Raw genomic sequence first — 57671 nt, forward strand, 5'->3', positions numbered from 1 at the left:
TCTGACTGAGCGAAGTTAGGACTTGCCCGATTTTTTTGCAAACACAAAAAAAGGCCGTCTCATTTTGAGACAGCCTCATTTTTCATTTTGTATTCCCACATTTTATCCACAGTCTGGACAAACTCAAGAAAAAAAATAAATTTCTAATTGCCAAGCAGTAAATCATCTAATCCTTCATTTAAATTATGTAGAACATAAAACAAGATCAAACTATGAGACTTAACAGTATGCTAGCCACAGTGCTTATTTTCCTTTGCTCTTTAGTAATTTCATCGTGCAGCAATGATGAACTTGCTCCCATCTCCTTAAAAAATAGAGAAACAGCAAATATAAAATTAAACTATCCTAATAATCAGACATACTCTTTTCCTTTGCAAGGGGGAGACGGGAATTATGAAATAAGCTGCGATAAACCGGAAATTATAGAAACCAAAATGATTTCTTCTTGCGACATATCCATAAAAGCATTAGCATTAGGTGAAGCGATTATTACTGTAAGAGATCAATCTGGAAACACACTTGACATTCATGTAATAGTAGACTATTACACCGATAATTACATTGTAAGCAAACAGGATATACTTCTTACAGGAGACTTAAAAGACTCTGAAAAACAAACAATTAAAGAAAAAGCATTAGCTACAATACCAGTAAAGACAGGAGGAGGATACAAATTTATCTACACGGATGCAGAAATTGCAAGAGGCAAAGTACTGGTTTTTCAAGAAAAGTTTGGAGACAAGGCTATAGAAGGTAGTTTTGAAAGAAAATCCAATGAAATAGAAAATGAGCAATGGGGTACAAGACATATCATCTCATTTGATCTAACTCTTCCAGAACAACCCAAAAGAACATTTATAATCTCTGAATATATACCTTCTTCCAGGACTTCCCCCATAGTCCTCATGGCTTTTTTTGAGGATTTAAAAAAGACATTCACTATAGATTATCCGACCGTCGAGCAAGTTTATACCGAGCAAGTATTAACTGTACCGTCACATTTATATTATTAATATATTATCTTTCTTTCCAAAAGGAAAGAGCATTCATTCTTGTTATATGCGGTAGAACCTCATCTACCCCATATAACAAGAATGATTCCCCATTCCTCCAATATCCCCATGTATAAAAAACATTCTTTTGGCCAAAAGTTTATTTTTGAAGTATTCGTTTTTCTTCGAACATTTTTTTTGCACAGGCATACCCTTCCTCATATAAATCGGTCAGTTTCTTTATATCTGTTTCAATACGGTCCACTTCCATCGGCTTTTCAGGACGAATTACCACAATCCTGCCCTTGTCTTCCAATTGCTCTACCAAATCAAGCTGTTCGTTGTAAATACGACAACGTTTACTTAAAACCACGCGCAAACGAGGGTATTTTTTATAGATAAAATGAGGAATTTTCATATCCTTTCCTTTTTTGCGATATCCCCGATTACGGGTAAGTACCACTACATTTTTATCAAATCCTTGTTCAATAGCACGCAACACAGGAATAGAATCCACAATTCCCCCATCCAGCATCGGCTCACCATCTACATAAGCTATAGGACAAACATAAGGAAGACTGCTGGACGCCTTAGCTATGGCAATAATACGTCGAGGATCATGTTTCTCTTCCAAATAACACGCCCTACCTGTAATGCAATTAGTAGTCACCATTTCAAAACGAGCAGGATTTTCAGCATATGTTTTATAATCATAAGGAAGAATTTCCTTAGGAAAATGTTCATAAAGCAATTCCTGATCAAGAATACTGTGCTTACGCCATAAATGCTTTATGCCGATATAATGATATTTCTCCAATAAATCAATATTACTAAACTTAGCTCTACCACGCTGGCGAGACATATATGAAAGACCATTGCACGCTCCGGCAGAAACTCCTACCCCATACGGAAACCAAACCTTCTTATCCATCATATAGTCTAATACCCCGCAGGTAAAAACTCCGCGCATACCTCCGCCTTCCAGTACCAGCCCTGTTTTATCATCTATTTTCATAATCAATGTTGAGGAACAAATCTATCCTTGAAAGAGTTCACTGCAAAGTTAACCTTTTCAAAGTATTTAGCCGTATCTTTTATATTTATTAAATAATTGCATTCCATCATAAATATCAATCAAATTCTCCTAGCAGTATAAATTACTGAATGGCAACTTATCAAGGAAAAATAAGAGAAACCTGTGAAATTAGAAAAGCAAGATTGACAAATGATAAAAATAAAGCCGAAATCGATTAAAAAATCAAATAAGCAAATAGTACTTTTAAGATTATAATTATTACATTTGCAACACAGTTCAATAAATTTTCAATTAAAATAAAGTTAGCCATGTTTGATTCCGCAACTTATCAAAGACGCCGTCAGGCACTTAGAAACAAAGTGCAAAACGGTATTATCCTTATACTAGGTAATAATGAAGCTCCGGCAAACTATCCGGATAACACATATAAATTCCGTCAGGACAGTTCATTCCTCTACTTCTTCGGCCATTCTCACCCCGGATATGCAGGTGTAATAGATATAGAAGCAGGAGAGGATTATTTCTTCGGAAATGATGTAGATATGGACGACATTATCTGGATGGGGCCCCAACCCAGTGTGAAAGAGTTGGCTGCACAAGTAGGTATTCAGAAAAGTTTTCCCTTTCCCCAGCTAAAAGAGGTGGTAGGAAAAGCTATCGCGCAAGGTAGAAAAGTACATTTCCTTCCTCCCTACCGATTCGATAATATGATGCTCTTGGAAGACTTAACCGGTATCCGTGCCGCTATAGTAAAGAAATACGCTTCTGTAGAATTGATAAAAGCTGTAGTTGATTTACGTTCTGTAAAAGAAGCTTGCGAAATAGCAGAAATCGATTTGGCATGTAATATCGGTTATGAAATGCACACAGCCGCTATGCGTCTATGTAAACCTGGAATAAAGGAACAATATATCGCCGGAGTACTGGATGGCATCGCCGCTTCTTATGGAAGCATGACTTCATTTGCCACTATCCTGACCCAACATGGGGAAACATTACATAATCATGACCATAGCCATATATTAGAACCAGGACGCATGATGCTGACAGATGCCGGAGCTGAAAGAGTGACAAATTATTGTTCTGACCATACCCGTACCGTACCTGTGGGAGGCAAATTTGAAGGACGGCAAAAAGATGTGTATAATATTGTATTGGCTTGCCATGATAAAGCATTGGAAATTACTCGTCCAGGTATAACCTATATGTCTGTACACTTAGAAGTCTGCAAAGTGCTGGTTCAAGGATTAAAAGACCTGGGGCTCATGAAGGGCAATGTGGAAGAAGCTGTTGCCGCTGGTGCACACGCTTTATTCCTGCCCCATGGATTAGGTCATATGATGGGATTGGATGTACATGACATGGAAGACCTGGGACAAATTTACGTAGGATATGACGATGAAATCCGTCCTTCTTCCCAGTTCGGGCTAGCCTCCCTGCGCATGGGACGTCGCTTACAGGAAGGCTTTGTGATTACCGATGAACCGGGCTGCTATTTTATTCCAGCATTGATTGACAAATGGAAAGCTGAGAAAATGCATACAGACTTCCTGAACTTTGATGCCATTGAAAAATTCAAAGATTTTGGAGGCATCCGCCTGGAAGACGATATTCTGATTACTTCGGAAGGCTCCCGTTTCACTGGCGAGAAACGCATCCCTATCACTATCGAAGAAGTAGAAACTATCATGAATGAGTAACATAACAAACAAAACTATTATTTCTAAAATGAAAAGATTTACATTATTAGCAGCATTAGGTTTATGCAGTATAAGCCTCTTTGCACAAGATGCACAAAAAGAAGAGCCAAAGGAAGAAGGGTTTGTATTCACTACAGTAAAAGAACTGCCTATTACTTCTGTCAAGAACCAAAGCCGTGCCGGTACTTGCTGGTGCTATTCCAGTATGGCTTTTCTAGAATCAGAATTACTTCGTATGGGAAAAGGAGAATACGACTTTTCTGAAATGTACATCGTACACCAAACTTATTTGGATCGAGCCGATGCCGCCGTACGTACTCACGGAGATGTATCTTTTTCCCAAGGAGGATCATTCTATGACGTTATCTATGGAATGAAAAAATTTGGTCTGGTACCCGAAGAAGTTATGCGTCCGGGAGTCATGTATGGTGATACATTAAGTAACCATACAGAACTTACAGCCGTATCGGATGCTGTAGTAGCAGCAATAGCCAAAGGAAAATTACGCAAACTCCAGACAGATAAGAACCATAATCCATTATGGAAAAAGGCCATTGCCGCTATTCATGATATCTATTTAGGTAAATGCCCTGAAAAATTCACTTATAAAGGAAAAGAATACACTCCCCATTCATTCTTCGAATCAACAGGATTGAATCCAAATGATTACATTTCATTGACCTCGTACACCCACCATCCGTTCTACGAACCATTTGTTCTTGAAATTCAAGACAACTGGCGTTGGGGGCAATCATACAACCTTCCCATTGATGAATTCATGCAGGTTTTTGATAATGCCATTAATAACGGCTATCCAATCGCATGGGGATCTGATGTCAGTGAACAAGGCTTTACACGTGACGGCGTAGCTGTTATGCCCGATACGGAAAAAGTACAAGAACTAAGTGGATCAGACATGGCTCATTGGTTGAAAATGAAACCGGAAGAAAAGAAACTGAACACCAAACCACAACCTCAGAAATGGTGTACACAAGAAGAACGCCAGGAAGCTTATGACAATTGGGAAACAACCGATGATCATGGTATGTTGATTTACGGTATAGCTAAGGATCAAGAAGGAAACGACTATTATATGGTAAAGAATTCTTGGGGAAAAGCCGGAAAATACGATGGCTTATGGTATGCCTCTAAAGCATTCGTCCGTTACAAAACCATGAATATCGTAGTCAATAAAAATGCACTGCCTAAAGAAATTGCTAAAAAATTAGGTATCAAATAATCCGCTACTATACAATACTTTACCGCTAATTCCATAAAATATATATGGAATTAGCGGTTTTTTTATTTGTTTTTTCCTAACTTTACGGATTGATTGGGTAAGTATAACCAGAAAATGGTATTATCCCGTCTCCGAGAGCAGAAAAAAGAAAAAACAATATATAAAATGAATCACAAATGGAATTATCAACCTCCAAGCCAAGAACAGACAGAAGCAGCTAAAGCATTAGCCAAAGAAACAGGGATCAGCCCGATTCTTTGTAAGTTGTTGCTGGAAAGAGGTATAACCTCAGCAGCAGAGGCTAAAAGATTTTTCCGCCCCCAGCTTAACGAGCTACACGACCCATTCCTGATGAAGGATATGAGCATTGCTGTAGAACGGCTTAATCAAGCTATGGGCAGGAAAGAACGTATCATGGTTTATGGAGATTATGATGTAGACGGTACAACAGCTGTAGCATTGGTATACAAATTTCTCCAGCAGTTCTATTCGAACATTGACTACTATATTCCCGACCGATATAATGAGGGCTACGGAGTATCAGTAAAAGGAGTGGATTATGCCTGTGAAACAGGTGTAAAACTCATTATTGTGTTAGATTGCGGTATTAAAGCCGTAGAGGAAATTGCTTATGCAAAAGAAAAAGGTATCGATTTCATCATCTGTGACCACCATGTGCCTGATGATATATTGCCACCAGCCGTAGCTATTCTGAATGCCAAACGGGCTGACAATACATATCCTTACGATCATCTTTCGGGATGTGGTGTAGGCTTCAAGTTCATGCAGGCTTTCGCTTTGAATAATGGCATTGAATTTCATCAACTAACTCCTTTATTAGATTTGGTTGCTGTCAGTGTAGCATCAGACATCGTACCTATCATGGGAGAAAACCGAGTGCTGACACACCACGGCTTAAAACAGTTGAATTCCAATCCCAGTGTAGGTCTGAAAGCTATTATCGATGTATGCGGATTATCAGAAAAAGAAATTACCGTAGGTGATATCGTATTCAAGATAGGTCCGCGCATCAACGCATCCGGACGTATACAGAACGGAAAAGAGGCGGTGGAACTGCTCATAGAAAAGGACTTCTCGGCAGCATTGGAGAAAGCCAACCAAATCAACCAATACAATGAAACCCGTAAAGATCTGGATAAGACCATGACCGAAGAGGCCAATCAAATTGTAGACCACTTGGAAGGACTAGCAGACCGGCGTTCCATTGTCATCTATAATGAAGCGTGGCATAAAGGTGTTATCGGTATCGTAGCCTCACGCCTTACAGAGATTTATTACCGCCCGGCAGTTGTATTAACCCGTACAGATAATCTGGCAACTGGTTCCGCCCGTTCCGTATCAGGTTTCGATGTCTACAAAGCTATCGAACATTGTCGTGACTTGTTGGAAAACTTTGGAGGACACACTTATGCTGCAGGACTATCCATGAAAGTGGAAAATGTGGAAGAATTCACCCGTCGTTTTGAAACCTATGTCACAGAACATATTTTGCCGGAACAGACCAGTGCTGTAATTGATATTGATGCAGAAATTGACTTCCGGGATATCACTCCGAAGTTCCATGCCGACCTGAAAAAGTTCAATCCCTTCGGACCGGACAACCACAAACCAATCTTTTGTACACATAATGTATATGATTATGGAACCAGCAAAGTAGTAGGGCGTGATCAAGAACACATCAAGTTGGAATTGGTAGACAATAAATCAAACAATGTGATGAATGGCATCGCTTTCGGACAAAGTTCACAAGCACGCTATATCAAGACCAAACGTTCTTTTGATATTTGTTATACCATTGAAGAGAATACGCACAAACGTGGTGAAGTACAATTGCAAATAGAAGATATAAAACCCAGTGAGGAATAATGATAAAGATTTATCTTTGAAATATGTCAAAACTTTAATGACGTTATCAGACACTTATCAGAATAATAAGATGATAAGTCATTGGAGTTTTGACATAATTTTCTTATTTCCCTTCCAATGACCTATAAAGAAATTCTAAAACAATATTGGGGATATGATGACTTTCGGGGCATACAGAAAGAAATCATTGAAAGTATAGGCAACGGTCACGACACGCTAGGATTGATGCCTACCGGTGGCGGCAAATCCATTACCTTCCAAGTACCAGCTTTAGCACAACCCGGATTATGTTTGGTTATTACACCTCTTATTGCCCTGATGAAGGACCAAGTACGCAATTTACGCGACCGAGGTATCAAAGCTTTGGCAGTTTATTCAGGCATGACACGCGAAGAGATCATTGTTGCATTGGAAAACTGTATCTTCGGCGACTATAAATTCCTTTATATTTCTCCGGAAAGGCTGGATACTGAAATATTCCGTAGCAAACTACGGAACATGAAGGTAAGCATGATCACGGTAGATGAGTCACACTGTATCTCTCAATGGGGATATGATTTCCGCCCTGCTTATCTGAAAATTGCAGAAATTCGCGAACTCCTTCCCGACATACCTGTATTGGCACTGACAGCAACTGCCACTCCGGAAGTAGTAACAGATATTCAAACAAAGCTAAACTTTAAAAAAGACAGTCAGGTTTTCCGAATGAGTTTCGAAAGAAAAAACTTGGCTTACATTGTACGTCCTACAGAAAATAAACAGGAAGAGCTATTACATATTTTAAATAGTGTGCCCGGCTGCGCCATTGTCTATACCCGCAACCGGAAACGTACACGTGAAATTGCCGAACTACTGGTCAATAACGGCATAACTGCCACTTTCTATCATGCCGGTTTGAATAATGATGTAAAAGATCAACGTCAAAAAAGCTGGCTCACCGGAGAAAGCCGTACTATGGTAGCAACCAACGCCTTCGGAATGGGTATCGACAAACCAGATGTACGTATCGTTATCCACATAGATATGCCTGATTCTCCTGAAGCCTATTTTCAAGAAGCCGGACGAGCAGGGCGCGACGGGCAGAAAGCATATGCTGTCCTGCTATACGCCCAAAGTGATAAAACCACCCTCAACAAACGTATCAGTGATACATTTCCCGACAAGGATTATATCCGAAAAGTGTACGAAGATATCAACTACTATTTTCAAATGGCCATGGGAGACGGTATGGGTTGCACCTTTGCTTTTAACTTGGATGAATTCTGTCGTAACTTCAAACATTTCCCCGTACAAGCCGACAGCGCTTTAAAGATTCTGACCCGTGCCGGATATTTAGAATATACAGACGAGCAAGATAATGCTTCACGTATTCTTTTCACGATGAAACGCGACGAACTCTATAAACTACACGAGAATGATACAGATACAGAGAAACTGATAAACATCATCTTGCGTTCTTATACAGGACTATTTACTGATTATGCCTATATTAACGAAGATTCCTTAGTAATCCGCTCCGGATTAACCCGCCAACGAATCTATGAAATTCTACTGGCGCTGACTCGTAGACATATCATACATTACATTCCACGGAAAAAGACACCTTATATTATATATACCCGTGAACGGCAAGAAAAGAATCGCCTTGCCCTAACTCGGGAAATATACGAAGACCGGAAAAAAAGCTATACCACCCGAATCAAGGCTATGATAGAATATGCCACAGCCGATGATAAATGTCGTAGCCGAATGCTACTCAGATATTTCGGAGAAAAGAACGAGCACAACTGCGGACAATGTGATGTATGTCTTAACAACCATCATTCAGGAATAAAACAGGGAGAATTTCAAGAATTGGAACAACAAATCAAACAGCTATTGCAGGCAGGTGCCATGCCTGCTTCAGAACTACTGAACCAATTGAATAGCAATCGTGAAAAAGCGGAAAAGGTACTCTCCTACCTACTTTCCGAAGAAATAATACAATTAAAAGATGGAATTCTTTCTGTATAAATCGTATCTTTGCCATTGATTTATTAACCTTTTACCCCAACAGAACATGAAAAAAATGCATTTGGCAATCATTTGTCTTTTTACCGGTTGTACTATCTTTGCCCAAAACATAGAAGTACAGCCCATCCCTCAACAAGTTTCCAAACAAGACGGACAAATCAATTTACCTGAAACTTACCAACTCTTGGGAGAAACTGAAGCCAATCCATATGCCGTACAAGAATTAAAAGATTTATTAGGTGGAAAACACCCGGCCAATACCGGTTTGCGCATTTATATAGGAGAAAAAGGAGACAAGTCCATCCGCAAGTTTACTCGTCAGATCCCCAACCAAAAGGAAGGTTATTATCTATCCATCAATAATAAGGAAATAATTCTGGCAGGAAACGATGAACGTGGAACCTACTATGCCTTGCAAACCTTAAAACAATTGCTCAAAGATAACCAATTACCGGTAATAGAGATACAAGACTATCCGGCCATACGCTACCGTGGTGTCGTAGAAGGATTTTACGGGACCCCCTGGAGCCATAATGCCCGTCTTCGCCAACTTCAATTTTATGGTGAAAACAAAATGAACACCTATATATACGGCCCTAAAGATGACCCTTACCATAGTTCTCCCAACTGGCGTCTGCCTTACCCCGAAAAAGAAGCAAAACAATTACAGGAATTAGTAAAAGTAGCTCAAGAAAACGAAGTCGATTTTGTTTGGGCTATCCATCCGGGACAAGACATCAAATGGAATAAAGAAGACCGTGAATTATTATTGGCAAAATTTGAAAAGATGTATCATCTCGGTGTCCGTTCTTTTGCCGTCTTCTTTGATGATATTTCAGGAGAAGGTACCAACCCTGTGAAACAAGCAGAACTGCTGAATTACATAGATGAACATTTTGTAAAAGTAAAACCGGATGTAACTCCCCTTATCATGTGTCCTACAGAATACAATAAAAGTTGGTCCGACCCTGCTAAAGGATATCTTACTACTTTAGGAGACAAACTGAATCCATCCATACAAATTATGTGGACAGGAGACCGGGTTATTTCCGATATTACCCAAGATGGTATTCAATGGATAAACGAACGGATTAAACGTCCGGCATATATATGGTGGAACTTTCCTGTTTCCGATTACGTTAGAGATCATCTGCTCATGGGACCAGTATATGGAAACGATACTCAAATAGCCAATCAGATGTCTGGCTTTGTAACTAATCCGATGGAACATGCCGAGGCTTCTAAAATAGCCATTTATAGTGTAGCCTCATACGCTTGGAATCCAACAAAATATAACAGTGAAAAAACTTGGAAAGACGCTATTATGAACATTTTGCCCGATGCTGCCACTGAACTGGAATTCTTTGCCGCCCATAATTCGGACTTGGGCCCCAACGGACATAAATATCGCCGAGAGGAATCTGTAAATCTCCAACCCACAGCGCAGAGCTTTACTGAAAGTTACATAAAAAATAAAACTTACACTGAAAAAGACTTCTCTATTCTACAAGAAACCTTCAGCCAGATGGTTGAATCAAGTGATATTTTAGTCGCCCATGCTGATAAAAATCCGATTATAGTAGAAATCATGCCTTGGCTTTATCAGTTCAAACTATTGGGTGAAACCGGAAATGAAGTACTGGCAATGGTCAAAGCATACGACAAAAATGACCAATCTTTATTTATGCGTAAATACAAACACGTGAAAGCCTTGCAACAACAAATGTTTCAAATTGACCAGACATACAACCAAAACCCTTACCAGCCGGGTATAAAGACAGCAGGAAGAGTAATCAAGCCATTGATTGATCAAACTTTCGCCACCGTCACGCAATGCTATAACCAAAAATATAGCACACTGCTGAATGCTGAAACCGACTATATGCCGCATAAACTAATAAGCGATATCAGTCAGATAAAGAACTTACCTTTACAGGTAAAGATAAACCGCATTCAGATTTCTCCGGCGCTGGAAGTTATCAGATGGCCCGGTAATGGTTCATTGACTATCGAACTGGATCAAGTTTATCCCGGAGAAAATATAGAGATAGATTTCGGGAAACCGGAAATCGAAACTTGGGGAAGTCTTGAGATATCTGCAAATGGAAAAGACTGGAGTAAAGTACACTTTACACAAGAAAACAACCGACTGACTGCCAGTTTACAACAGAAACCAATAAAGGCAGTACGTTTTACCAACATGCAGCATCAGGAACAAGAAATTTACCTCAGACGATTTATTATAACAATAGACAAATAAAACAACTATAAATTATGGGCTTATTTAAATCCTTATTCGGCGGAAACAACACCCCCGAAACCGAAAAAGAGAAAAATGATAAAAAGAACTTCGAGATTTTAAAATACGACGGCATCCGCGCCCAACGTATGGGTAAACTACCTTATGCCATTAAATGTTTTGAAGAAGCAGTTGCCATCAACGATGAATTGGAAACACTCAGCCTGCTAGCCACTGCTTATACACAGGCAAACCGACTAGATGATGCCCGTATCACACTAGACCGCATGGCTACAAAAGATCCTGAACAAGTAAACACCTTCCTTTCACTAGCTGGCATCTGCTATATGCAGGAAGATTACGAAAATATGAAGGATGCCTGCCAAAAAGCTTTGGTTTTAGATAATAAGAACCCCCTATCTTTCTATTTGACAGCAAAAGCAGCTATCGGCATGAAAGATGATATCACCGCCATCGCTATGCTGACTAAAGCTATCGTATTAAAAGAAGATTATACCGAAGCATACCAGCTACGCGCTGAAGTACTTTGGAAAATGAAACAAGCAAAAGATGCTGCCGAAGATATACAAAAGTTGCTCAGCCTCAATCCCGACGACGAACAAGCCTTGCTTTTGAAAGGAGAAATTCTAGCCGCCACCAATGAACCGGAACAAGCACAAGAATGTTTTAATCAAGTATTGTCACTCAATCCGTTCAATGAAAAGGCCTATATCCTGTCAGGAGAACTATATCTGGTAAACAAAGATTTTGACAAAGCATTGGCTGTATATGATGAAGCCATTGAAATCAATCCCAACTTTGCCAAAGCATATCATGAACGAGGACGTATCAAATTACTTAAAGGAGACAAAGACGGATCTGTGGAAGATATGAAGAAAGCAATAGAACTGGCTCCTGAAAATGAAATGAATATTAGCGGTCAATACCATAATTATGAAAACATGACTAAGAATGTTCCGTTTTAAAAGCGGAACATTTCAATTCGTTTTATTGTTTATTTATATACAAAATAAGCAAAAAACACATGAGCGTAAAAGAACAGTATTGGAAATATTCCCTTATCACCATTATACTGGGATTAGGACTTATTTTATTTATAAAAATGTCTCCTTTCATGGGAGGTATTTTAGGAGCATGCACCATTTACATCATGGTAAGAAAACAAATGTTTTATCTTACCCAAGAAAAACATTTCAAAAAAAGTATTACAGCCATTTTACTCTTGATAGAAGCCATCATGTGCTTTCTTGTACCTTTATCATTGGCTGTATGGTTACTGATCAATAAATTACAGACGGTAAACGTAGATACGACAGGTTTTATCCATACGGTAACCAATCTTGCCGATTGGCTTCATACCAAGACGGGATATGACTTACTAAGCACAGAAAACATTTCATCCATAGCCTCCATTCTTCCTGCCATCGGACAGTTTCTGATGGGAAGTATCAGTAGCTTTGCCGTTAATGCTTTCGTATTGGTCTTTATTCTCTACTTCATGCTGATTGGCGGAATTCAAATGGAAAAATACATCTATGAGTTACTTCCTTTCAGCGATACAAACAAAAAAAATGTACTGAAAGAAATTAATATGATTGTCAGAAGTAATGCAATAGGTATTCCCTTACTGGCAGTCATTCAAGGAGGAATAGCTACATTAGGCTACTATTTGTTTGATGTACCCAGCGCGCTATTGTTTGGCTTCCTGACCTGCTTTGCCACCGTCATTCCTATTGTAGGAACAGCATTGGTATGGTTCCCTCTAGCTGCCTATCTTGCTCTTTCAGGAGATTGGACACATGCCGCCGGACTACTTCTTTATTGTGGATTAATTGTAACAAACATTGACAATCTAATTCGTTTTATTCTGCAAAAGAAGATGGCAGACACCCATCCACTCATCACCATTTTTGGAGTGGTCATCGGACTTTCCTTATTCGGATTCATGGGTGTCATATTCGGACCGTTATTGTTATCCATCTTCATTTTATGCGTGAATATCTTCAAGACGCAATACTTAAAATAATCACTTTATATATAGTTGATAAGCATCCGCCAGTTGTTTCATCGCCTTTTCAATGATACAACGCGGACTTGCCACGTTTAAACGCATAAAGCCAATGCCTTCCTTACCAAACATTTCCCCGTCATTCAATGCCAAATGCGCTTTATCTACAAAGAATTCATTCAAATCTTTCTGGCTCAACTCCAGTTCACGGCAATCCAACCAAACTAAATAAGAAGCCTCCGGACGAATGGCCTTGATTTTAGGTGCATGTTTTTTCAAAAATTCGTCGACAAAATCTATATTTCCTTGTATATACGCCAAACATTGGTCAAGCCATTCCGTACCATGACTATAAGCAGCCTCAACAGAAAGAAAAGCAAAGACATGTCCCATATCCAACTCACCGGCATCCATATAGATACGGAAGCGTTTACGCAAATCTTCATTAAAAATAAGAGCATGTGAGGCAGATAGTCCCGGCATATTAAAAGCCTTGCTAGGAGACATAAAAGTAACAGAGTTCATTCGAGCCTTTTCACTGACAGTAGCAAAAGGACGATGCGTATGAGGAGGTAAAGTCAAATCCGCATGAATTTCATCCGAGAAGACCAATACTTTCTCATCATAACAGATATCAGCTATCGCTCGTAACTCTGCTTCAGTCCACACAACGCCACCCGGATTATGAGGATTACATAAAATAAAGAGCTTACAACCTTTAATTTGTTCACGAAAAGCATCCAAATCCATACGGTACATCCCGTTCTCCCATTTCAACGGATTTATGACCAAAGTACGCTCATTACGAGTAGTAACCCATGCAAAAGGATGATAAACAGGAGGTTGAATCATTACCTTATCCCCTTTCTGAGTAAAACAATTCATAGCCATACCGATGCCCGGTACAATGCCGGGAACAAAATTTATCACTTCCTTGGTCACGATCAAATCATAACGCTGTTTTACCCAGTTTATAATCGCATTATAATAGCTATCTGGTTTGCCGGTATACCCTAAAACTTCATTTTCGCAACGTTTACGAATAGCATCTGTTACAAAAGGAGCTGTGGCAAAATCCATATCAGCCACCCATAAAGGAATCAAATCCGTACGTCCCCAAATATGCTTCAGCCCTTCTACTTTCTCAGCAGACGTACCGCTGCGATCTATCACTTTATCAAAATTGTATTTCATTGTTTCTATTTTTAGGAATTGTCGCCCAAATATAGGAAATTTCTACATTGGGCGACATTAATATTCCCTTATTTTTTCAAGGCTTCAATTACCTGAGGCATCATTGTCCAAACAAAATTTTCACTTTGTGCTGTATAAAAATTACCATCAACAACCGATCTCTCATCAGTAGCCATCCCTTTACTTACAGCCGGTTTTGCCAAAGGATGCACAGCTAATCTCTTTCCCTCTGTAATTCCAGCAAAATCAAACAACAGACCTGCAGCACAATGACCTATCAGGATCTTTCCCTTCCCGGCAAATGCCTTCAAGACCGACATCAAGTCCACATTATAAGACTTATCCGCATTTTGAGCAAATACGGGAACCGCATCCCCACAGGCAAAAACCAAAGCATCAAAATCATCTTCATGCCCTATAAGATTTGCAATCACATCATCGGCCACCAATTCAATGCCCGAGTTTGTTTTAATTTCCTTTGTTTCCGCCACTGCATACACCTTATAGGATATACCATTTTCAAAAAACGCTTCCAAATACTGGAACAAACCGAATCCGTTCACCGGATTTACCGCTAAAACAGCTACTTTCTTTGCCATAATCTTAACTTATTATAAGTGAAACAATAAATTTATCTAGTAAAACAATAGTTACCTTGAGTAAGTTTATTACTTTTGTGACGCAAATGTAAGTATCCTTTTTCCCAAAAACAAGAAGGCACCTGTAGATAAGGAACTTACATAGAGGTAACCATTGTTGAACGGCAAGCAAATAGAGAATATTAAAAAATGAAAAATTTTCATCCGGATAATAATTGCCCTATACGGAATGTATTGTGCAGGCTTGGTGATAAATGGTCTATGCTGGTTCTTATCACATTAAATGCTAACGGAACCATGCGATTCTGCGACATTCATAAAACAATAGCCGATATCTCACAACGTATGCTGACTGTAACTCTGCGCACACTGGAAACTGACGGACTAGTGAGCCGGAAGGTGTATGCCGAAGTTCCGCCGCGAGTAGAATATGAACTGACAGAAAGAGGGAAAAGCTTAATACCACATATAGAAGGATTAGTAGATTGGGCTTTACAACAGATGCCGGGAATTATGGAAAGCAGGAGCCAAACAGGCACTGCCTAAAAAAAAATTGAAAAAAAGCTTCTTATTTATTTGTTTTTACTAGAAATATATTACTTTTGCAGCGTATTCAATAACAATAAGAACAAAATGAAAGCATTATACAATACATACTTTTTCTTCTTTTATTACTTTTACTTTAGCAACAAAGTGAAGCGGGAGTTTGTATGTGTACGTTAAACAATGATTAAAACAATGCGATAATAACAACGAAATCCCGCTTCCGGCAGAAGCGGGATTTTTTTATAATATATATACGAATGAAAAAGATAGCAATACAAGGTGTACCGGGCTCGTATCACGACATTGCCGCCCACAAGTTCTTCCCCGGAGAAGAGATCGAACTAATCTGCTGTTCCACGTTCGAAGAAGTCTTTGCGAACATAAAGCAGGATAGCAATGTAATTGGTATGCTCGCTATCGAGAACACCATTGCAGGCAGTTTGCTGCACAACTATGAGTTACTGCGCGAAAGCGGCATGACCATTGTCGGCGAACACAAACTACGCATCAAACACAGCTTCATGTGCTTGCCGGACGACAATTGGGAAACACTGACAGAAGTCAACTCCCACCCCGTTGCCTTGGCACAATGCCGTGAATTCCTGATACAACATCCCAAACTGAAAATAGTAGAAACGGAAGATACGGCAGGAAGTGCGGAAGCCATCAAACGGGAAAATCTGAAAGGACACGCCGCTATCTGCTCCAGATACGCCGCCGATTTGTACGGAATGAAAGTATTGGAAGAAGGCATCGAAACAAACAAACACAACTTCACGCGTTTCCTTGTAGTGGCCGACCCATGGAAAGCCGATGACTTACGTGAACGTTCGAAAGTAAACAAGGCCAACATCGTCTTCTCCCTCCCCCACAACGAAGGAAGCCTGTCTCAAGTGCTCTCTATCTTTTCTTTCTATAAAATAAATCTGACCAAGATTCAATCATTACCGATTATAGGCCGCGAATGGGAATATCTGTTCTATGTAGACGTAATTTTCAATGATTATTTAAGATACAAGCAGTCTATCGACGCCGTTTCACCATTGACAAAAGAACTTAAAATATTAGGAGAATATGCAGAAGGAACATCAACCATATAATATTCAGCCGGCAGACCGTCTGGCGAATGTTAGCGAATACTACTTCAGCCGTAAACTGAAAGAAGTGGCACAAATGAATGCCGAAGGTAAGAATGTAATCAGTTTGGGTATCGGAAGCCCTGACATGCCTCCTTCGGAAGAAACCGTCAATGTGTTGTGCGAACAGGCAAAGCGTCCTGATGCGCACGGATACCAACCTACTGTCGGCATTCCTGAATTACGCAAAGCCATGGCCGACTGGTACAAGCGTTGGTATCATGTAGAGCTTGATCCGGCAACCGAAATCCAGCCGCTCATCGGTTCCAAAGAAGGTATCCTGCATGTGACGCTGGCATTGGTCAATCCGGGTGATCAGGTATTGGTTCCCAATCCGGGGTATCCTACCTACACCTCTTTAAATAAAATATTGGGCAGTGAGATTGTGAACTACAACCTGCGCGAAGACAACCATTGGCAACCCGATTTTGATGAACTGGAGAAGATGGACTTGAGCCGCATCAAGATTATGTGGACCAACTATCCCAATATGCCGACCGGAGCGAACGCCACGATGGAACTGTATGAAAAGCTGGTAAACTTTGCACGCCGCCATAATATTGTGATTGTAAACGACAACCCATACAGCTTTATCCTGAACAAGAAACCACTGAGTATTCTTAATGTGCCCGGAGCCAAAGAATGCTGCATCGAGTTCAACTCTATGAGCAAGAGCCACAACATGCCCGGCTGGCGTGTGGGAATGCTCGCCACCAATGCGCAGTTTATACAATGGATATTGAAAATAAAGAGTAATATTGACTCAGGAACTTTCCGCCCCATGCAACTGGCCGCCGCACAAGCTTACAACAACAGTGTGGAATGGCACGAAGAAGCGAACGTCAATGTATATAGCCGTCGCCGCCAACTGGCAGAAGAGATTATGAAAGTACTCGGTTGTAGCTTTGATCCCAATCAGGTAGGTATGTTCCTTTGGGGACGCATTCCCGACTCTTACAATGATGTAGAAGAACTGACCGAAAAAGTTTTGCACGAAGCACGTGTGTTCATTACTCCGGGCTTTATCTTCGGCAGCAACGGCAAACGCTATATCCGTATTTCCCTCTGTGCCAAAGAAGAAAAGCTGGCAGAAGCACTGGAAAGAATTAAAAAGATAATGTAACAAAACAAAATATCAGATTATGGAATTAGATTTAAAACCCATCGAACTTCCGGGAATTGAAAAGAAACGCCCGATGATTATCGCCGGCCCATGTAGTGCCGAAACCGAAGAACAAGTAATGGATACCGCCACTATGCTGGCCAATAAAGGCATTAAGATTTTCCGTGCCGGCATCTGGAAACCGCGTACCAAACCGGGAGGTTTCGAAGGCATCGGTGTAGATGGCCTGGCATGGCTGAAACGTGTGAAACAGGAAACCGGTATGTATGTTGCCACCGAAGTAGCTACTGCCAAACACGTTTATGAATGTTTAAAGGCAGGTATTGATGTGCTTTGGATTGGCGCACGCACCACTGCCAATCCGTTTGCCGTGCAGGAAATTGCCGATGCACTGAAAGGTGTGGATATTCCTATATTGATTAAAAACCCTGTCAACCCTGACCTTGAATTGTGGATTGGAGCTTTCGAGCGCATCAACAATGCAGGTTTGAAGCAACTGGGTGCTATCCATCGCGGATTCTCTTCTTATGATAAAAAGATTTACCGTAACCTACCCCAATGGCATATCCCTATCGAATTGCGCCGCCGCATTCCCGAACTGCCTATTTTCTGTGACCCCAGCCATATCGGTGGCAAGCGCGAGTTGGTAGCTCCCCTCTGCCAGCAGGCGATGGACTTAGGTTTTGACGGCTTAATCGTAGAATCACACTGCAATCCCGACTGTGCATGGAGCGATGCCGCCCAACAAGTCACTCCCGATGTGCTGGACTACATCCTAAATCTGCTGGTCATCCGCAAAGAAACCCAAACAACTGAAAACCTGGGTGAACTGCGTAACCAAATCGATGATTGCGACAATGAGATTATCGAAGTATTGGCAAAACGTATGCGTGTCTGCCGTGAAATCGGTACATTCAAGAAAGAACATGATATGACCATTCTACAGACAGGTCGTTACAATGAGATTCTGGACAAGCGCGGTGCACAAGGTTCATTGTGCGGCATGGATTCAGAATTCATTAAAAAAGTATTCGAAGCCATCCACGAAGAAAGCGTAAGGCAACAAATGGAAATCATTAATAAATAAATACAAAAGAGTATATCAAGACTCTGAAATGCTATCATTTCATTTTTATCATTCTGAACTTTGCGAAGAATGTACATACATAAAGTATGCTGCTAACAGATTCTTCACTATTGTTCAGAATGATAAAATGATAAGCAAATTTACTTTTGCAGTATCCCATATCACCTTTTCCGGAGATAAGAAACAGAAGTTTATTTATTCTTTAATCTCCGATTAACTCTTTTATTTTTACTTGCTGAAAAACCATCTGTGCCTGGCTGCTTTCATACAATATCCCAATAGTTTCCCCGTCAACAGAAGTAATACAAGAATATCCGAAACCGCCATATTCATCAAGCAGAATTTTTCTTTCCTCCGGCCATGTTTTTCCGTCATCCAGACTGACCTTCAATGTCATGTGATCCCGACTATTATACGATTCAGGATTACAAAATAAAAGAATAGACTTCTCCATACCGTTTCTTCTATAAAGATGTTTATGGATACTTGCCATACAAGTAGGTTCAACCAATGCATTACGGGAAGTGGAATGTTCTACCCATGTTTCACCCAAATCAGCAGTTACACAAATTCTACGTCCATTTATCTCCTTATTACCATAATTCCGATTATCACGCATATTAAGCATGATATTTCCATCTTGCAGCTGCACAGCCATACATTCTGTCGTATTATGATAGGCAGGCTTACCGGCTGTCCACGTTTTCCCTCCATCCCTACTCCAGGTTATATTCGAAAAAGGCATTCCATCCTTATCCCGTCCTTGGGTAGGAAAGACCAAAGTTCCGTCTTTCAATGTAATTCCATGCCCCGGTGCCGGTGCATAAAGCCACCATTCCGGACGCTTTGTATTCCGGGTAATATTTATCGGTTCACTCCATGTCCGTCCTTCATCGGTACTTTTAGTAATTAAGAATTGAGATGTTTCTTTCACCTCCAGTCCCGGTTGAGAACCTTTCGCATGCCATTGATGAATCCAACGCGTACTATCCTGGGTCATACCTTCTACCCATTTCCCCGTTTTTCCATCTAAAACACCATGCATCCACAGTCCTGCCACATAGATATCTCCAGTCTTTTCATCCACCAAAATGCAAGCATCACTTACTCCATTATATTTTTCAGGCAAGCCACCCCAAGTCTTCATATCCAGGACAACCTGCATAGGCTGCCAAGTTTCACCACCGTCAAAACTACGATTCAAAGCAATATCAATATTACCTTGCAAGTCGCGCGAGGTATCATAACGTGCATCGTAAACAGCCAGTAATGTTCCGTTCTTTGAAGTAGCGATGCCCGGAATACGGGAAGTATTCACTCCATCTTGTCCAAACTGACGTACAGCCACACCAAGACGCAAATCCACCAAAGAGCCATCCAGCAAAACTTCTCCTTTTCCCTTCACTGTTTTTACCGAAGAGCAAGCCAATCGGACACGGTGAGAAAGATTGACCCGGTCCTTCAATTTCAACGTCACCCAGACAAGGGTCGTATCGTCTTTCAAGACCAAAGGTTCCTTGAAAGAAACTTTTTCAGAAACTTGCATGGGAAGCGTTAACGGATGTTCAACAGACAATGTTCCATCCGCAGCCGAAGCATAAAGCCTGATATGTTCAATATCCGTTAAGTCTGTACTCCCTTTCAAAGAGCAAACAATTTCCCGGACAGCACAATCACCCGAAGCCTGTTTGACAAACTCCAATCTCAGTACAGGATTCGCTTCTTTCAGTGTTAATACAGGTAAAACAGGCTGTCTTACAATAACTTTCACAGGCGATGCCCACAGACCACCAATCATAAAAACAAATACAATCAAAAAAAAATAAATACGATACTTCATGACTTTATATATTTCCATTATATCCCGATTAAAAGAACTTCTATCATAAAGTGCTGTTCTTCTCTCCTTCATATCAATTAGACTGAATCCATATCATGGGATTCCTTCAACTTTTCCCGTTCCGACATAAAAATCTTATAAACCGCAAAATGACGTTCCAATGCGTCACGATACCCCGCTTCATCATTCTTCTTTATATATTCCAAAAGGTCGGCATGAGTGACCAAATCGCCGTTTTTCTTCATTTCGACATTGATAGGCTCAAGAAACCTTTTGAATTTATCCTTTACAAATACCATCACCGGATGAATGATCTCCTGAAATTCCCGGATAGTCTTATTTCCGGTAATCTCATAAAGTTTAGCATGAAAAGTAAATTCACTTATAGGCGCATACTCATTATTTTCAAACACAATACCCAAACGCACTATTTCTTCTAATTCCACAATATCTTCAGGTGTAATATTCCGAAACAGATCACTACATATACCTATTTCCAAAGCTATCCTAAAGCCAAGTATATCAAATAATGAATCCTCGCTCAAAATACGAGGGTCAACCACCCGCTTCATTCCACCTAAAATAGAAGGTTCTGTCAGAATCATCCCTTTCCGGGTACGTGTTTCTATCATCCCCATCATTTTTAAACGGCTCAAAGCTTCACGTAACACACTACGTGCCACCCCTAGAGCAGCCGCCAAATCCAACTCATTGGGAATAGAATCTCCTATACGCAAATCATGCTCACGAAAATAATTCAGCAAGCTGTCCTCAACCTGGTCAACTAAAGTTACAGCCTGATTATGAAGTTTCAAATTATACATCTGACTGATATTTAAAGTTAGCGAATTCAATTTATCTTATTTGTCTGACAAATAAATATATTTTAAGCTTTAAGTACAAGAAAGACAGTTACCAGTTCATTCACCTTTAACCATGTTTAAGCAAAGGAGAGCAATATTATTACATTTAAACAAATGAAAAGTCTATGAGGATTCTTCTAAATCATAAGACATGGAGAATTTCTCATCAAGAAAATACAAAAAAATCTTTTTTTTGATTTGCACCTTAAATAAAAGTATTACTTTTGCCCTCAAATTTAGAACAAAAAGAAATCAGGCTTATGAATTTGTTTACTTATACATATTATTCTTATTATTACTTTTACTTCGGCAAGAAAGTAGAGTGGGAATTTGTATGTATGAAATAACAGATAATAAATACTGAAATTGAAAAAGATACGTTGGATCCCGCTCCTAAAATGGATGCGGGATTTTTTTGTAACACTATAAATTTAGGACATTAATAAATAAACATAGAAAGATTATGAGAATTCTAATTTTAGGAGCCGGTAAAATGGGCTCCTTCTTTACCGATGTATTGAGCTTCCAGCACGAAACCGCTGTATTTGATGTAGACCCGAAACGCCTTCGTTTCGTTTACAACACCTACCGATATACCACACTCGAAGAAATTGAAGAATTCAAGCCCGAACTGGTTATCAATGCGGCAACCGTGAAATATACGCTGGATGCTTTTCACCAAGTATTGCCCGCTCTCCCCAAGGATTGCATCATCAGCGATATTGCCTCGGTAAAGACCGGACTGAAAGAGTTTTATGACCAATGCGGATTCCGTTATGTATCTACCCACCCCATGTTCGGTCCCACATTTGCCAACCTTGACAAACTGAGCACCGAAAATGCCATCATCATCAGCGAAGGCGACCATCTGGGTAAAATCTTCTTCAAGGACTTATACCAAAACCTTGGTCTGAACATCTTTGAATATACCTTTGAAGAGCACGATGAGACAGTGGCCTATTCGCTGTCCATCCCTTTTGTTTCCACTTTCGTTTTTGCGGCAGTAATGAAGCATCAGGACGCTCCCGGTACTACTTTCAAACGCCACATGAAGATAGCCAAAGGAGTATTGAACGAAGACGACTACCTGTTGCAGGAAATTTTATTCAATCCCCGCACCCCTGCACAGGTAGAAGGTATCCGTACAGAATTAAATGAGCTGTTAGATATCATCAACAAGAAAGATGCTGCGGGGATGCGTGCCTATCTTAGCAAGATTCGAGAAAAGATTAAATAACGCATCAGTATAACATAGAAGAGGATGTCAAAGCTTCAACAAGACTTTTGGCATCCTCTTTTTTATTTTATCCATAAAGATGGCTTATCAACATACGACACAACAGCCACACCATCAGATGCTCTGCCGCATAACACCAACCAGACAGGATTGGGTGCCGGACCGAAATGAATCTCCCTCAACGGTGCATCACACGCAGGGCATTTCAACGGCAAACGTTTCTTTATTTCTCCCATATCATTTCAGTTTTTTCACAAATGTACTGACAGAAGCTATCAAAGTACTGTTCACCGGCAGAGAAGGATTCCCGTAAGTAAGCATCTGCTGCTGTACGGCCTTTGATTCACAATCTTTCAGCACATGGTTCATCTTATCAATCAAAAGCAGTTCGGCAGCCGGGCAACCCTTTTTCAGAAGTTCGGCATCCTCCACCGAAACCTGAATATCATTTTTACCCTGAACAATGAGGACCGGCACTTTGACGGAAGCAATCACCGTCCGGGGATTATACTTGAACCAGGAAATCAAATAAGGCTGGACAGAAGCCCGATACAATGATTGCAGATAAGCCGGCACGTCACTCACTTCCTTGCCGTTTTTCAAGGACCCGTTAATGGATGCCACCTCCTTCCGCACCGCTTCCGGATTCTGTTGAGCAGCCACTTGCGCCTCTATAATCTCGTAGGCAGGACGCCCCGCACCGGCAACCGAGATATAGCCTTTCACCTTCGGCCGGTTCTGACAGGCCAGCATTCCAATCAGTGCCCCTTCGCTATGTCCTGCCACCGTGATTGTCGTAAAACGTTTCTCTTTCGCCAAGTAATCAATCCAGCCCGTCACATCATTCACATAATCTTCAAAACGAAGTTTCGCTTCCTCCTTACCTGCCGACGCACTGGTTCCTATCCCCCGCTTGTCAAAGCGCAAGGAAGCGATGCCGTTTGCCGCCAAGCCTTCCGCCAGAAACTTCAACGAATTATTCCTCAAATTGCCAATGGCTGAATTACCATCCATATCCGTAGGTCCGGAGCCGGCTATAATAAGCACCACCGGACAGGTTTTCACCCCACCGGGCAAAAGCAGTTTTCCTTTGATTTGTCCTTCCTTGGTGTTCAGCACCACATTTTCTTCCAAAGGAAGCACTTGTGCCCGACAACAAATACCGCACAGGAAAAATAAACCGGCTAAAATAAAATTCAAGTGTTTCATCTATTACGTATTTTAAGATTATCCATTTAACAAATATAGTGATTGTATTGAATAAAGCAAATCAATATTTGAATGTTGTTAAGCATCAGTTTTATTTTATTCAATACTATTCTATTTTATCTTCAACATGGATAGAATCAAGTCGTTTTGTCACTAAAAAAAGAACCGTTATACACGCCTACTTTTGCTGGGAGAAAATAAATCTGTAACTAATTAAAAAAAGGATTTTTTATCATTTCCCTTTTCTTATTCATCCAAACAAACTATCTTTGCCATGTTTTGTTCCGCGTACCTCCGACTGATGCGAGGAAGCGGATGAAAAGGGAATCAGGTGCAAGTCCTGAACAGTCCCGCTGCTGTAAGCTCCATCTACCCCTATAAGGGGATAGGTTTACTTATCCACTCACGCCACTGCCTGTATATATAATAAGGTGGGAAGGCAAGTAAACAGGAGTAAGTCAGAAGACCTGCAAAACGTAAAGTCATCGACCGTCGCTTTCGAGGAAAGAGCAGCGGTAAGAATGCGGTATTTATTCATTAATATGTTTTTTTTAAATGAAAGGAAATAACCAGGCTTATAAGCTATGGCTTTGTCTGCTTTGCAGCTTTCTCCTATTGCCGCTTGAAATACAGGCACAGAAGAAAGGAGATTCCATCACCGGAAAAGTGCATAAAATAGATGAAGTTACGGTTACAGCAAGACGTCCGCCTGCCAAAATAACAACCGGCAGCCCTGTACAACTTATCAACAAGGAAGATATAAAGAACTTGGGGTTACAGAATATGGCAGATGCCGTAAGGCGTTTTGCCGGAACCAACGTCCGCGATTATGGAGGCATAGGCGGTCTGAAGACCGTTTCCGTCCGCAATTTAGGAGCTGCACACACAGCAGTCAGCTATGATGGAGTAGTCGTCAGCAACAGTCAGGCAGGACAAATCGATATCGGGCGTTTCTCCCTCGACAATGTATCCTCTCTTTCATTGGCAATCGGACAAGATGAGAATCTGCTGCAACCGGCCCGTCTGTATGCTTCGGCAGGAGTACTCAGCATTGAAACGGAGAAACCCGTCTTCGAAAATGGTAAATCCTCCCTGTCACAAATACAAATCCGGGGAGGAGCCTTCGGCTACATAGCCCCATCCATACGCAGATGGCAGAAGCTGGGAGAACACACCGGTCTGTCAGTCGATGCTTCCTTTATGCGTGCCGACGGTAATTATCCCTTCACATTGGAAAACGGAAAATACATCACTCAAGAGAAAAGAAACAATTCGGATATTCATACATGGCAGGGAGAGGCGAATCTGTTTCATACTTTCCATGACGAAAGTACACTGGATGTGAAAGCCTATTATTTTTATTCCGAACGCGGACTGCCCGGTGCTGTCATTCTATACAACCCGAAGGCAGAAGAACGTTTGTGGGACGAGAATTTCTTCACCCAAGCCCGTTATAAGAAAACCTTCTCCCCCAAATGGACTTTGCAGGCGCAAGCCAAGTTCAACCATTCTTGGAACAAATACGAAGATACAGACGTGAAGTATGAAAACGGAAAGCAGACCGACATCAACCGTCAGGACGAATATTATCTGTCCGCCGCCGTGCTTTATCAGCCCGTCAAAGGTCTGGAATTATCGCTCGCGCAGGATGGATTCATCAATACCCTTCACACCAATATCAACGACAGCCCCAACCCGGTGAGATATTCCTCGCTCACAGCCCTCAATGCACGTTACCAATGGGGACGTATCAAGCTATCGTGCACATTGGTGGGGACTTTCATTACGGAAGAAGTAAAAGCAGGGAATACTCCCGACGACCGGAAACGCCTGTCGCCCACCCTGTCCGTTTCCATTCAGCCATGGAAAGAAGAACAATTATACGTCCGCGCAATGTATAAGAATACGTTCCGCGTACCTACCTTCAATGACCTTTATTATCTACGCATAGGAAATACCTCCTTACGCCCGGAAAAGGCACGCGAATACAATATAGGTGTCACTTGGAACGGCAAGCCGTTTCCGTTCACCGATTTCCTTTCTGTCACTCTTGACGGATATTATAATGAAGTAACCGATAAAATAGTTGCCTTTCCCAGTACTTATGTATGGAAAATGCAGAATTACGGCACGGTACATATCACCGGCCTTGATGCGACAATGGCTACTTCCATACCGGTCTGCCCTAACATAAACGTAGGATTAAGCGGCAACTATTCCTGGCAAAAAGCCATAGATATGACAAATCCCGATGCCAAGAATTATAAAGACCAGCTGCCCTATACGCCTCAGCATAGCGGCAATGCTTCGACCACCATCGAAACTCCTTGGATTAATGTGGGTTACAGCCTGACAGGGGTCAGCGAACGCTACTATATGGCACAGAATATACCGGTGAATAAGATAGACGGTTATGTAGAACATACAGCCACTTTATGGCGGGAATTTACAATGAAAGGCTGTCACCTCCGCCTTCAGGCAGAAGTTATCAACCTCACTGACAAGCAATATGATGTTATCAAATATTACCCCATGCCCGGACGTTCCTGGCGCATAACGGGAGTATTAAGATTTTAAACAATATAAATGTCTAACTTTTAAAGATTAATTATGAAACTAAGAAGCTTATTTTTTGGAACACTGTGTATGTTAATGCTGGGTGTTTCATTCACCTCATGTAGTGATGATGACGATGACAGCAAAAAAAACGATGAAGGTTCGAAGGTGGAATTGCCTGAAAACCGTGTCTACATTTTGAATATGGGATCTTATCAAAAAAACAATGCCGGCATCACCTTCTATGCTCCGAACAAATCCCTAGATGTCATTGATGACATTTTCTTCAAGCAAAACAATGCCAAATTGGGCGATGCAGGACAAGATATGATAAGCTACAATAACCATATCTACGTGGCTGTGTATGGTTCAAAATACATCACCAAACTGAATGAGGCTTGTGTAGAATTGAAACGCTATGAATTTACAGATGAACAAGGACAGCCACGTTGCATGGTTGCCGAGAATGGAAAAATCTATGTAACCCTGACTAGCGGCAATGTAGCGCGTTTGGATGCCAATACATTAGCCTTCGAAAAGATGGTTGCTGTCGGTAAAAATCCGGAAGGCATTATCGAAGAAGATGGAAAACTGTATTTGGTAAATTCAGGATTCGGCTACGATAACCGTTTGTCTATTATTGATATCAACACATTTGATAAAGCAGAAAACATTGAAATATTCCAAAATCCGGAAAAGATTCTGGAAGCAGGAGACAAACTGTTTATTCAAGGTTACGGCAGCAATGACTATAACAACTATCCTTATCCTGTAGTTCTCTTCGACCCGACAACCAAGACGTATAAAGAAATAGGCAAAGGCGTCTATATGGCAGAACATGACGATATAGTATATGTCATCTATTCCGAAACGAACTATGCAGACAACACTTCCACACACACATTATACTCTTACAATGCCAAGACCAACGAGAAAGTAGAAAAAGCATTCGTGCAAATGCCCGAAAAGCTAAAGACAAGCATCATTACCATGTTGAGCATTAATCCTGAAAATGGAGATTTCTACATTGGCGCAGGAGATTATACCACCAACGGAGACATCTACCGTTTCAAGAAAGATGGTACTTTCATTGAAAAGTTCGAATGTGGCATAGATCCTAAAGCAGCCGTATTTATTGACTAACCAATGAAACAATTTTCTCTCTTTATTCACCTGATGCTTTCAGTCTTGCTTTTTTCCGCCTGCGGCGGAAGGAGCAAGACTTTGCAATTTCCCTTATAACCATAAAGCTTTCCTCACTTTTTTACCGTACATTTGTATACGTAGTCAAATACAGACCTAGAAAAATGGACAGCAAAGAATTACAACTCATTATAAAATGTGGAGAAACCAGTACGGTACAGTTCAAAGAACGCTTTCCCAACCAAGACAGTATTGCCGCCGAAATGGTAGCTATGTCCAATGCACGGGGGGGGGGAATGATACTCTTCGGCATAAAAGACAAGACGGGAGAAATCATCGGCCTGTCTTATCAGGAATCACCGGCACACTGCCCGAATTATTTGAAAAGGGAATGTCTTTTCTGAAAGCAAACCTCCATAATATACAGGCAGGACAAGGATTTAATTCTATCGGGAAACTGGAAATATCAGAAGTGGCATTAGAAGAAATCTTGCAAAATGCCTTGGTACATCGCGATTATACGCGCAATGCACCGATAAGATTACTCATTTTTGATAACCGTGTAGAGATTATCAGCCCGGGATGCCTTCCCGATGGGCTGACTGTGGAAAGTATCAAACTGGGAAGCGCCGTAGTACGCAATCCTTTCATTGCCAATTTCTGTGCTAAAACGATGCCTTATCGTGGTCTGGGCTCAGGGATTATACGTGCACTTCAAGAAGAACCGAATATAAAATTCATCAATGAGCCGGTAGGAATGCAGTTTATTTCAGTAATAAACAGAATCGCTGATGAGGGAGTAAATGAAGGTGAGGGAATAAATGAGGGAATAAACGAACTTGAAAGCCTTATCCTCACCTTCTTGAAAAAGAAACCCGGTGCAAAAGGATATGAAATTGCAGAATATATCCAAAAAGGAGCTGCTACGACAGAGCGTTATTTAAAATCACTGAAAGATAAAGAATTAATAGAATACAAAGGTTCCCGTAAAACCGGCGGATATTATAAAAAATAACATGAAACAAGTAATCCTATTCATCTTCTTGCTTGCCCTTCTTTCCTCCTGCGGCGGAAAAAGCAAGACTGCTTCTGTAATAGAAGCAGAAGAAACAATCTCTTTGCGTTATGCAGAGAACCTCAGCCTGTCTGCAACCGAAGACTATACCATTGCCCGCCTGCGCAATCCTTGGGATACGACCCGGATACTGCATACCTACGTCTTGGTTGACAAAGAAAAGTCCCTGCCTGCCGACTTGCCCGAAGGGACACTTGTCCGCACGCCATTGAGCAAGGCTGTTGTTTACTCATCCGTACATTGCGGATTGCTCAACCAGATTGGTGCTTTGAAAAGTATTGGAGGAGTCTGCGATTTGAAGTATATCAAACTGCAAGAAGTGCAGGATGGCTGCCGCACAGGAAGCATCGCCGATGTAGGGAATGGAATGAACCCGGATATAGAAAAGATAATCGACCTGCACCCCGATGCCATTATGCTCTCCCCTTTCGAGAACAGTGGCGGATACGGACGGGTGGAGAAACTCAACATCCCCATTATAGAATGTGCAGACTACATGGAAACTTCGGCATTGGGACGTGCCGAATGGATGCGTTTCTACGGCCTTCTGTTCGGTGAGGCACAAAAAGCGGACAGCTTGTTTGCCGAGGTGGAAAAAAACTATAATGAGCTGAAAGCATTGGTTGCTCCCCTTTCATACGCACCGAGCGTTATCAGCGAACTGAAGAATGGTTCGGCTTGGTATGTTCCGGGAGGTAAAAGCACCTCTGCACGCATCTATGCGGATGCCGGGGCCAATTATGTGTTTGCTGATGACGAGCATAGCGGTTCTGTTCCCCTAGCCTTCGAAACCGTGTTTGACAAAGGTCAGAATGCAGATTTCTGGCTCATCAAATATAATCAGGCCATTGACAAGACTTATAAGGAATTGGAGCAGGACTATGCTCCATACACCGGTTTTCGTGCATTCAAGGAACGCAACATTTACGGATGCAACACAGGGAAGGTAGACTTTTACGAAGATTCCCCTTTCCATCCCGACCGATTACTGAAAGATTTGATAAAAATATTCCATCCTACGCTTTTAGAAGGGTATGAATTAAAATATTTCACTAAATTAGCGGAGTAAATCACCGTAGGGTTATGTCAAAACGTGGATAATGCTGCCCCTACAGCTGACGATGGGATAGGCCGGGTTAGTTTTGACACACTCCCTACAGTGGGCGTAACCCTAAACAGTATCAATGAATAACAAAGGAACAAAATACGGTATCATACTGCTCCTCCTCATCCTTGCATTGACAGGAGCCAACCTGTTGTTCGGCTCGGTAAACATCCCTGCCGAGGCGGTGTGGCATATCCTTACAGGCAATGAAGTAGAAAAGGCGAGTTGGAGTTTCATAGTCTGGGAATCCCGCCTGCCGCAAGCCATTACCGCCCTCCTTTGCGGAATGGCACTCGCAGCATCGGGACTGATGTTGCAAACCACATTCAATAATCCTTTGGCCGACCCTTCCATACTGGGAATCAGTTCGGGAGCCAGTTTGGGAGTCGCCTTGGTCATGCTGGCAGGCGCAGGTACGATTACTGCCGGAGTATTCACTTTATCCGGATTCCTGTCCGTCATTATCGGAGCATTCATAGGCTCCATGCTGGTGATGGGAATCATCCTGTTCTTCTCCACTTTGATAAAAAACAGCATCATGCTGCTCATTATAGGTATCATGATAGGGTATATCACTTCATCTGCCATCTCCCTGCTCAACTTTTTCTCCACGGCAGAAGGGGTGCATTCCTACATGATTTGGGGAATGGGAAACTTCGGAGGAGTATCTTTGCAGCAGCTTCCCTTTTTCTCCTTGGTCACAATGGCGGGACTGCTGATTACCATACTGCTGATAAAGCCTCTGAATGCCCTGCTGCTGGGAACACGCTATGCCGAAAACCTGGGAATCAACATCCGCCGTACACGTAACCTGCTGCTTGTCGCCACCGGATTACTGACAGCGACGACCACCGCTTTCTGCGGCCCGATTTCCTTTATCGGACTGGCCGTGCCGCACATTGCCCGCCTCATGCTGGGAACCTCCAACCATAATTCCCTGCTACCTGTCACCATGCTGACGGGAGGAGCCATTGCCCTGCTCTGCAACTTCATCTGCATTCTGCCGGGCGAAGCAGGCATCATTCCGCTGAATGCCGTCACTCCGGTCATTGGTGCGCCCATTATTATTTATGTCATTGTGAACCAACGTAAAATCCAGTACTTCAACTGATGGAAAAGCAAGCTGTCATCACCGCCACAGACCTGTGCATAGGTTATCGTACCCACAAAGGAGAAAAGAAAGTGCACGAACACCTTTCTTTCGGACTCTATCCGGGAGAACTGACCAGTCTGCTTGGAGCAAACGGGGCCGGAAAGTCGACTTTGCTCCGCACCCTGTCCGCTTCGCAACCTTCACTGGCAGGAGATTTGCAATTGCTGGGCAAGCCTTTGCAGCAGTATTCGGAAAAGGAACGTTCGCGCACCATCGGTGTAGTCCTGACAGACAAGACACAAGCCGGAGGGCTGACCGTGTATGAACTGGTAGCTTTGGGACGCCAGCCGCATACAGGCTTCTTCGGACGGCTCCATCCCAAAGACCATCTCATTATCAAAGAGGCATTGGATGCCGTAGGCATTGCCCACAAAGCCGAAAGCTACACCGCCGAACTTTCGGACGGAGAACGGCAAAAGGTAATGATAGCCAAAGCATTGGTTCAGGAATGTCCGCTTATCATCTTGGATGAGCCGACCGCTTTTCTGGACGTGGTGAGCCGCATAGAAATCATGACTTTGCTGCATCAGTTGGCGGTGGAGCAAAACAAGGCCATCCTGCTATCCACCCATGACATAGAACAAGCCCTGGTACTGTCGGACAAACTTTGGCTGCTGTCCAAAGAAACAGGACTGCAATGCGGAGTGACGGAAGATATGATTCTGAACCATCGGATGGACACGCTGTTCTCACACAGTAATATCCGGTTCGATTATGATCATGGCATCTACTATCCAACCGTGAATGGAAAGCAGGAAATAACGGTGGAAGCGACAGACGAAACCTTATTGCACTGGACTATCAACGCACTGAACCGTCACGGATATACTTGTCTGCAAACCCAAAACGCTCCTGCCGGTCTGCCCCATCTACAAGTCATCGCTCCCGATACCTTGTACCTCACCTGGGGCGGGAAACAACGGACATTCACTTCGTTCGGGAAGTTGCTGGAAGAAATAAAATAAAGACACGCATCAACCATTCCGGATTACGCGCAGTATCTCTCTGTAAATCAACAATATAATGTGAAAAAACATTCTAAATTCCCCTGAAACGGTTTTCCATTCTCCGCTATCAAATTCGGCTTGACGTATATCGGTTGTTCTAATTCCTGTGCCATAGTTGCGGTTACTTCCTTGCAGGAGAGCGTCATAAGGCTTATTTTTGCCCATCTGCATTTGTTGCTTCACCCAAGTGAAGAGGCGATTTCACTTAGATGAACAGCCGTTTTCGCCTAAGTGAAACAGTTGCTTCACCCAAGTGAAATATCAAATGAAACGGAGTGAAAATGAAACGGAGTGAAAGATACGGTAGGAACAAACTTTGTTACATACGTAACAGGATTCGATAGCCGGAAGCATACCGATTGAAGGAGGTTTGAGATTCTTTTACACAGAAAGTAACTAGTAATGAGCACGTTGCTGTGACGGAACTTTTTTGTTCTTTATGTAAACAAGCCCAAAGTAACTATTCAATCCGCCCCTACGGTGAACCATTGGATAGTTACTTTGGACTTTTGCCCCCCTCTTTTCGTATCAGATATCTATTTCTAAAAGCTATTCTTTCATCAAATAGCCTTTGAAACTTTCAAAGTCTTTTTCCATCGGAACACTTTGTTTGGTTCCTTTCATAAACGCTTGCAGTTTGGCGGGAATCTCCACTTTGTCTCCAATGATACCTTCCACAGTTTCCAGGAATTTAGCCGGATGTGCCGTTTCCAGGAAAATACCCGTTTCGCTGGGGGACAATCCTTCGGATAAAGCACGATAACCGCAGGCTCCATGCGGGTCGAGCAAGTAACCGGTTTCCCGATATACCTCACCCACCGTTTCACGAATCTGTTCATCCGTATAAGTCGCACCAGAGATATCCGCTGTTATGGCAGCATGACTGTTACCGTACAATGCCAGTACACGGGCAAAATTACTTGGATCTCCCACATCCATTGCATTGGCAATAGTAGCTATGGAAGGGCGAGGATTGTATTTTCCGGTCTGTAAGTATTGGTAGAAAATATCATTCCGGTTATTGGCTGCAATAAAACGCTTGACAGGCAAGCCCATGCGTTTACCAAATAGTCCGGCGGTGATATTACCAAAGTTTCCGCTAGGTACGCACACTACCAGATGATCCGCTTTTCCTTCTTTCTTTAACTGCGCGTAGGCATAGAAGTAATAAAATGCCTGTGGCAGGAAACGAGCCACATTGATGGAGTTGGCAGAAGTCAACTTCATGTGCGCATTCAAATCAGCATCCATAAACGCATTCTTAACCAATGCCTGACAGTCATCAAAAGTACCGTCCACTTCTAACGCTGTGATATTCCGCCCCAGAGTAGTGAACTGCTTTTCCTGAATTTCACTGACTTTTCCTTTCGGATAAAGCACATACACATGAATACCTTCCACTCCGAGGAAGCCATTGGCTACAGCACTACCGGTATCCCCCGAAGTCGCAACCAGTACATTCACCTGCTTTTGCCCTTCTTTTTTAATGAAGTAGCCCAACAAACGGGCCATGAAACGTCCACCTACATCTTTAAATGCCAATGTAGGACCATGAAACAGTTCCAAAGAGTAAATATTATCCTTTACCTTTACGGCAGGAACATCAAAACTCAATGTATCATAAACGATCTGCTTCAGTGTTTCAGCAGGAACATCCTCACCGAAGAAAGCATCGGCCACGCGATAAGCAATTTCCTGAAACGACAGATTCTCAATCTGATCATAAAACTCTTGCGGCAATGGCTTGATGGCCTTGGGCATATACAAACCTTTGTCAGAAGCCAGCCCCTTCACTACAGCTTCTTCCAGAGAAGCATCGGAAGCCTGGTGATTCGTACTGTAATATTTCATAGTAAACAATTTTTCAATGCGTCAATGTGCTAATGTGCCAAGGGCTTTGCATGGAGGGTTGCCATTGGGGCAAATTAGCAAACTGCCACATTATTTTTTCATAAATTCATTCATAAACTCATCTTCTTTCAATATTCCATAACTGCCTTCCACACATGCCACTTCATCAAAGGTCTGCACACAGTCCGGTTCTATACCGGGATAATAGATAAGGAAAGGCACAGGTTCGGCCGTATGGGTACGGAGTTCGCAAGGCGTAGGATGATCCGGAAGCACGGCGATAGCCACAGGCTCATCCCAATCCTTCACTGCTTCATAAACAGGTCCTACAACACGTTTGTCCAGATTTTCAATAGTAAACTGCTTCAACTTAAAATCTCCTTCGTGACCGGCCTCATCACTGGCCTCAATATGCAGATACACAAAGTCGTCCGTCTTCAATGCTTCCAATGCCGCAGCCACCTTATTCTCATAATTCGTATTATATAAACCGGTAGCCCCCTCTACAGCAATACGGCGTAATCCTGCATAATGTCCTATGCCATTGATTAAGTCCACCGCTGAAATAACAGCCCCTTTCTTTATGGCCGGATACTTCCCGGAGAGAGGTTCCATCTGCGGGCGATACCCCGGACTCCAAGGCCAGATACTATTAGCAGGATCTTTGCCTTCGGCTATACGTTTTTGATTAACCGGATGATCTGCCAACAATTCCTGGGAAGCCAGGATAAGATTATTTATCAATCCGGCTGTTTCCTGCGCCTCCGGTACTTCCGCCTTCACCATGAGCGGACGGAAAGGCTGCAAAGGCACATCATGGGGCGGGGTGCAGTCCAATTGTTTATTTCCCCCTTTTATCACCAACAAATGGCGATATTGTACACCGGTATAGAAATGAATCCGGTCAGAACCCAATTTTTCTTCCAAATATCTAACCAGCACATCAGCTTCTTCGGTAGTGATATGTCCGGCGGAGTGATTTTTTATCTTCTCATCTTCGATGCAGATAATGTTACAACGCATAGCCATATCGCCCGGTTGCAACTCCACCCCGATGCTTGCTGCTTCCAACGGTCCACGGCCTTCGTACACCTTCGGTAAATTATAGCCCATAACAGACATATTCGCCACTTCACTACCCGGATGAAATCCGGGAGCAACTGTAACCAACCTCCCGGTACGTCCCATAGCGGCCAACTTATCCATATAAGGTGTACTGGAGTATTGCAGCAATGTTTTGTTTCCCAGTGATTCGGCAGGCCAGTCGGCCATACCGTCGCCTAAAATAATAATATGTTTCATAAGCCTAAATATTAGCGATGCTCATGATATCGGCAAATACTCCGGCGGCAGTCACACTGGCACCGGCCCCATATCCTTGTATCATCATCGGATACTCTTTATATCGCTCGGTTGTAAGCAGAATAATGTTGTTGCTGCCTTCCAGACCATAGAATGGATGTTTGCTGTCCACTTCCTGCAAAGACACACTGCCTTTCCCATCTTCCAGTTTGGCTACAAAACGCCAGCGTTTGTTTTCATCCTCCAGCTTTTGACGGCGTGATTCAAAATCCGCATCCAGGGAAGGTACTTTCTTCCAGAACTCCTCCAACGGGCCTTCAAAAAAATCATTTGGTACAAAAAGATGTTTTTCCACATCTTCCTGTTCCAATTTATATCCGGCTTCACGAGCCAGAATAACCAGTTTACGAATCACATCCTTGCCACTCAGGTCAATACGCGGATCGGGTTCCGAGTAGCGCTCTTCCTGTGCCATTTTGATGGTCTTGCTGAAAGGAATGTCCGCGCTGATTTTGTTAAAGATGTAATTCAGCGTACCGCTCAATACCGCCTCTATTTTCAAGATCTTGTCTCCGCTGTTTATCAAGTCATTGATCGTGTTGATAATGGGTAGCCCTGCACCTACATTGGTTTCAAACAAGAATTTCACACCGCGACGGCGGGCTATTTGTTTCAGTTCGCTATAAACGGAGTATTCGGAAGAAGCGGCAATTTTGTTGGCCGCTACCACCGAAATATTATTCATCAGAAAATCTTTATATAAGGATGCAACTTCTGCACTGGCTGTACAATCCACAAACACAGAGTTGAATATATTCATACCTATAATCTCGTCATGCAACACCTGGGTGGACGAAGGCATTCCTTTCTCTGCCAACTCTTCCTTATAATGTGACAAGTCTACGCCTGCACGGGTAAACAACGCATGATGTCCATCGGCTATACCTACCACTTTCAGCTTCAAACCGCGTTCCTGCATCAACTTTTGTTGCTGACAACGGATTTGCTCTATCAAACTGCCTCCTACCGTACCTGTACCGCAGATAAAAAGGTTCAGCACCTGATATTCGGACAGGAAGAACGAATCATGAATCACATTCAATGATTTGCGCAGTGACTTGGATTCTACCACGAAAGAGATATTGGTTTCCGAAGCACCTTGCGCACAAGCAATCACACTAATGCCGTTACGGCCTAAAGTCCCGAACAGCTTACCGGCGATGCCCGGTGTATGTTTCATGTTCTCACCGACAATGGCAATGGTAGCCAAATTCATTTCGGCAACAACCGGACTGATTTCCCCCATTTCTATTTCTTTGGAGAATTCCTCATTCAGCACTTCACAAGCCAGCGCCGCATCTTGATTACGCACACCGATAGAAGTACTGTTCTCGGAAGATGCCTGCGATACCATAAACACGCTGATGCCGTTTTGTGCCAATGCTTTAAAAATCCGGAAATTCACTCCGATCACTCCCACCATTCCCAGACCGGTAACCGTAATCAAACTCGTATCATTGATGGATGAGATACCTTTAATGGCTTTAGAACCGGAATTCACTTCCTGCTTTATGATAGTTCCCTCGCCTTGAGGATTGAATGTATTCTTAATCAGAATAGGAATATTCTTATGGCATACCGGATAAATAGTCGGCGGATAAACCACTTTCGCTCCAAAGTTACAAAGCTCCATCGCTTCCACATAGCTCAACTCATTAATGGTATAGGCCGTACTGATTACACGCGGGTCTGCCGTCATGAAACCATCCACATCCGTCCATATTTCCAAGCTATCCGCATTCAGTGCCGCAGCTATGACAGAAGCGGTATAATCTGAACCGCCACGTCCCAAATTGGTCACTTCACCACTGTTCTTATCAGTAGAGATAAATCCGGGAACCAATGCCACTTCCGGTAATTTCTGGAAAGTTTCTTTAACCAAGCGAGTGGTCAGTTCGGAATCCAGAATATGTTTGGCATGTTTTTTTTCAGTCTTAATGAAGTTGCGGGAGTCATACCATACAGCCCCCTTTATCAACGAAGCTACAATAATAGACGACAAGCGCTCACCATAACTTACAATAGTAGCCGACGTTTTAGACGACAAGTCCTTTATCAGATAAATTCCCTGAAAAATATCCTTCAGTTCACTCAACAATTCATTGACCTTATCCAATAAAACAGTACGCTCATTACCTGCCGGAATTACGGTATATACCATTTCAATGTGACGATTCACAATTTCACGGTATTCTTTCTCGTATGCGGAATCCCCATTGGCAGCCATCTGCGAAGTATTGATTAACTTGTCAGTTATACCGCCCAATGCCGACACAACTACAATTACGGGCTCTTCAACTGCCTCTACTATCTGTTTGACGCTTAAAATGCTGTTCACGGAACCTACGGATGTCCCGCCGAATTTCATAACTTTCATGCAATTATCTATTTTTATTCCAGCTTCTTTTGCCATTCTGTCCTCCGAGCCATTTCAAGTCCGGTAAAGAATCTACTTTCGTTTCACCCAGCATGACAACGAAAAGAAACTGTATCTGTTTACACTAAAAAAATAAAATTAAAAGCTTGTTTTGCTTACGTCCGTAAGCGTGTATCACGTAGAAACACATATACTATCCTTAACCCCGAGGGGTCATTGTTGTGGATGTGGACATTGTAGTTGTCATGTGCCCCATCCCTAATGTGGTGGTTGTATGGAGATAGTATATCGTCATTTTATTATTGTTCTTCTTCTGTTTTTTATTTGAACGATGCAAATATAAAAACAATTTCCTACAATCTATCACAATTTCCCATTTTTTTGCGATAAAATATAAGAATGCTTTTTATTAAAGCAGAAATAAGACAAAACTTTTTTATCCTGCCCATGTTGATATGCAGAACTATTTCCTTACCTTTGTACAAATTCAGCCTCAAGTTGCGCTGTTTTAATTATCCCGTAAGAATATGGCAAAGGAAAAGACTGTATATGTATGCACCAACTGTGGGCAGGATTCACCCAAATGGGTAGGGAAATGTCCGTCTTGCGGTGCATGGAACACATACGTAGAAGAAATTATACGCAAGGAACCTGCAAACAAAAGACCGGTATCCGGCCTGGAATCCGTAAAAAGCAAGCCTGTCACACTGAATGACATTACCGGAGGGGACGAACCTCGAATTGATATGCACGACGAAGAACTGAACCGGGTATTGGGAGGCGGTTTAGTACCGGGATCACTCGTTCTACTGGGTGGTGAACCGGGGATAGGCAAATCCACTTTGGTGCTGCAAACCGTACTTCATCTGCCTGACAAAAAAGTATTGTATATATCGGGAGAAGAGAGTGCCCGGCAATTAAAACTGCGTGCAGACCGTATCCCGCATAATTCTTCCGACTGCCTGATAGTCTGTGAAACTTCGTTGGAGCAGATTTACGTCCATATCAAGAATACACGACCCGATTTAGTGATCATCGACTCTATTCAAACCATCTCAACCGAAACGATAGACTCTTCTCCCGGCAGTTTGGTACAGGTACGTGAATGTTCCGCTTCTATTTTAAAATTTGCCAAAGAAACAAATACGCCGGTCATTCTGATCGGCCATATCAATAAAGAAGGAAGCATTGCCGGCCCCAAGGTACTGGAACATATTGTAGACACCGTATTGCAATTTGAAGGTGACCAACATTATATGTACCGCATTCTCCGCAGCATCAAGAACCGTTTCGGAAGCACCGCCGAACTGGGCATTTATGAAATGCGCCAAAACGGTTTGCGCCAAGTGAGCAACCCGTCCGAACTGTTGCTTAGCCAAGACCATGACGGGATGAGCGGGGTTGCTATCGCCTCTGCCATAGAAGGAGTCCGCCCTTTCTTGATTGAAACACAGGCTTTAGTCAGTTCGGCAGTATATGGGAATCCGCAACGTTCTGCCACCGGATTTGATTTACGACGTATGAACATGCTTCTGGCAGTACTTGAAAAACGGGTAGGATTCAAACTGGCACAAAAAGATGTCTTTTTGAATATCGCAGGTGGATTGAAAGTGAATGATCCGGCCATCGACCTGTCTGTCATCAGTGCCATTCTATCCAGCAATATGGATACGGAAATAGAACGTGACACCTGCATGGCGGGTGAAGTAGGACTGAGTGGTGAGATCCGACCTGTAAACCGTATTGAGCAACGCATCGGAGAAGCAGAGAAGTTAGGTTTCAAACAAATTCTTATACCGAAACATAATTTGCAAGGAATGGATACATCAAAATTAAAGATAGAAATCATTCCGGTAAGAAAGGTAGAAGAAGCGTTCCGGGCTTTGTTTGGATGAGATAAATAAGAGAAAACTTAATTTGAATAATGATATAAAATGACAAAAGAACAATCATACCCCCCGACCTGTATAGACTGCGGCACACAGAACTGCAAGTTCAAAGAGCGCACTTACCCTGAATTTTGTCTGACTACCCATTTGGAACAAGAAGATTTGGAATGGGCGTTGAAACAATATAACGACAATAACAAGATAATGGCAACCAGTGCCGAAGTGGAATATGAAGGTTACTGCCGATTAACCCGTGTGGAAGAAATCATGACCTTCGCACGCAAGATGGGATATAAAAAACTAGGAATTGCCTATTGTATCGGACTGGTGAATGAAGCCCGTATTTTTGCCCGCATCCTCCGTGCTAACGGCTTTGAGGTATATTCAGTAATCTGCAAAGTAGCCGGAATAGCCAAATCCTCTATCGGAATCCCCAAAGAATGTGAAAAAATCGGTGCGGCAATGTGTAACCCTATCCTACAAGCACGCCTTCTCAACCAAGCACATACAGAGTTGAACGTGGTTATCGGACTATGTGTGGGACATGACAGTTTATTCTACAAGTACTCTAATGCCTATACTACAACTTTAGTGACCAAAGACCGTGTGACAGGACACAACCCTGCCGCCGCACTATATACCGCCAATTCTTATTACCGTAAAAAATTAATGCCGGAAGGCGAACAATCCAAATAAGAACCATGATACAGGAATTTCAAATAAGAGTCTTGCCTGAACAAGCAGCCAACGAACAGTCACTGAAACAGTTCATCGGACATGACAAGGGATTGGATATACGTACCATCCATGCCCTTCGCATCTTAAAAAGGAGCATAGACGCACGTCAACGCACCATCTATGTAAATTTGAAAGTACGCCTATATATTAATGAAATGCCACAAGATGAGGAGTTCACCCGTACTATATATAATAAGGTAGATGGAAAACCACAAGTCATTGTCGTGGGAGCAGGACCGGGCGGACTTTTTGCTGCTTTGCGATTAATAGAGTTAGGACTCCGGCCTGTCGTAGTGGAACGAGGTAAGAATGTACGCGATAGAAAAATAGATATCGCCCGTATCAGCCGTGAGCACAAAGTTGCCCCTGAAAGCAACTACAGTTTCGGAGAAGGAGGAGCAGGAGCCTACTCAGACGGCAAACTCTATACCCGAAGCAAAAAGCGAGGGAATGTGAACAAAATTCTGAATGTATTCTGCCAACATGGCGCCAGTACCTCCATCCTGGCAGATGCCCATCCCCACATCGGTACAGACAAGTTGCCGCGTGTGATTGAAAATATGCGGAATACCATCATAGAATGTGGTGGTGAAGTGCATTTCGAAACACGAATGGATTCCCTTATTATAGAAAAAAACAAAATCACAGGTATAGAAACAAATACCGGAAAGACTTTCAAAGGACCTGTTATTCTGGCTACCGGACATTCCGCACGGGATGTGTATCGGTGGTTGTATGACAATGGTATAGAGATGGAAACCAAAGGAATTGCAGTAGGAGTACGTTTGGAACACCCGTCCATGCTGATTGACCAAATACAATATCATAATAAAAACGGACGTGGAAAGTATCTGCCTGCCGCTGAATATAGCTTTGTGACACAAGTAGAAGGACGTGGTGTCTATAGTTTTTGTATGTGTCCGGGAGGATTTGTTGTTCCTGCCGCAAGCGGTCCGCATCAGATTGTAGTAAACGGCATGAGTCCCAGCAACCGCGGCTCCAAATGGAGCAACTCCGGCATGGTGGTAGAAATCAGGCCGGAAGATCTGGCGGAAAATAATCTTTTTACAGAAGAATTAAAAACGAAAAGTGAAGAATTAAAAGCCACTAATAAAAATCATGGTCAATGGACTACCGACCATTGTCCATTAACCATGATGTATTTCCAAGAAGCATTGGAGGCCTCCTGCTGGCAGCAAGGCAATATGCGCCAAACCGCACCTTCACAACGAATGGTGGACTTCACCCGCAAAAAACTAAGCTATGATTTACCCGACAGTTCGTATAGTCCGGGATTAGTTTCCTCTCCCCTGCATTTTTGGATGCCTGCATTCATTACCGACCGTTTGAGCAAAGGTTTCCAACAATTCGGAAAGAGCAGCCATGGCTTCCTGACCAATGAAGCAGTGATGATTGGTGTAGAAACACGCACGTCGGCTCCGGTACGGATCCTGCGAGATAATGAGACACTGCAACATGTCACTGTCAATGGGTTATTTCCTTGTGGAGAAGGAGCAGGTTACGCCGGAGGAATTGTTTCAGCAGGTATCGATGGAGAAAAATGTGCTGAAGCAGCAGCCACTTATTTAGGAGTAAGGACAGATTAAACCTATCCGAAAATGATTTACAGCACATATGCGGGCGCATTCAAATGCGCCCCTACAAATAAATGATTGGTGATGTTGCCTAAAAGAAGATTTCTTTGTCTTTATGAATCTGTTTTTTATAAAAGATATGTATCTTTGCACCAAAGAAAACATCATGCATCATCCCGAAATAGCCATAGTAGACCCAAATACCCTCACTTGCCTGGGGTTAAAAAACATTTTGGAAGATATCATTCCAATGGCTACTATCCGTGTATTCCATTCCTTTGGTGAGCTGACGGATGACACACCGGACATGTATGCCCATTATTTTATCTCTGCCCAAATCTATTTTGAACATACTTCCTTCTTTTTACTTCGTAAACCAAAAACAATTGTATTAGCAGGAGGTGACAACCAACCTCAATTATCCGGTGTTCCCAAGCTGAATATCTACCAAGATGAAGGTTCTTTGATAAAAGACATCCATCAATTGCGCCAATATGGACATCAGGCAAGAAAACAAGCAGCAGATAAAGCAATGCACATAGAAAAAACGGAACATGAATTGTCTGTCCGGGAAATAGAAGTATTGATACTTATCACCAAAGGACTTATCAACAAAGAGATAGCCGACAAACTTAATATCAGCCTGACCACCGTTATCTCCCACCGCAAGAACATTACTGAAAAACTGGGCATCAAGTCTGTTTCCGGTCTTACCGTTTATGCTGTGATGAATGGCTACATTGAAGCAGACAGAATATAAAATCCTCATTTATTAGGATTGCACACATATCAGGTTTACCGTTACTTTGCAGCCGGAATCATTCTCCATCATGGATTATACAGAGTGGAATATATAAATTTTCCGCCTGGTAGAAACTTGTAGCAACTCTGGTTATCCGTGATGTATCAAATAAAACCAAACAATAAATATGAGAAAAAACATTTTATTCATTACATCCTGCCTGCTGGCTGCAACAACTTTTGCTGAAGATATCAACACGCTGCCTAAGGACACTACAAAAGTCATTGATATAGAAGAGGTGGTAGTTATCGCTTCACCTAAAGAAACCGGAAAATTAAGGGAACTTCCTACAGCCGTATCTTTACTCTCCCAAAAAGATATGCAAGCAAACCAAATCACCACTTTAAAGAACGTGAGTTCACTGGTACCCAATTTCTTTATGCCCGACTATGGTTCAAGACTCACCTCAGCCATTTACATCCGGGGAATCGGATCGCGTATCAATACTCCTGCGGTAGGTTTGTATGTGGACAATATCCCTTACATTGACAAATCTGCATTTGATTTCAATTTTTATGATATAGAACGTATTGATATTCTTCGCGGTCCACAAGGAACCTTGTACGGACGCAATACCATGGGGGGACTAATCAAGGTACATACCCGCTCTCCATTCTCCTATCAGGGAACAGACGTAAAACTGAGTTATGGAACAAAAAGTAACTACCGCAGTGCTTCATTAACCCACTACCACCGTTGGAGTGACTGTTTCGCTTTCTCCGCCGGTGGTTATTATGAGGGATCAGACGGATTCTTCCGCAATTCGCTCAATGGGAAAAAAGTAGATAATATGGAAGCGGGAGGCGGACGAATACATGCTATCTGGCTGCCTTCAGAAAACTTAAAACTAGACTTCACCATAGGCTATGATTATAATGACGAAGGGGGATACCCTTATTACTATACAGGAGCTATAGACGGATACGACAAAGAGAATGAAAAATATAAAAACTACATAGGGAAGATTTCATACGATCAGGATTGTACTTATCGCCGTGGACTGTTCAATACCGGTTTGAATATTGAATACCAGGCGCAAAAGTTTATCTTAAGCGCTGTTACAGGATTCCAGAATTTAAACGACCGTATGTTTATGGACCAGGATTTCCTGCCTGTCAGCATTTATACCATTGAGCAGAAGCAGCGTCTGAATACCATCAGTGAAGAAATTACTTTTAAAAGCAAAAACAACAAGCGCTGGCAATGGGTTACAGGGGTTAGTGGTTTTTATCAATGGCTACATACCACCGGTCCGGTAAACTTCATGGAGGACGGAGTGACCGATATGATCGAAGGAAACATCAACAATACTTTCAAGAAAATTCATTTAGACGATCCCCGCCGTACCCCTGAAATGAGTCTGGACGTTTTGAACAACCGTATCCGCGTAAGTGGAAGTTTTGACACACCGGTATTCAGCACCGCACTGTACCACCAATCTACATTCAACGACCTGTTTGTGAAAGGCCTTTCAGTAACAGCAGGTTTGCGCTTGGAATATGAAAAAATGTCTATGAATTATTTCTCGGATAGTAATATTGATTTCGATTTCTTTCTTAAAATGGCAATGCCTCCCCTTAATATTCCATTCAGGAATTTGAATGCCGCACCGCTATTGGAAGGAAAAGAAAAAAACGACTATGTACAGCTACTTCCCAAGCTAGCTTTTAAATACGATTTCAGCCCTGCAAACAATATGTATGTAAGCATAACCAGAGGATATCGTTCCGGAGGTTATAACGTACAGATGTTTTCAGAACTGATACAAAATGACATGCAACAAAAAATGATTGAAGCCATACTAGACAAGGCACCAGAATCTATGGCAGGTATGATAGAAGGAATGATCAAGCAACACATGCCCAACTACGGAAAAGAATTGAACGTACAAGAAACAACTGTCTACAAGCCCGAGTACAGCTGGAATTACGAAGTGGGATCACATCTCAGTTTGTTCAACGGCAAACTGAAGACCGACCTTGCCGCATTCTACATGGATACCCACGACCAACAAATCGCCAAATTTGTCAATAGTGGCTTGGGACGAATGATGGTCAATGCCGGTAGTAGCGAAAGTTATGGAATAGAGGCCAGCTTTCTGGCATCCATCAACAAAAACCTGAATATGAATGTAAGTTATGGATATACTCATTCCACATTCAAAAAATATGACGGAGGTACTACATCATCAGAAGAGCAAATTGATTATAGCGGCAATTATGTACCATTTGTTCCCCGCCATACCATGAATGCAGGCGCAAATTATAGTTTCTTTTTCGATAAAAGCAATTGGATGCAAAGCCTGACTTTAGGCATGAGCTATACCGGAGCAGGAAAAATTTATTGGACTGAAAAAAACAATGTCTCACAAAGTTTTTACGGAACACTGAACGGGCGCATTTCTTTGCAGACAAAAGCTTTACAGATAGATGTATGGGGACGTAATTTAACCAACAAGGATTATACAACCTTCTATTTTGAAACCATGCATAGAGGATTCGAACAAAAAAGCAGGCCTTTACAACTGGGAGTGGATATACGTTATCACTTCTAACCATTCTTGCAAAAACAGAAAGGGGGGTTCATCACGAACTCCCTTTCTGTTTCCACATTTACCAAATCAAGTTTATTTTTTATTCTGTCACACCAAGAAAAGCAAGAACTTTATTATTGCTGTAAATGATACCCATAGCTTCTAGAACAAACCTATTTGTTTTAGTGTATGTACATAGAGAAAATGCTGTTTACAATAGAAAACTGCTTGAGCCTTTGTCAAAAGAAACAAACAATAAAATTATTCATTGACAGCGCCGCAATGAGGACACACTCCTTTATTCTTTATCTTCGCCCCACAATTTCCACAACTGAATTTATACCGGGAAGCATGCTTTATACGATTAAATGACCATACAGCATATACCAATAAACATGGATAACCCAAATAGTAATACGTAGTAAATGTAAAAAACAAATATAAAAAGATACAGCAGGACATCAATCCCAACAAATAAAAACATGCAGCTTCAATATGTGTCTGATGAAACAAATCATCCAAAGTAGCCAACCCCACAAGAATAATCCCCCAAATATTAAACATGAAAAGAGAAAGAATAAAAGGTAAGCTAAAAGGATTCAAAGAAGGATTATAATAAAACTGCTCCCAAGTTCCCGGAACAAAATGCTGAATACTGGCATAAAGCGTAGCTGCTGTAGCTACCAACCAAGAAAGAACTGTAGGAAAAACGCTATCAATATCATTCAACCAGATTAATTGCAGCTTCTGGCGACGAATAGCCCTATGAATATACCAAATACCGAAAAAGCCTAATATGACAAAGAAAGCGATGGTATGAGAATTACTGAAAAAATGAATAAACTGTGACACTGAATCCACAGGAACTACTTTCTCCAACAATTCCTTTTCATGTATCCATCCCATTGTTTCCTGGTCCCGTGCTACCTTTACCCATACAGAATCCACACTATCAGCAGCTTGTATCATAAACTCCGCTACCACCAGCCGTTCTCCTTTAAAAACAGGAAGCACATCAACCAATGGCAGTTGCTGTAACATAAGCGAATCTGAAGTAACCTCAAAATTACTGTTTAATGTATAATGCCGTTCTATCAAATAATTGACAGAATCCCTTTTCTTTTGCGGCATATCCCCACTCGGAGTAACAGGTGAAGGATATTGGCAAGCCATTAAAATAGCCAACACCAAAAACAGTAATCCGATGTACTTACTTTTCAGCATAGACTTTCATCTGACAATTCTTACAATCAAACTCTAAGCGGAAACGTCTGTTATCCGAGCTAACCAAATAATAAGGTTCCCTATAAGGAGAACGCACTTTATGCCAAGAGGGACACCATCCCATACTATAACGCAAACAATGCTTGCAAAACATCAATACCGCTTCTTCTGCCGGAGCCTTTTCATAAGCCGGAGCAATACGCTGCACGCCATGATTCCTATAGAAGGAAACAGCATCAGCATTCATCACATTTCCCAAATAAGTCAATTCATTCACAGGAAAAGCATGATGCGTTCGAGGCAACTTGTAAATTTCCTGCCGATAGTTAATACGGCGCACTTCCAGCAGTTTCTCTATTCCCTTACGGCGAAGTTCGGCAAGCATAGAAGCCGGAATAAACCAATTGTCCGACCAGTCAATCACTATATCTGACGCTTCAAATGGAGTATTTCCTAACTTTCCAAGTTGTGTACGCAAGTTATCTTCCTGCGGAGTACGGGCACGTTCCTTCTCCCTTTCCAGCACCACACTGACACTGTGATCATCTTCATCGGTCAGAGACAGAGTAAAGCCCCGATTATTTTCAGCCAATTTTAAAATGACAGCAATTTTCCTTTCAGCTGATTTACGCGACATCAACCTCTCAAATTCCTGATCAAAATTACGATAAAGTATCGTACGGGGCTTTATCCGAGGCATCTCTTGAGGAAATAACTTATTATTCTCCACCCGGTTTATGCGAAATCCCTGCAACTTACCAGTCTCATCCAAAAAACAGACGCCATCTCCATTATTAAAAGACTTGATTCCGGCTACGGTAAGATAATTACCACGAATTTCCTTCACTGTCCCCATCTCCTCCCCTAAAGACTTGGGAGTATCAAAAGAAAAAATATCCTTATTCCTGTCAAAAAGAAAATAATTAGTAAAACCACGACTGAAACTCTTATCCAATTGAGGTTTGAACTCTAATTTCACTTTTCCCGATGAAGCACGGATATACTCTTTACGACGTTTGAAAACACTATCCAGCTTCTGGCGATAATAAGCTGTTACATTTTTAACGTAAGATACATCCTTCAAACGTCCCTCTATTTTCAGGGAAGAAGCTCCGGCATCCAGCAATTGCTCCAACTCTTCGCTCTGATTCAAATCTTTCAGAGACAATAAATGCTTATTCCTTACTATAGATTTACCGTCCGCATCTACCATATCAAAAGCAAGGCGACAGAACTGGGCACATTCTCCCCGATTGGCACTACGTCCGAAACAAGCCTGACTAACATAACATTGTCCACTATAGCTTACACACAAAGCACCATGTACAAATACCTCCAAAGGCACATCAGGACAAGCATGATGGATATTTCCTATTTCAACAAGAGAAAGTTCACGAGCCAATACCACCTGACGGAAACCTGCCTCAGCCAGGAATCTTACTTTTTGAGGAGTACGATTATCCATCTGTGTGCTGGCATGTAACGGTATAGGTGGCAGATTCAATTCCAACAATCCCATATCCTGCACGATCAAAGCATCCACTCCGGCACGGTATAAATCCCAAATCATTTTTTCCGTATCCTTCAGTTCCTCATCCTTCAGAATCGTATTCACCGTCACATAGATACGAACATTATACACATGAGCGTACCGCACCAACTCAGCGATATCCTCCAATGAATTCCCCGCAGCCGCACGTGCTCCGAAACGGGGAGCACCAATATAAATGGCATCAGCACCGTGATCAACAGCTGCAATACCGCACTCCAGATTTTTAGCAGGAGCTAATAATTCTATTTTTCGTTGTCTGATCATCGTATCTGATTTATATCAAACGGGGTTTCCTGATATACATAATAGTTCAACCAATTAGAAAACAACAAATTGGCATGTCCGCGCCAACGCACCACCGGGGCATTGTCCGGATTATCGTCCTTATAATAATTTACAGGCATTTCAATAGGCAACCCTTTCGCCAAATCACGCTTATATTCCGTATCAAGCGTATAAGGAGAATACTCCGAATGCCCGGTAATAAAGAATTCACGCCCATTACGAGCCATAGCCATATAAACCCCAGACTCATCAGACTCAGCTATTAAAGCCAACTCTTTTACTTTCAGAATATCCTCACGGTGTATTTCGGTATGACGGCTATGTGGTACAAAAAACTCATCATCAAAACCACGGAATATGGGCAATCCCTGTACATTGATATGATGACGGAAAATACCAAACATTTTTTGTTTCAGCGGATATTTGGGAACTCCATAGAAATGATAAAGCCCGGCTTGGGCCGCCCAACAAATATAAAGAGTTGAGGTAACATGAGTACGCGCCCAATCAAAAATAGTAGTAATCTCATCCCAATAATTCACATCCTCATACGGCATCTGCTCTACCGGAGCTCCCGTAATAATCATCCCATCATATTTCTCGTCGCGCATCAAATCAAAGTCATGATAGAATGCTTTCATATGTTCTACCGGCGTATTTTTCGATGTATGGCTTTTCAACTTCATAAATGATATTTCCAACTGCAAGGGAGTGTTGGAAAGCAAACGTACCAAATCCGTTTCTGTCGTTATCTTCAACGGCATCAAATTCAATATCACGATTTTTAACGGACGAATATCCTGTGCACTGGCACGTGAATTGTCTATGACGAAGATATTTTCCTCCTTCAGCAATTCAATAGCAGGTAGTTTATCGGGTAAATTTAACGGCATTTTCTTATCTGTTAATTAGTTGTAAGTGCAAAATTAAAAAAATCCCGCCAATTCTCCTTACTAAACGATCTTTTGGAACAAATAAAATGAGAATAATTATATTTTAGCCTGCTGATATTCACCTTCCTCTTTCGTATTCTCCTGCATTTCGAGGACAATGACAAAAGGTCGGTCAGTTTTATATGAAGCAGGTACAGCTACATGATACAAGGAACTGTTCCGCTTGTTTTTACCTGCATTCTGAATTTCCGTTTCCTGATTATTTTCTAGGAAATAAGCCTTCATGGGTATGATTCCACCTTTCGGTATTTCTATCTTCAGCAGGTTATTAATCGGGCGGTTGAATACGCACATATACAATTTATTGCCTTTCTGCGTAAAGTATCCCCAATCTTGTTTCTGTACTGTTGAATGGGAAGTACCATAAATGGCTTCTTTATTTATTTTCATCCAATCCCCTATTTCTTTGGCTAGCTTGGTTTCTTCCGAACGGATATTCCCTTTTCCGTCTGGACCGAAGTTGAGTACAAAATTTCCATTCAGAGAAACGGCTTTCACCATCATCTCCAATAAATCGTATGATGTCTTTACGTATCCCCGCCATTCAGCATGATATCCCCATTGATTTTCAGGAATGGTCATCACACAATCCCAATCACTACCATTCAGGTCTTCTAGGGAGTTTGGCAAATCCCGTTCCCAAGTCTGGTCATAATCATCAATCAGGTCTCCATTAGAATCATAATGCCGTTTTCCATATTCATCGGCACGAAAACGACTGCCAATGATGAGTCCCGGATGGAGCTTTCTCAATTCAAGACCTAAAGTATCCACCCACGCCGCTTCATTCATCCAGGCTTTATCCCAACTGCCGTCAAACCATAATCCTTTGATAGCAGGGTAATCAGTCAGCAACTCTATCAATTGATTGCGGGTAAACTCCTTGAAAGTTTCATACGCAATACTATCTTGCCGGGTTTCTGGAGGTGCAGGACGATAACCTTTATGGTTCCAGTCAATAATGGAAAAGTAGAGATGCACATCAATTCCCTCAGCGGTATAGGCATCTACTATTTGTTTCACTACATCTTTTTTATAGGGAGTATGGGCTATGGTGTAATCAGTATATTTACTAGGCCACAGACAGAAACCATCATGATGCTTCGTTGTAAATATCATATAATTCGCCCCCATCTGCCTGGCCTGTTTGGCCCATGCCTTTGCATCGAAAGAAGTGGGGTTAAACTGTTTGTACAAGCTATCATAGGCATCTTTAGGCATTTCTTTCCACGAGCGTATCCATTCGGCAGCTCCGGGATAGCATTTACCTTCCCAAAAGCCACCGGGAATGGCATATACTCCCCAATGGATGAATTGTCCCAGTCCATGCTGACGCCAACGTTCCATATCTGCATCGGTACGGTTACCTATTCTATGAGCTCCATGCTGCAAGGGAATGGATGCCCGTCTTGTCTGTGCTTGTGCCCAAAGGGGCATTGACAGAAATAAAAATAAAATATAAAAACACTTTTTCATGTTTTCGTTCATTTTAAATTTAGTTTTGAGTTAAATGTATAAAAAATCCACCACGAATTAGAGTCCGACATGTTCCTTTGTTTTCTCTTTCGGATCGGACAAATTAAGTCTATTTTTATTTTCCGGTGAATAACTCCATCGAATGGTATCTTCAAGAGTTTTCCCTTGATGATCCACTCGGGCTTCAATTACATTTTCCCCTTTATTCAATGTCACATTTTCAAAAATATAATGTACCGAAGTCTGTCCTTTACTGACTGTTTTCACTTCTGTCCCATTAACAAACAAACGGGGAACACCTACGTTACAATACACCGTTACGGGAGTCACTTCATTCTCACGCTCAGTAGCTCTTCGTTGGGTTATATAAAGCACCGGCTCTTTGCTCCAATTGGCTTTATACCAATAGAAAGGATCTTTCTTTGTTTGTCTATCAAAAGTAACCAACCCCTTCATATTACGTGCCTTTACGCCACCCTGTGCCGTGGCCGGAGTAGCAAAATCAAAAGTATTCCAAATATAAGAAGCTACCAAATAAGGGTGTTTGGAGATTACCCCCCACTGAATTTCGTGAAATTTAGTAGAGAATGTCTCAGGATAAAATTGAGAAAAGTATCTTCCGACTTCGCCTACTGCCTCTTCCTGTTGGTGAATATTGGCCTCGGCACCATACTCAGAGAAAACAACCCGGTAATCTGGGAAATTCTGCTCCATACCTGTTACCCATTTTTCTATGTCGCCAATCTTGCCTCCATACCAACCGAAATAATGATTGATACCTTGAACATCAGCGTTCAGGTTAGACTCTTGATTTACCACAGAATATCCATTGACGGAAGCAGTAAGACGATAAGGATCTTCCGTTTTGGCCAGGTCATTCAATTCGGTGGTCAATGACACGGTATAATTATAAGGAGCGTATACTTCGTTATGAAGTCCCCAAATATAAATGGAAGGATGGTTGTAGTTCTGACGGATCAATTCCACCAATTGTTGTTTGGCATTGCCACTTTCCTGTGTACTGACACGATTGACAAATGGAATTTCCGCCCAAACCATAAAGCCGATGCTGTCACATTTTGCATAAATACGTTCCGCTTGTTGGTAGTGTGCAAAACGGATAGTTGTGGCACCGATTTCCCGAATGATAGCCAAATCCGTATCATGCTCCTTATCTGTCAATGCACTCCCCAACTTCCACCAATCCTGGTGACGGCATACTCCGTACATAGGCACTTTCTTACCATTGAGATACATTCCGTCCGCAGCCTTCAGCTCATAATGACGCAAGCCCAAGGGCTGGCTCACTTCGTCAATGACTTTCCCGTCCGCCAAAAGATTGACTACAACTTTATATAAATAAGGATCTTCCAGACCTTGCCATAAATGGGGATTCTTGATGGTAAAGTCCTGATCATATATTTGCCTTCCCTGTGGCGAAACCGTTACAGGAAATTGCTGCTGTGCCTTCACCCTACCGTCACGCTCATAAATCGTAGTGGAAACTACGATTTTTTTAGCTTGCGCTTTCTTGTTTTCAAGTTTTATCTTTATGTTTACATCAGCCGATTTACGATTCACATTCTTCTGACTGATATAAATGCCCGGAGATGCATAGTCCGTTACAGCTATATTCACCGGTTCGGTAACGATTAATTCTACAGGACGATAAATCCCCCCATACACTCCGAATAAAGTATTATTGACCGGAATAACATTAGGCCGGGGAGAGTTATCGACTTTCACCAAAATTTCATTAGACTCTCCATATTTCAACAATTTACTGATTTCAATGGCAAAAGCTGAATACGCGCCCTTATGATTACCGGCATAGGTTTTGTTAATATACACGTCGGCAACAGAACCTACACCTTGAAAACGTAAGAATACCCTTTTACCTTTCAGTTCTGCTGCCGGGGTATATTGTTTTTTATAATATGCCTCACCGGCATAATAATTATTCATTTCGGTCTGCATATCCGTAGCATTCCACGTATGAGGAATGGTGACATCCTGCCACCGGGCATCAAAACCGGCAGAGAACAACAGAGGATCTTTAGCAAAAGGTCCTTTCTTAAAACTCCAACCTTCATTAAAAGAAGTTATATCTCTAGCCTGGACAAAACGAATAGAGAAGGCACAGAGAAAAACTAGCGAAATGAAAAAAAGATACTTTTTGTTTTTCATAATATATGACTGATAATGATTATTCGATCAATTTTATTATTTCGGTTCCCGCCATAAGGAAGGCTCCCACCCCATATACGGCTGTCATTTCACGCGTTACTTTTTTAGGATCGGCTCCGATAGGTTGAACCCACCCGACCTTTCCATTTTGATCAACAGTAGAAGTCAGTGCTTTCCATGCTTTCCGGACAACAGGCAGATAAGATGTATCCAGCAAATGATGATTCAGCCCATAGGCCAACCCATAGGTTATCAAGGCAGTGGAACTGGTTTCGGGTGACGGGTAACTATCCGGATCAAGCAAACTGGCATGCCAAAATCCTTGATCATCCTGTAACTTACTTAATTGAGCAGCCAACTCTACAAACAATTGCACATAAAAAGGTCGCAGACCCGAGTCTTTGGGTAATAATTCGAGTATATTGGCAATTCCTGCCAAAACCCATCCATTTCCTCTGCCCCAAAAGACTTTTGTGCCATTCGCTTCTTGTTTACCAAAATAACTGTCGTCACGAAAGAACAAATGGTTAGTCCAGTCATACAAATGATGATAAGTTTGCAAAAAATGAGTATGCATAAACTCGAGATAGCTGGTCTTTCCTGTGATTCGGGCCAGATGAACATAGACAGGGGGAGCCATGAACAGTGCATCACACCAAGTCCAGCACTGTTTATTGGAATATCTCATGCTGGTATCTGCCGGATGGTTCATAATCCAGTCTACTCTTTCTTGCACAGCATGAAGCATCGCATCTTTTTTATAACGATCGTACATACCCAGATAAAACTGTCCTATGCATAATTCATCTGCATGGTAATATTGATATTTCGGGTAGTCAGCAAAGTTTGCAGGAACGGACCACTCATTCTCTTCTCCTATTTTCATTAACCAATCAAGATAAGTAGAAGGTACTTCTGTTGTTTGAACCCACTTCAACATACCTGCATAAAGTACTGCATTGGTCCATGCATCAATACCATAATCATGCAGATTGCCTGTCTTTTGATAAGTAAAATTATTGATCTGCCAATCCGCTACTCGTTCCATGATTTTCTGTAGGTCGGAAAAAATTGTATCAGGTCCGATTCCTGACACACGGCTGGGCAGTATCAGTAATAGAGTAACTATCAGAATGGATAAGCGTGCTTTCATTATATTATTTTTTTTAAAGTTTATGCGAAAATAGCTATTTCGCCTTTCTGATAGCTTACTCTAATCGCTATTTATTTTATCCGATTCATTTAACGGGTCGTTTTTTTATGCTTTGCTGCAAAAGCTGTGGGTGTTTCGCCAAATACCTTTTTAAATGAATTAGTAAAATAAGCCTGACTCTCTATACCGATATGCATCATAACTTCCCTCATGGTCATGTTTTCCTCAATAATCAGCTTGGCCGCCTTACGAAGACGACAATTCAAAACAAACTCCACTACAGATTTTCCCGTCAGACTTTTCACCTTAGTGTAAAGTTTACTTCTACTCATGGATAGTTCTCCCGCAATCTGATTGATATCCATCTCGGACTGATCCATGTTCGCCTCAATAAAAGCAATAAATTGTTTTAGAAACTTATTATCCTGTTCATTGGAAGATAATTCACAGCTGTCAGCATAATAATTTTTGGCATAATGCTCTTTCAGTTGCCGCCGGTTTCTAAATATATTCTGAATGGATAATTTCAGATAAGTCAAATCAACAGGCTTTTCAAAATACAGATCAGCACCGGAATCCACTCCTTCAATCTTACTTTCCAGACTTGTTTTCGCTGTCAACAATATAACGGGTATGTGTGAAGTATTCATATCTCCTTTTATATCATTACATAAAGAAATGCCATCTTTATTAGGCATCATAATATCACTGATTATTAAATCAAAATCGGTGTGTTCTATCAGTTTTAAGGCCTCCACTCCATCACCAGCCTGCATTACCTGAAATTCATCCGACAATGATTCGGCAATCAACATTCTCAAGTCTTCATTATCCTCAATAATCAATATTTTCTTTTTAGTTGAATGCAGCAATTCATCTTCCATCCCTTTCATTTCAACAGAAGTTGCCATTTCTTCCGAGTCTGTCCGGATTATTTCTTCAGCTCTCGTTTCTTGATGCCTTATAAAATCGGATTCATTAAACATACCACTATCAAGAGGCAGACGGACAACCATATCAGTACCCCGTCCTCTTTCACTAAAAATAGAGATACTGCCTTTATGGAGCAATACCAAACTTTTAACAAGGGCCAATCCAATTCCCGTTCCCAAATGCGAATCTGTATTTACAGTATTCACCTTATAAAATCTGTCGAAAACGCTACTAATGGAATCATGAGAGACACCGACTCCGGTATCACTGACAAGGATGAAAAAAGTATCATCAACACATTCGCCCACTATAAAATTGTTCTTATATTCTGAAGTAAAACAATCTTTTCGACCTCTTGTTTCCAGCAATATTTTTCCATTGTCGGGCGTATATTTAAATGCATTATTCAACAGATTCATCACTATTTTCTCAACAATATTTCTATCCGCATAAATCGTCACAGGTAATTCAGTATCGCAAATCACCTGAAAATCAATCTTGCGTTGTTCAGCATAGTCTATAAAATCATTCGCTATTTCTTTGACTATATGATTTATATCCAATGGTTGCAATTCCAGTTTCATCATGCCGTTTTCTACCGTTCTGAAATCCATCAGTTCGTTCACCAAGTTCAAGAGACGCTGTGCATTGCCATTCAATATCCGATAATAATATTCTTTCAAACCTTCCCGTCGCAATTTGTCTAAAGCGGCTATGATAAGAGAAAGCGGAGTCCTGAAATCATGCGAAATATTAGTAAAAAAGCGCAGTTGTGCCTGATGGATCTGTTCCTTTTTATCTTTTTCTATATTCTCCAAGTAGAGTTGTAACTTTAGTTTTTTCTTGTCAGCATAATGTCTGCAAATCAAGTAAATCAGACCTATAATCATTAAGGCATAGAGGATATATGCTGGCCAACTATACCAAGGGGCAGTTTTTCTGATTACTTTAATCACTGTAGGGGTATCACTCCACACACCATCATTATTGGCAGCATAAACTTCGAAATAATAAGTTCCGGCTGGTACTTTTGAATACATGGCAATACGATTCTGTGCATTCGTAGTAATCCAATGATCATCATACTTTCTCAACCTATATTTAAACCGGTTCTTTTCAGGAATATGGTAATTGTCTGAAGAAAATTGGAAACCAAAGTTAGTCTGATCATACTCAAGGATTATTTCATGAAGTGAATTATCAAACAAATAATGGGGATGAGTGGATGTATGATCGATGAAAAAATCAGAAATAATCGCTCTGGGCTTATAACTGTTATAAGAAATCTTTTTGGGGTCAATAACGGTAAAACCATTTGTCCCGCCAAAATAAATCAAGCCGTCCATTCCTTTCATACAGGCCAAAGGATAATAAACTTGCCCTTGTGTATCTTCTCTTTTATCAAAATTCATCAATCGGTTACCTACAATATTATAACAATATAGCCCATCATCGGTTCCCATCCAAATGTTCCCGTCATCATAACAGATACTATAAATGGAATAAACACTTTGTTGCAATACATCTTTCAAAGATATAAAACGGGAAGTATTGGTATCAAATTTAATGAGTCCGTTACCAATGGTACCAATCCAAATATTTCCGGAATCATCCAGACAGAAAGTAAACAATCCCAAATAGGTAGAATCATTAGGAATCATTTTCTCGACGACATGCTTATCTATGTCCAAGCGATAAAGGGTTTCGTTACTAATGGCCCACAATGTTTTTTCCCCTTGACGAAGAATATCAAACAAATAAGAATTATTACTTATACTGTCCAAACTGAAATGGGTGAACGATTCTTCGCGAAACGAAAAATAAGACACTTCCGCCTTTTGATATTGATAAGCGACCCACATTCCTGAGTCCCCTTCAAGAATCGTCTTCCGCACATCATTCACCAGCAAGGAATGAGGAGCACCTTTGGTATGCTTGAAATTAGTCACCTTCTGCCGACCGACATTATACAAATCCAATCCCCCCATAAATGTAGAGATCCATAAATTATGACCAGCATCTGTAATCAATGACTTTATATTGTTGGAAGTGATGCTGTTTGCACTTGTAATATAGCTGAATTCTCCCGTGGCTTTATTCATCCGGTTTATACCACCCCCTTCCGTACCTACCCACAGATACTGTTGATCTTCGGCAAACGCACTGACCGGGGTATGATTCAATCCGCTATTTTGAGGATGGTATGTCTTGAAGGCATTGTTTTCATCAATATTCACATAGCATAAAGTTCCCGAATACGTACCAATCCATACATTACTCTGCCGGTCCTCACTGATTTCCCAAATGGAATTATTCGGCAAACTGAATGGATCTGTTCTGGAATGTTTATAGTGTGACAACTTACCGTCTGTAGGATCGAATATATAAATGCCATCAATTGTTCCAAACCAGATATAACCTTTTTTGTCAATATAGAATGTCCGCAATGAATTTCCTTCATAGTCAGTAAGCAATGTATAATGGTCTTCTATTTTAAAGGTAGACATATCTATTTTATATAATCCAGAATTGTTGACGAATATCCATAACTTCCCCATGTATGCCCGTGCAAAACGAATATTTCCATCCGAGTCGGGCAATGTGAGACAAAAGACAAATTCATTCTTTGCGTAATTGAAACGATATACTTTTTGTCCTATAAATGTATACAGATCATTATTATAAATACAAAAGGCGGTATTGACGCCACCCGCTGCTTTCCCATCATAATTGGGAGTATTCAATTCTCCAG

General features: G+C 41.6%; 42 protein-coding genes and 1 riboswitch (1 of these 43 running past the window's edge). Of the genes, 25 read left to right on the top strand and 17 right to left on the bottom strand.

What is annotated here, in order from left to right; genetic code table 11:
• Positions 1–212: 212 nt before the first annotated feature.
• The gene (locus AB5062_RS13235; protein ID WP_032952562.1) at positions 213–1013 is read left to right on the top strand and encodes a hypothetical protein; all 801 of its coding nucleotides are present in this window, start codon (positions 213–215) and stop codon (positions 1011–1013) included.
• A gap of 139 nt (positions 1014–1152) precedes the next feature.
• Here AB5062_RS13235 and AB5062_RS13240 read toward each other — a convergent pair whose 3' ends face one another.
• Positions 1153–2007, bottom strand: a complete 855-nt coding sequence (locus AB5062_RS13240; RefSeq protein ID WP_005842542.1) for a patatin family protein — start codon at positions 2005–2007, stop codon at positions 1153–1155.
• 329 nt (positions 2008–2336) lie between these two features.
• Between AB5062_RS13240 and AB5062_RS13245 the strand changes: the two genes are divergently transcribed.
• The 7 genes from AB5062_RS13245 (at position 2337) to AB5062_RS13275 (ending at position 13154) form a co-directional block, all read left to right on the top strand.
• A complete protein-coding gene (locus AB5062_RS13245) occupies positions 2337–3728 on the top strand; it encodes an aminopeptidase P family protein (protein ID WP_005842546.1) in 1392 nt (463 codons plus the stop codon).
• Positions 3729–3756: 28 nt separating this feature from the next.
• Positions 3757–4968, top strand: coding sequence for an aminopeptidase C (locus AB5062_RS13250; RefSeq protein WP_368326903.1), 1212 nt, complete (start codon positions 3757–3759; stop codon positions 4966–4968).
• Positions 4969–5133: 165 nt separating this feature from the next.
• A complete protein-coding gene (recJ, locus tag AB5062_RS13255) occupies positions 5134–6855 on the top strand; it encodes a single-stranded-DNA-specific exonuclease RecJ (protein ID WP_011965432.1) in 1722 nt (573 codons plus the stop codon).
• 117 nt (positions 6856–6972) lie between these two features.
• The gene (locus AB5062_RS13260; RefSeq protein ID WP_005842554.1) at positions 6973–8868 is read left to right on the top strand and encodes an ATP-dependent DNA helicase RecQ; all 1896 of its coding nucleotides are present in this window, start codon (positions 6973–6975) and stop codon (positions 8866–8868) included.
• 55 nt (positions 8869–8923) lie between these two features.
• Positions 8924–11128, top strand: coding sequence for a beta-N-acetylglucosaminidase (locus tag AB5062_RS13265; RefSeq protein ID WP_227225230.1), 2205 nt, complete (start codon positions 8924–8926; stop codon positions 11126–11128).
• 14 nt (positions 11129–11142) lie between these two features.
• On the top strand, positions 11143–12093 hold the full coding sequence (locus tag AB5062_RS13270) for a lipopolysaccharide assembly protein LapB (protein ID WP_115648904.1): 951 nt from the start codon (positions 11143–11145) through the stop codon (positions 12091–12093).
• Positions 12094–12152: 59 nt separating this feature from the next.
• Complete coding sequence (locus AB5062_RS13275) at positions 12153–13154, top strand: AI-2E family transporter (protein WP_115648905.1); 1002 nt, start codon at positions 12153–12155, stop codon at positions 13152–13154.
• Here AB5062_RS13275 and AB5062_RS13280 read toward each other — a convergent pair whose 3' ends face one another.
• Together AB5062_RS13280 and AB5062_RS13285 are read right to left on the bottom strand one after the other, a co-directional pair.
• Positions 13155–14330, bottom strand: a complete 1176-nt coding sequence (locus AB5062_RS13280) for a MalY/PatB family protein (protein WP_005848825.1) — start codon at positions 14328–14330, stop codon at positions 13155–13157. It lies immediately after the preceding gene.
• 68 nt (positions 14331–14398) lie between these two features.
• Complete coding sequence (locus AB5062_RS13285) at positions 14399–14929, bottom strand: DJ-1/PfpI family protein (protein ID WP_005848826.1); 531 nt, start codon at positions 14927–14929, stop codon at positions 14399–14401.
• A gap of 189 nt (positions 14930–15118) precedes the next feature.
• Here AB5062_RS13285 and AB5062_RS13290 point away from each other — a divergent pair, with 189 nt between their 5' ends.
• The 4 genes from AB5062_RS13290 (at position 15119) to AB5062_RS13305 (ending at position 18821) form a co-directional block, all read left to right on the top strand.
• Positions 15119–15475, top strand: coding sequence for a helix-turn-helix domain-containing protein (locus AB5062_RS13290; protein ID WP_115648906.1), 357 nt, complete (start codon positions 15119–15121; stop codon positions 15473–15475).
• A gap of 257 nt (positions 15476–15732) precedes the next feature.
• Positions 15733–16575 (top strand): prephenate dehydratase, encoded by an 843-nt coding sequence (locus AB5062_RS13295; RefSeq protein WP_005842562.1) that lies wholly within the window; start codon positions 15733–15735, stop codon positions 16573–16575.
• Complete coding sequence (locus AB5062_RS13300; RefSeq protein ID WP_115648907.1) at positions 16550–17734, top strand: pyridoxal phosphate-dependent aminotransferase; 1185 nt, start codon at positions 16550–16552, stop codon at positions 17732–17734. Before AB5062_RS13295 ends, AB5062_RS13300 begins: the two co-directional genes overlap by 26 nt.
• A gap of 19 nt (positions 17735–17753) precedes the next feature.
• Positions 17754–18821, top strand: coding sequence for a bifunctional 3-deoxy-7-phosphoheptulonate synthase/chorismate mutase type II (locus AB5062_RS13305; protein ID WP_005842564.1), 1068 nt, complete (start codon positions 17754–17756; stop codon positions 18819–18821).
• 202 nt (positions 18822–19023) lie between these two features.
• Here AB5062_RS13305 and AB5062_RS13310 read toward each other — a convergent pair whose 3' ends face one another.
• Together AB5062_RS13310 and AB5062_RS13315 are read right to left on the bottom strand one after the other, a co-directional pair.
• Positions 19024–20619 (bottom strand): sialidase family protein, encoded by a 1596-nt coding sequence (locus tag AB5062_RS13310; RefSeq protein ID WP_008782380.1) that lies wholly within the window; start codon positions 20617–20619, stop codon positions 19024–19026.
• 119 nt (positions 20620–20738) lie between these two features.
• Complete coding sequence (locus AB5062_RS13315) at positions 20739–21485, bottom strand: FadR/GntR family transcriptional regulator (RefSeq protein ID WP_005848829.1); 747 nt, start codon at positions 21483–21485, stop codon at positions 20739–20741.
• Between the two features lie 502 nt (positions 21486–21987).
• Between AB5062_RS13315 and AB5062_RS13320 the strand changes: the two genes are divergently transcribed.
• Positions 21988–22761 carry a prephenate dehydrogenase/arogenate dehydrogenase family protein gene (locus AB5062_RS13320; protein ID WP_005842565.1) on the top strand — a complete coding sequence of 258 codons (774 nt, stop codon included), beginning with the start codon at positions 21988–21990 and terminating at the stop codon, positions 22759–22761.
• A gap of 62 nt (positions 22762–22823) precedes the next feature.
• Here the strand turns inward: AB5062_RS13320 and AB5062_RS13325 are convergent, their stop codons facing one another.
• On the bottom strand, positions 22824–22997 hold the full coding sequence (locus AB5062_RS13325; protein WP_005848831.1) for a hypothetical protein: 174 nt from the start codon (positions 22995–22997) through the stop codon (positions 22824–22826).
• A gap of 1 nt (position 22998) precedes the next feature.
• Positions 22999–23970, bottom strand: coding sequence for an alpha/beta hydrolase (locus AB5062_RS13330; protein WP_118292494.1), 972 nt, complete (start codon positions 23968–23970; stop codon positions 22999–23001).
• A gap of 262 nt (positions 23971–24232) precedes the next feature.
• A riboswitch (cobalamin riboswitch) is annotated at positions 24233–24460 on the top strand.
• Between the two features lie 65 nt (positions 24461–24525).
• On the opposite strand from AB5062_RS13330, the gene AB5062_RS13335 reads away from it, so the two are divergent.
• From AB5062_RS13335 to AB5062_RS13365, 7 genes are all read left to right on the top strand, one after another.
• Positions 24526–26547, top strand: a complete 2022-nt coding sequence (locus tag AB5062_RS13335; RefSeq protein WP_118292493.1) for a TonB-dependent siderophore receptor — start codon at positions 24526–24528, stop codon at positions 26545–26547.
• Between the two features lie 33 nt (positions 26548–26580).
• On the top strand, positions 26581–27669 hold the full coding sequence (locus tag AB5062_RS13340) for a YncE family protein (protein ID WP_016269971.1): 1089 nt from the start codon (positions 26581–26583) through the stop codon (positions 27667–27669).
• A 164-nt stretch (positions 27670–27833) separates the two neighbouring features.
• Positions 27834–28073: a helix-turn-helix domain-containing protein gene (locus tag AB5062_RS13345; RefSeq protein ID WP_032952567.1), complete on the top strand. Its 240-nt coding sequence runs from the start codon at positions 27834–27836 to the stop codon at positions 28071–28073.
• The gene (locus AB5062_RS13350) at positions 28061–28684 is read left to right on the top strand and encodes an ATP-binding protein (RefSeq protein WP_228680495.1); all 624 of its coding nucleotides are present in this window, start codon (positions 28061–28063) and stop codon (positions 28682–28684) included. The genes AB5062_RS13345 and AB5062_RS13350 overlap by 13 nt, the downstream gene beginning before the upstream one ends.
• A 1-nt stretch (position 28685) precedes the next feature.
• Entirely contained in the window at positions 28686–29813 is a 1128-nt protein-coding gene (locus AB5062_RS13355; RefSeq protein WP_032952568.1) for an ABC transporter substrate-binding protein, read from the top strand.
• 115 nt (positions 29814–29928) lie between these two features.
• Positions 29929–30960: an iron ABC transporter permease gene (locus AB5062_RS13360; RefSeq protein WP_057098899.1), complete on the top strand. Its 1032-nt coding sequence runs from the start codon at positions 29929–29931 to the stop codon at positions 30958–30960.
• On the top strand, positions 30960–31967 hold the full coding sequence (locus tag AB5062_RS13365; protein WP_005842571.1) for an ABC transporter ATP-binding protein: 1008 nt from the start codon (positions 30960–30962) through the stop codon (positions 31965–31967). The genes AB5062_RS13360 and AB5062_RS13365 overlap by 1 nt, the downstream gene beginning before the upstream one ends.
• A 591-nt stretch (positions 31968–32558) precedes the next feature.
• Here the strand turns inward: AB5062_RS13365 and thrC are convergent.
• From thrC to thrA, 3 genes are all read right to left on the bottom strand, one after another.
• Positions 32559–33860 (bottom strand): threonine synthase, encoded by a 1302-nt coding sequence (thrC, locus tag AB5062_RS13370; RefSeq protein WP_016269965.1) that lies wholly within the window; start codon positions 33858–33860, stop codon positions 32559–32561.
• Between the two features lie 90 nt (positions 33861–33950).
• A complete protein-coding gene (locus AB5062_RS13375; RefSeq protein WP_005848847.1) occupies positions 33951–35162 on the bottom strand; it encodes a cofactor-independent phosphoglycerate mutase in 1212 nt (403 codons plus the stop codon).
• 4 nt (positions 35163–35166) lie between these two features.
• Positions 35167–37599: a bifunctional aspartate kinase/homoserine dehydrogenase I gene (gene thrA / locus AB5062_RS13380; RefSeq protein WP_005848849.1), complete on the bottom strand. Its 2433-nt coding sequence runs from the start codon at positions 37597–37599 to the stop codon at positions 35167–35169.
• 527 nt (positions 37600–38126) lie between these two features.
• Here thrA and radA point away from each other — a divergent pair.
• The 5 genes from radA to AB5062_RS13405 all read left to right on the top strand — a co-directional run bounded on the left by radA (position 38127) and on the right by AB5062_RS13405 (position 45177).
• A complete protein-coding gene (gene radA / locus AB5062_RS13385; protein ID WP_005842575.1) occupies positions 38127–39494 on the top strand; it encodes a DNA repair protein RadA in 1368 nt (455 codons plus the stop codon).
• A 39-nt stretch (positions 39495–39533) separates the two neighbouring features.
• Positions 39534–40184, top strand: coding sequence for a DUF1847 domain-containing protein (locus tag AB5062_RS13390; protein ID WP_022508072.1), 651 nt, complete (start codon positions 39534–39536; stop codon positions 40182–40184).
• A gap of 5 nt (positions 40185–40189) precedes the next feature.
• Positions 40190–41833, top strand: a complete 1644-nt coding sequence (locus AB5062_RS13395; protein WP_005848853.1) for an NAD(P)/FAD-dependent oxidoreductase — start codon at positions 40190–40192, stop codon at positions 41831–41833.
• A gap of 127 nt (positions 41834–41960) precedes the next feature.
• A complete protein-coding gene (locus tag AB5062_RS13400; protein ID WP_005848856.1) occupies positions 41961–42581 on the top strand; it encodes a response regulator transcription factor in 621 nt (206 codons plus the stop codon).
• 169 nt (positions 42582–42750) lie between these two features.
• On the top strand, positions 42751–45177 hold the full coding sequence (locus AB5062_RS13405; protein WP_008667984.1) for a TonB-dependent receptor: 2427 nt from the start codon (positions 42751–42753) through the stop codon (positions 45175–45177).
• Positions 45178–45417: 240 nt separating this feature from the next.
• On the opposite strand, the gene AB5062_RS13410 is transcribed toward AB5062_RS13405, so the two are convergent.
• The 7 genes from AB5062_RS13410 to AB5062_RS13440 all read right to left on the bottom strand — a co-directional run.
• Positions 45418–46380, bottom strand: coding sequence for a zinc ribbon domain-containing protein (locus AB5062_RS13410; protein ID WP_008667982.1), 963 nt, complete (start codon positions 46378–46380; stop codon positions 45418–45420).
• The gene (locus AB5062_RS13415; protein WP_032952571.1) at positions 46367–48196 is read right to left on the bottom strand and encodes a U32 family peptidase; all 1830 of its coding nucleotides are present in this window, start codon (positions 48194–48196) and stop codon (positions 46367–46369) included. Before AB5062_RS13415 ends, AB5062_RS13410 begins: the two co-directional genes overlap by 14 nt.
• The gene (gene metA / locus AB5062_RS13420) at positions 48193–49110 is read right to left on the bottom strand and encodes a homoserine O-succinyltransferase (protein WP_005842582.1); all 918 of its coding nucleotides are present in this window, start codon (positions 49108–49110) and stop codon (positions 48193–48195) included. Before metA ends, AB5062_RS13415 begins: the two co-directional genes overlap by 4 nt.
• Before the next feature lie 96 nt (positions 49111–49206).
• Positions 49207–50646 (bottom strand): alpha-L-fucosidase, encoded by a 1440-nt coding sequence (locus tag AB5062_RS13425; protein ID WP_198652708.1) that lies wholly within the window; start codon positions 50644–50646, stop codon positions 49207–49209.
• A gap of 57 nt (positions 50647–50703) precedes the next feature.
• The gene (locus tag AB5062_RS13430) at positions 50704–52833 is read right to left on the bottom strand and encodes a glycoside hydrolase family 2 protein (protein WP_032952573.1); all 2130 of its coding nucleotides are present in this window, start codon (positions 52831–52833) and stop codon (positions 50704–50706) included.
• A gap of 19 nt (positions 52834–52852) precedes the next feature.
• Positions 52853–53986, bottom strand: a complete 1134-nt coding sequence (locus AB5062_RS13435) for a glycoside hydrolase family 105 protein (protein WP_005842587.1) — start codon at positions 53984–53986, stop codon at positions 52853–52855.
• Between the two features lie 89 nt (positions 53987–54075).
• On the bottom strand, positions 54076–57671 hold the 3' portion of the coding sequence (locus AB5062_RS13440) for a hybrid sensor histidine kinase/response regulator transcription factor (protein WP_228680496.1). 355 nt of this gene lie beyond the right edge of the window; 3596 of the gene's 3951 nt are visible here — the last part of the coding sequence; the start codon falls outside the window, past its right edge; its stop codon occupies positions 54076–54078.

The organism is Phocaeicola sp. RTP21359st1_B8_RTP21360_211022, assembly GCF_040911965.1.
GTDB lineage: Bacteria > Bacteroidota > Bacteroidia > Bacteroidales > Bacteroidaceae > Phocaeicola > Phocaeicola vulgatus.

Bases quoted from the DNA above. Each gene is read 5' to 3' on its own strand.
- AB5062_RS13310 (WP_008782380.1), bottom strand. From the start codon at position 20,619: ATGATTGGTGGTCTGTGGGCATCGCCTGTGAAAGTTATTGTAAGACAG.
- recJ (WP_011965432.1), top strand. From the start codon at position 5,134: ATGAATCACAAATGGAATTATCAACCTCCAAGCCAAGAACAGACAGAA.
- AB5062_RS13355 (WP_032952568.1), top strand. From the start codon at position 28,686: ATGAAACAAGTAATCCTATTCATCTTCTTGCTTGCCCTTCTTTCCTCC.
- AB5062_RS13240 (WP_005842542.1), bottom strand. From the start codon at position 2,007: ATGAAAATAGATGATAAAACAGGGCTGGTACTGGAAGGCGGAGGTATG.
- AB5062_RS13250 (WP_368326903.1), top strand. From the start codon at position 3,757: ATGAAAAGATTTACATTATTAGCAGCATTAGGTTTATGCAGTATAAGC.
- AB5062_RS13365 (WP_005842571.1), top strand. From the start codon at position 30,960: ATGGAAAAGCAAGCTGTCATCACCGCCACAGACCTGTGCATAGGTTAT.
- AB5062_RS13340 (WP_016269971.1), top strand. From the start codon at position 26,581: ATGAAACTAAGAAGCTTATTTTTTGGAACACTGTGTATGTTAATGCTG.
- AB5062_RS13285 (WP_005848826.1), bottom strand. From the start codon at position 14,929: ATGGCAAAGAAAGTAGCTGTTTTAGCGGTAAATCCGGTGAACGGATTC.
- AB5062_RS13410 (WP_008667982.1), bottom strand. From the start codon at position 46,380: ATGCTGAAAAGTAAGTACATCGGATTACTGTTTTTGGTGTTGGCTATT.
- AB5062_RS13295 (WP_005842562.1), top strand. From the start codon at position 15,733: ATGAAAAAGATAGCAATACAAGGTGTACCGGGCTCGTATCACGACATT.
- AB5062_RS13275 (WP_115648905.1), top strand. From the start codon at position 12,153: ATGAGCGTAAAAGAACAGTATTGGAAATATTCCCTTATCACCATTATA.
- AB5062_RS13265 (WP_227225230.1), top strand. From the start codon at position 8,924: ATGCATTTGGCAATCATTTGTCTTTTTACCGGTTGTACTATCTTTGCC.
- AB5062_RS13260 (WP_005842554.1), top strand. From the start codon at position 6,973: ATGACCTATAAAGAAATTCTAAAACAATATTGGGGATATGATGACTTT.
- AB5062_RS13435 (WP_005842587.1), bottom strand. From the start codon at position 53,986: ATGAAAGCACGCTTATCCATTCTGATAGTTACTCTATTACTGATACTG.
- AB5062_RS13405 (WP_008667984.1), top strand. From the start codon at position 42,751: ATGAGAAAAAACATTTTATTCATTACATCCTGCCTGCTGGCTGCAACA.
- AB5062_RS13280 (WP_005848825.1), bottom strand. From the start codon at position 14,330: ATGAAATACAATTTTGATAAAGTGATAGATCGCAGCGGTACGTCTGCT.
- AB5062_RS13245 (WP_005842546.1), top strand. From the start codon at position 2,337: ATGTTTGATTCCGCAACTTATCAAAGACGCCGTCAGGCACTTAGAAAC.
- AB5062_RS13415 (WP_032952571.1), bottom strand. From the start codon at position 48,196: ATGATCAGACAACGAAAAATAGAATTATTAGCTCCTGCTAAAAATCTG.
- AB5062_RS13325 (WP_005848831.1), bottom strand. From the start codon at position 22,997: ATGGGAGAAATAAAGAAACGTTTGCCGTTGAAATGCCCTGCGTGTGAT.
- AB5062_RS13400 (WP_005848856.1), top strand. From the start codon at position 41,961: ATGTATCTTTGCACCAAAGAAAACATCATGCATCATCCCGAAATAGCC.
- thrA (WP_005848849.1), bottom strand. From the start codon at position 37,599: ATGAAAGTTATGAAATTCGGCGGGACATCCGTAGGTTCCGTGAACAGC.
- AB5062_RS13360 (WP_057098899.1), top strand. From the start codon at position 29,929: ATGAATAACAAAGGAACAAAATACGGTATCATACTGCTCCTCCTCATC.
- AB5062_RS13305 (WP_005842564.1), top strand. From the start codon at position 17,754: ATGGAATTAGATTTAAAACCCATCGAACTTCCGGGAATTGAAAAGAAA.
- metA (WP_005842582.1), bottom strand. From the start codon at position 49,110: ATGCCGTTAAATTTACCCGATAAACTACCTGCTATTGAATTGCTGAAG.
- AB5062_RS13430 (WP_032952573.1), bottom strand. From the start codon at position 52,833: ATGAAAAACAAAAAGTATCTTTTTTTCATTTCGCTAGTTTTTCTCTGT.
- AB5062_RS13395 (WP_005848853.1), top strand. From the start codon at position 40,190: ATGATACAGGAATTTCAAATAAGAGTCTTGCCTGAACAAGCAGCCAAC.
- AB5062_RS13345 (WP_032952567.1), top strand. From the start codon at position 27,834: ATGGACAGCAAAGAATTACAACTCATTATAAAATGTGGAGAAACCAGT.
- AB5062_RS13235 (WP_032952562.1), top strand. From the start codon at position 213: ATGAGACTTAACAGTATGCTAGCCACAGTGCTTATTTTCCTTTGCTCT.
- AB5062_RS13290 (WP_115648906.1), top strand. From the start codon at position 15,119: ATGAAAAATTTTCATCCGGATAATAATTGCCCTATACGGAATGTATTG.
- AB5062_RS13320 (WP_005842565.1), top strand. From the start codon at position 21,988: ATGAGAATTCTAATTTTAGGAGCCGGTAAAATGGGCTCCTTCTTTACC.
- AB5062_RS13350 (WP_228680495.1), top strand. From the start codon at position 28,061: ATGTCTTTTCTGAAAGCAAACCTCCATAATATACAGGCAGGACAAGGA.
- AB5062_RS13425 (WP_198652708.1), bottom strand. From the start codon at position 50,646: ATGAAAAAGTGTTTTTATATTTTATTTTTATTTCTGTCAATGCCCCTT.
- AB5062_RS13335 (WP_118292493.1), top strand. From the start codon at position 24,526: ATGAAAGGAAATAACCAGGCTTATAAGCTATGGCTTTGTCTGCTTTGC.
- thrC (WP_016269965.1), bottom strand. From the start codon at position 33,860: ATGAAATATTACAGTACGAATCACCAGGCTTCCGATGCTTCTCTGGAA.
- radA (WP_005842575.1), top strand. From the start codon at position 38,127: ATGGCAAAGGAAAAGACTGTATATGTATGCACCAACTGTGGGCAGGAT.
- AB5062_RS13315 (WP_005848829.1), bottom strand. From the start codon at position 21,485: ATGTATAATTTGAAACTTCATAATCAGGCTGTAACTTTAGTTGACCAG.
- AB5062_RS13300 (WP_115648907.1), top strand. From the start codon at position 16,550: ATGCAGAAGGAACATCAACCATATAATATTCAGCCGGCAGACCGTCTG.
- AB5062_RS13330 (WP_118292494.1), bottom strand. From the start codon at position 23,970: ATGAAACACTTGAATTTTATTTTAGCCGGTTTATTTTTCCTGTGCGGT.
- AB5062_RS13270 (WP_115648904.1), top strand. From the start codon at position 11,143: ATGGGCTTATTTAAATCCTTATTCGGCGGAAACAACACCCCCGAAACC.
- AB5062_RS13390 (WP_022508072.1), top strand. From the start codon at position 39,534: ATGACAAAAGAACAATCATACCCCCCGACCTGTATAGACTGCGGCACA.
- AB5062_RS13375 (WP_005848847.1), bottom strand. From the start codon at position 35,162: ATGAAACATATTATTATTTTAGGCGACGGTATGGCCGACTGGCCTGCC.